This is a genomic window from Moorena sp. SIO4G3 (assembly GCF_010692305.1).
Lineage (GTDB): Bacteria > Cyanobacteriota > Cyanobacteriia > Cyanobacteriales > Coleofasciculaceae > Moorena > Moorena producens_A.
The window spans coordinates 1-57671 of sequence record NZ_JAAHIG010000004.1; the positions used below are offsets into that span (position 1 = coordinate 1).

The window sequence follows — 57671 nt, forward strand, 5'->3', positions numbered from 1 at the left end:
ACTAGAAAGTGCTATAATTCCCTAATATCCCTATCTACCTATCTCCCCACCTCCCCATCTCCCTATCTCCCCACCTCCCCATCTCCCCACCTCCCTATCTCCCCACCTCCCTATCTCCCCATCTCCCTATCACCGGATTACGGAGCATCCTGCCATTCTGGGGTCAGGGTGCGGTAATCATAGTTTGCGACACCGGGATGACAAGTCACACAGGTTTTAACCCCAAAGGGTCGAGGGATTTTGACTCGGGGATGCAGGGCTGTGAAATAACGGGATTGGGTCATACGATAAGGGACTTCTTCGTCTTTGTTATGGGGACGGGAGAAATCTCGCAAGTATTGCCAGGTCAGCAATAAACTTGGACCAAGTAGTCTTGGGAGTTGGGTACCATAATGTTCGTTTGGCTCTAACAATAACCGACGCCAGGTTTCGGTAGGCAATACTTCTGGTGGCAAAGCAATGTGACAAGCGGAACAGTTTTCTAGGTAAAGGTCTTTGCCTAATTTGTAGCGTTTGGACACTGGGTCCATGGATGCGATTACTTCGGTGGGGGTGGAGGTAACTGTTTCTGGCTCAATCGTATATCCTACGGCTCGCTCCAGTCCCCATCCGATGCTAATACTCCAAAAAATTAGCAATAACAATAGAACCCAAGGTGAACGTCTACGGTTTCGCCTTGGGTTTCTTGACTTAAAAAATTTGGACATACCTCACACACAACACTCTTTAAGGGATTGGTACAGAGCGCAACAATTGCTCAACAATGGGCTGAGCACGACGCCCCCCCGACGTAATGAGACGATGGGACAGTACATAAGGTGCCAGGAACTTGATATCATCTGGAATGGCATAATCTCGACCTTCCACAAAGGCTAGTGCCTGGGTTGCCCGTTGTAAAGCAATGGTACCGCGAGGACTGACTCCTAAGGTGACATCTTCGGCGGAACGGGATGCTCTGACTAAATTGAGCATATACTCTTGTAGTGACTGTTCTACTTTGACCTGGTGACAAAGATTCCGTAATTCTAATACTTCATCGGTGGTGATACAGGGGGTGAGCTCGGAAACCATCATTCCTTCTAGATGGCGTTGCAACATCTGGAGTTCTTCTTGTTCTGTGGGATAACCTAGGGATAAGGATAATAGGAATCGATCCATTTGGGCTTCTGGCAAGGGGAAGGTACCTTGATATTCCACGGGATTTTGGGTGGCAATCACGAAAAAGGGCTGAGGTACGGGACGCGATCGCCCATCTACGGTGACCTGCTGCTCTTCCATTACTTCCAATAAGGCTGACTGGGTCCGGGGTGTGGCTCGATTAATTTCATCGGTTAGCAAGACATGGGTAAATACTGGACCTGGCAGAAATTCAAACTCACCACTGCGCTGATTCCAGATATTGGTACCTGTGATATCCGTAGGTAATAGGTCAGGGGTACATTGAATACGTTGAAATTTCCCATCTATGGAACGGGCTAGGGATTTCGCTAGCAGTGTTTTGCCCACACCAGGAACATCTTCCAGCAAGGCATGACCCCCAGCCAATAGGGCCACAATCACTAGACGAATGGCATCTGCTTTACCAACAATCACACGACCGAGATTTTCCTGGAGCTGTTGAATTCGTTGTCTCATAGAGCAGTGTTCAATTGGGTGAGGGACAAATTATTGGAGGGAGCAGGGAACAGGGAGCAGGGAGTAGGGAGCAGGGAGCAGGGAGCAGGGAGCAGGGCAAACATCCCTGTATCTCCTATAAGCTAGCAAGGGTTTTCGGAAAATGGGAATTCACAAGAATGTAGGGAGATGGGGAGATGGGGAAATGGGAAGATGGGAAGATGGGAAAGATTTTGATAGTGTTTCTCATAGTTATGAGGTCGATTCCCGATTCCCGATTCAAATGTAAAAAACCTACCCTGATCAGGTGATCCCCCCTAACCCCCCTTGATAAGGGGGGAACAAGAGCAAGATCCCTATTCCTCTTCCTCCATGGGTAGACTTATATCAAGAAAAATCAAAAACTTCCCATCAGGCATGAGCTGTTTCATGGCTTGGGAATAGTTCCTAGCATCAGAAGGGCTGCAGAACCGAGCGAAAACTAATGGTGCCCTGCCTCGCAATAGGCGAATCATGACCCACGGGTGTAAGCTGGGACGATAAGACATAATTTAGGTATCTCCTTGAAAGGGGAGCCAGAGCCAGCCTTGGGCGTGTACATCTTCGGGCTGGCTCTTACTTTTGTATCTCCATTTTTAGGATATCACAAAAAATTAATAATTATAGCATATTTTAAAAAGTTTTGTAAATTTTTGTGGGAGTAGGGTGTAGGGTGTAGGGTGTAGGGTGTAGGGTGTAGGGTGTAGTCGAGTAGGGTGCGTTAGGGGCGGGCTTGCCAGCATGTTCAACCTCGTAACCAATGTTGGGATAGTCCGCACCGTAACGCACCACCAGTCAAACTGATTTTGTGTTGGGGTTTAGCTACGGGATTAGCGATCGCATCACTACGAAAGAAGCGATCGCATCACTACGAAAGAAGCGATCGCATCACTACGAAAGAAGCGATCGCATCACTAATACAGAAGCGATCCCATCACTACGAAAGAAGCGATCGCATCACTAATACAGAAGCGATCCCATCACTAATACAGAAGCGATCGCATCACTAATACAGAAGCGATCGCATCACTAATACAGAAGCGATCGCATAAACCAAAGAAGCGATCGCATAAACCAAAGAAGCGATCGCATAAACCAAAGCGCGATCGCATAAACCAAAGAAGCGATCGCATAAACCAAAGAAGCGATCGCATCACCACTACAGAATTTTCCAGGTAGGTTGAGCAACTAGAGAATTCTAATCAAGAATCGCTTAGCCTCCCCTAAACCCCTGATCAGTGATCCCCCCTAACCCCCCTTAATAAGGGGGGAACAAGAACAAGGCAGTTACTGATCTGACTCCCGATTCCCGACTCCCGACTCCCGACTCCCGTTCCCCTCCTGGGAGGGGTTAGGGGTGGGTTCCGACTCCCGACTCCCGATTCCCGACTCCCGACTCCCGATTCCCGATTCCCTTAACTAAAAAAATCCCGAGCAGCTTCACAGTCTCTCTGAATTTGGGCTTTGAGCTGGTCTAGGGAGGTGAATTTTTGTTCGGGGCGGATAAATTTCTGGAGGCTTACGCTTAGGGTTTGGCCATATAAGTCTCCGGACCAATCGAATAGATGAACTTCTACGGTTAAACTGGTGCCCTTGACCGTGGGGCGCATACCAATATTCATGACACCAGGATGGGAAGATAAATTGGTGTTTTGGTTAGAGGATTCAGAGGTATGGGAGACTTCGACGCAGTAAACCCCGAGCTTAGGTAAATATTTGTCTGGGGGTAAGTGGAGGTTAGCGGTGGGAAATCCTATGGTTCTACCGAGTTGTTGACCTTTCTCTACTATTCCGATTAGGGTATATGGCCGTCCTAGGAATCGGTTGGCTTGGTCGATATCCCCTTCGGCTAAGGATTGGCGAATGATGGAACTACTGATCCGTTGCTCTTGACGTTTGTACAAGGATACGATGTGGACGGTAATACCGTAGGCGGAGGCGATCGCATCCAAATCCGTTGCGGTGCCAGCTCGCTTATGGCCAAAGCAAAAATCCTCTCCCACACTGACTTGCTTTGCCCGGAGTTGCTTGACTAAAATCTTTTCGACGAATTCCTGGGGACTCAGGGAAGCTAGCTCCCGGTTGAAGGGTAATAGGGCTAACTGTTGCACACCCAAGGCACTCAACTGTTGGGCTTTCTCCGTTGGTGGTGTCAGCAGCTTCCAGGCTTGACCGGAAAAGAATTCTCGGGGGTGGGGATTGAAGGTGGCTACTGTGGGATAGATTAGTTCTAGATTTGAGCCACTGGTTTCTGGGTTACTAAATTGCTCAAGATTCGATGATGCCAGGGCTTGAGCTTGAGCCGTAACTGGCTTCGGCAAAATGGGAGCAATAACTTGCTGATGCCCCAAATGGACGCCGTCAAAGTTTCCGAGGGCAACAGCGGTTGGTGTTAACGCGGTAGTTAGAGATGATGTAATCCACACGCTTAATATTTTGACATATTTCGCCCTTGGTAGGCAATGGATGAGGGCTAGGCAATAGGCAAAAGGCAATAGGCAATAGGCAATAGGCAATGGATGAGGGCTAGGCAATAGGCAATAGGCAATAGGCAATAGTTTACTATAAGAGCTTTTACTGGTTGTTATGATTTCCTAACCTTAATAGGTAGTGCTATTACTGCTCGATGAACTTATTTCAATAATTTAAATTTACCGTTAACTACTTCCACCAGGACAGGTTCACTCTCACGCTCCCCTTGGTCAGTAAACTGCAACGGTAACCCGGAGGTATCACTCGGTACAAGATTAATATTGCGGAGGCTGTTGAGAACTAGCTTTCGGTCGGCGTCCTCTACCAAAGCCTGAATAAACGCTTCAGTAGCATCGAAGCTCGTGGCAGTGCGCCAGTTAACATCTCCTCGCCATAGTTTACTAGCTGCTGTAGAAAAGTTTTTGGCATCTCGTGATTCCCTAAACCAGGGGACTGCTATAGTCAACCCTTCAACCCCTTGTTCACGCTCTTGCCAGGTTTGATTACTATATAACGTATCTCCACCGAACAACTTAAGCCTTGGCTGATCTCGGTTATTGGGGTTAAGGCTCAGGTTAGTATTGGCTTTAGCAATGTCGAGAGCTGTATCAATGTATTCCACGCTCGGGAATAACATGGCGGCTTTAACTTGAGCTTGATAGAGATTTCTGAGTTCTTCAGTTATATTCAGGTTGGGATCGTTTAGTTTAATTTCCCGAACCACCTTACCCCCTAGTTGTTCAAAGTATGTTTGAAAATCTTGTTTGAGACTCTTGCTATAGACGCTGTCAGCATCATAGAAAATTACCACCTTGTCTAAGCTACGTTTAGTTTTGACATGTTGAACCAGTTTTATCCCAAGTGCTAGATTAGAAGCAACTGTCCTAAAAAACACGTTGTTCTTTTTATCAAGACTGGTTAAATCACTACCGGCACTAGTGGGGGAAATCATCGCTAAGCCAGCTTGGTCATATATGGGGAGTGCAGCGTTACTAGCATCACTAGAGTTATGTCCAATTACCCCCAGGATAGAGTTGTCTTTAACCAAAGCCTGAGCTATTTCTTTGGCTTGGTCTCGATCATTACCATCGTTAGCGATCGCAATTTCCAGGAATCGACCATTTAATCCCCCTGAATTATTGAACTGATTTTGAGCCTGGGCTACTCCCCGCAATATTTCTTGTGCCCTGGATTTTGACTGGTCTATGGGCACCACCACAGCGATCGTGAATGGTTCCAACCCCTGTTGACGGGCTCGGGCATTGTTGTAGTAAATCAGTAATTCTGGATCATTGGGATTAGCCTGCCAAGCTTGGTAAAAAACCTTAACTGCTGCGCCATAGTTTTGGTTTTGGAATGCTTTAGTAGCAGGGTCAATGTTTTTCTTGTTTTCAATTCTAGGAAATAAGCTGTGCTCACCCCGACTAATAGTAATAGTAATACATCTAATCCCGAAGACTTTCTGGGCACCGGTTGGACAGGGAGTTGATACCTTATACAATACTACACCAACCAAGGAAATCATTGCTACTCCTGCTGCTATTTTTAGTAAGCTGAGTAAACAATTCCTTGGAATAAGGTTATCAAGATTACTGCTGAGTCTATCCTCCTTCTCTAAAGAATTTAAATAATTTTCAATGTCCAGTAGTTTCTCTTGTGCCGATAGATTATCTGGATCAATTTCCAATACTTGCTGAAACTGCTCTCTTGCTGTTGTGTATTCTTGTTGCTCGATTAAATCATTTCCATAGTTGATAAGCGATCGCACCAACCCATCTTGGTTACGAATTTGGTCAACCTTATAGGCTCTTTGGTAATAGGTAACTGCTTTCTCAAACTCTCCTAACTCTAGATAGCCTTCAGCTAGGCCAAAGATAGCACTAAAATGATTAGGGTTTAGTTCCACAACCTCTTCATATAGCCCTATAGCTTTGGTAATTTCCCCTTTTTGATAGTGGGTAGTGGCTTGTTGAAAGATAGGATTAGTTTGGTCTTGGTCTAGTTTTTCTAGTTCTAGGATTTCTTGCCGCAGTGGGTAACGTTTAATCAACCAGCGCCGGATAAATTCAATGGTTACTTTACATTTAGTATTATCTAACAAACCCCGTTCTGCTAGTTGGTCTACTGCTTTAGTTAAGGCTGTTATTTGAATAACCCCGTAGTTTTTGAGCAGACTTACAGCAAGTTTCGCCCCCCTAGCCCCCCAGCGAGGGATTGCTCGCTGGGGGGTTTTTGAGTTAAAGTCCCCCGCCCCCCTAGCCCCCCAACTTTGGGGGGTTCTTGAGTTAAAGTCCCCCAGAATTGGGGGATTTAGGGGGCTTGAAGTTAACGGCTGTAAGGGCTGGTATGAACTATTTTTATCACTATTTTTAACGGCATTATCCGCCTCAGCAAATGCAGAGAATACTACTCGTTCTGGAATAGATAATCCGGCTCTAATCCCTAGCAATCCAGCACTAGCATTTTCTAGGGCTTGGTCTACACTATTTTCTACATCTTCTGGAGTAATCTGCCACTGCTGTAGTTCCCTAGCTCTACTAAAAATAGCAAAGCATAGGACTTGGGTAAAATAGGGATGTCCAGCAGATAGGTGGTAAATAGCTTCGATAGCAGTAGTTTCGTAGGTGAGTAGTCCTGCGGCTGGTTTGGTAATCAGTTCCTGGGTAGTTTGTTGATCAAGTAAGCCAATTTCTGTGCTTGGGGCATCCTTGACTATCCCGAGTAAATTCGGTAAATCTTTGGATTCCTGTCCCACACAGAGAATCAGGTATAGATTATCCTGTTGAGCAACTAGGGATTTTAAGTAAGGAAATAAATGCTGGGATATTAGGTTATTATCTTGATGATTATCTGGCGTATTTAAGGCTTCGAATTCATCCAGCAATAACGCTAGGTTTCGGTTACCCAAGGTTTGATAGACTTGAGGCAAAAACTGGTTATAAAACAGCGATGGATCGGTGGCTAGGGCGGTAGGATCAGGTAAGATAATTTCAGGGGAGTCTAGTTCCAAGCTATCCAGGATTTCTATGGCCAGTTCTTCTAAGATATCACCTAGAGATTTGTGACTGTAGGATTCCAGATCAAAGGGAACAAAGACAAAGTGTTCTAAATCTACGGATGTAGGAATATTACGGAGTAGGGAAGACTTACCAATCCGCCGTTGACCGTACAGTATAATAACCTTAGTTTTATTCCTGAGGTTATCCTCGATAAACCGGAATAAGCTTTGCCTTCCCCAAAATAATTCCGGGTCATTTTCATCAATTGGACGACCAATGATATAGGGATTCCTAGGAACTGCTGAATTCATTTTTTTTATCCCCGAAAGAGATAGATATGAGGTTTTGTATAACTTGTTTTGTTAGGTAACTCCCTAGATGGTTGGTTTTATTAAATTTCCTCCCCAGAGTCTACCTCTAATAGTTAAGTACGGTTATATCGCCCCAGGCTTGATGATTACGGTGACTTTTCAACCCCCTCTTGGTCTTGCTCTGACAGTAATTTAAATTCACCGTTAACCACTTCCACCAGGACAGGTTCACTCTTCTCATGCTCTCCTTGGTCAGTAAATTGCAACGGTAATCCTGAGGTATCAATTGGGAAAAGATGAATATTACGCAGTCTATCAAGAACTAGCTTTCGGTCGGCGTCCTGGAACAAAGCGTTAATAAAGGCTTGAGTAGCATCAAAACTCGTAGCAGTAGACCAGCTAACATAGCCTTGCCATAGTTCGTAAGCTTCTTTAGAAAATTTTTCTGCCTGTGGTGCTTCCCTAAACCAGGGAACTACTATAGTTAACCCTTCCACTGCTTCCTTACCCTGTGTCAAGGTTTTATTTTCATATAAAGTACCTGCACCGAATAACCTTAGCCTTTGCTGATCTAGGTTAGGGTTGGCTTTAGCAATATTAATAGCTGTATTAACCGATTCCACCCTCGGAAATAACATAGCCGCCTTGACTTGATCTTGAGAGAGACTGTTATTGACTTCTTCAGTTATATTCAGGTCGGGATTGTTTAATTCAATATCCCGAACTACCTCACCCCCTAGGTATTCAAGTTCAAACTGTGTTTCAAACTTTTCTTTTAGATCATTACTATAGATACTTTTAGCATCATAGAAAATTACCACCTTGTCTAACCCAAGTTGAGTTTTGAGATGTTGAGCCAGTTTTCTTGCTGATGCTAGATTAGAAGGAACTGTCCTAAAGAACACGTTGTTCTTTTTATCAAGACTGGTTAAATAATTACTGGAGCTGGTGGAGGAAATCATGGCTAAGCCAGCTTTGTCGTATATGGGCAGTGCCGCCTTACTGGCATCACTAGAGTTATGTCCAATTACCCCCAGGATAGAGTTGTCGTTTACCAAAGCCTTAGCTATTTTTTTAGCTAAGGCTTCTTTGTTGCCATCGTTAGCGATCGCAATTTCCAGGAATCGACCATTTAATCCCCCTGAATTATTATGGAACTTATGTTGAGCCTGGGCTACCCCTCGCAATATTTCTTTTGCCGTGGGTTCTGACTGGTCTATGGGAACCACCACAGCGATAGTGAATGGTTCAAACCCCTGTTGACGAGCTCGGGCATTGTTGTAGTAAATCAGCAATTCTGGATCATTGGGAGTCGCCTCCCAAGCTTCCTTAAACAACTTAGCTGCTTCCGAATAGTTTGTGTTTTTGAATGCTGCAGTAGCAAGATCAATTGTTTCCTTGTTGTCAATTCTAGGAAATAAGCTGTGCTCACCCCGACTAATAGGAGTAGCGATACATCTAATCCCGAAGACTTTCTGGGCACCGGTTGGACAGGGAGTTAATACCTTATAAAATCCCACACCAACTAGAGTAATTATGGCTAGAGCTGCTGCTAGTTTGCCAATGCCTAACCTAGTAGGATTGGGAGTGCTATGAATGGGAGTGATAGGTGGATTACTAAGAGCTTCAATCTGGTCTAGTCTCTGCTGTGCTAATTGATCCTCAGGGTCAATGTCCAGCATTTGCTTAAAACACGTCTGGGCTGTTGTGAATTCTTTTTGCTCGATCAACTGATCTCCATAACTTAGTAGCGATCGCAACAACCCTTCTTGGCTTGGTACTGGCTTAACTTTATAGGCTCTTGTATAGAGTTCTACAGCTTTGCTGTAATCGTTTACCTGGAGATATCCCTGAGCTAGAGCCAACAGAGCGGTGAAATGATTGGAATTAAGTTTCAAAACCTCTTCATAGAGCCCTAATGCTTGGTCAATTTTCCCCTGTTTATTAAGTTTAGTAGCTTCTTGATAGATCGGATTAGTTTGGTCTTGGTTTAGTTTCTCCAGTGCTAGTATCTCTTGCCGTAGTGGGTGATACTGAAGCAACCAGTGGCGGACTAATGGCACCTTTACTCTACGTTCTGTGTCATCGACGAAACCGTACTCTTTAAGTCGTTTGGCTGCTTGATCAACGCACTTGGTCTCGACACCATACCCCTCTAGGAAAGATAATGGGTGTTCTGGCACCGGCTCGTGGTTTGAGATAGCTATTTCTTGAGCTTTTGCCACTGCTGAAAATACTACTTGCTCTGGGATCGGTAAGCCATCCCACAACCATGCCAACCCCCCTTGAGCCCTCTCAATGGCCTGGTTGACTATGGCTTCTACATCTGGGGTAGAAATCCTCCAGTTCTGATTCTCCTTAGCCTTCGAGAACAAAGTAGAGCATAGGACTTGGGTAAAATAGGGATGCCCTGCTGATAGGTGGTAAATAGCTTTGATAGCTTTCGCTTCATAGCTCAGCACATCCTGAGCTGGTCTTTTAATTAACCGTTTAGCACTGACCTCATCCAGAAAACCAATTTCTTGGTAGGGTGAACGCCCAAACACCTTGAGTAGAGTGGGCAGATCATCGAGATTCCGTCCCACTACTGCAATCGTAAATAATTCATCGTGCTGTTTAATGAGGTTAGCTAAATAGGGAAAAAAGTGTTGCTTGGCTGACGGAGGATTATGGTCAGGTATAGCATCAAATTCATCCAGCAATAAAACCAGATTTTTACCCTTTAATACCTGATACACCTTGGGTAAAAAATGATTAGAGAAGATAGCTGGATTATTTGCCAAATTGTCTTCTGATGGCGAAGTAATATCAGCTATATCTAGAAAAAATTCATCAACTAAGTTATCACAAATCTCTTGAGCCAAGTCATAGAGAATAAGACTCAATGGTGAGTTAATGTGGCTGTGCAAATCAAAGTTAACAAAGAAAAATTGATTGTTAGCAACTTTGTTGGGAATTTGGGTCAATATCGATGACTTGCCAATCCGTCGTTGACCATGGAGTAAGATTACCTTTTCTCTGTTATTCAGGTTGTCTTCAATAAAGCGAAACAGACTCTCTCGTCCGAAAAATTTTTCGGGATTATCAATTAGACTTCCAATAATATAAGGATTAGGATGATTACGGCAGTTATTAACCATTCGCAGACTATTTATGATTTGTTTAAGGTTTCTCCAAAACACTCAAGGTTGCTGCCATTTGAAGTCAGGAAAATGCAGCTAACACCTTACTCACCCATTCCACAGCAGTCTTGACTTTGTCTTGATGTTGCGATATCCACTTAATTGCTTCAGTGACTTGATCAGCTTGACTATGGCTGAGTAGATTGAGAAAGACTTTTTGCCTATCTTTTAGTAATTGATGATTAGTCTGCCAAAGTTCCTGAATCACCCACCGCTCCATAATCGATGAGGTAAATAATAAGTCTTGATGGCTGATCATAATTCCTTGTTGGTTTTGCTTAGTAATCACCCCTCGTTCTACAAGGTTAGTTAACTCTCGCTGGTGTTGGCTAAAGATGACCTCAATGCCCTTCAAGTCAAAGTGCTTGTTACGATGGAGACGACCGTCTAATTTGAACAAGGCCATCAACATCAATAGAGCTTGCTCAACTTGGCTGCACCGTTTCCAAATTGTTTCAAAAATTGGTCTGGTAATACCTTCAAAGTCCCGAGCAAAGGCTTGGGCATCAGGGACGTTGCCAGTTTTTAGCTCTCGATAAAGCAAAGAACCAGCAATCTGGAGCAGAGCGGGATGTCCACCAGCAATCTCTCGGATCAGTTCCCGTAAGGTTGGGGTCATTGGCATACCAGCCATTAAGTGATCAATGTCAGGCTCAGTAAATGGCTTGAGGGATTGGAACAGATAATGGTTGTACCAGGGAGAACTATTAGGATTGAGGTCAGGACCAAGTTCATTGAGAGGTCGGAGCGAGGCCACAATCATTGATAAATATCGTCTTTCCCGAGAGTGATAGGCAATACTGCGACACTCGGTGACAAAAGTTTCCATGTCAGCATGGTTATAGTGCTGGTTTTCCCGCAATGCCCAATCATAGTCATCCACTAGCAACAGCAAGAATTTGTGGCGTTGTCCAAGCTTCCGCAATACTTGGCGCATTCCTCTGGTAGTTGCTTTTCCCTGGTTCAGCAATATTTCGATCTCTTCCTGAAGCTCTGGCTCACCGTCTAATTCTTCTTGGAGCAGATTAAACACTTCTTGCCAAAACCCGTAAGCTGTAAAGGGTTGGATACTCTCGCAACTCAGGAGCACGATCACAGCTTGGGATGCTTCCTGTTCATAGTGTTGCCAAACTTGGGGGGAAGCCAGGAATTCCAGGAAAGAGGTCTTCCCCATGGCTGGCCCTCCCCAAAGGGCTAAGTTACTGCGGTTATAGATTTGATCAAAGGCAGCCATAATTTCTGATCGTCGTCCCACAAAACGCTCTGGGGAAACTGGCTGACCGTAGGTAAAAGGATTTTGCATCATCTTGGCTTCCATATTCAATTTTCACTTTGCATTAATACGACTTACGAAATTTAGTTGGTTTTGCCCCCTAAATCCCTCGCTTGAGGGATTTAGGGGGCAATGGGTAAGTCCTGATTGATTAATCAAAGAATTATTTCGGGCTTCAATGCTCCCCTGTTTTGGTTCACACTATTCACAAAATGCACCCATTGATTACCTGAGATCGAGATCTTGTGAACGTTTAGTGAAAAACTTGTGAACCCTCTAGGTCTTGATGACATTTGTAGGTAAAATCTTGGAAAATTTATCAAATTACTATAACACTACAGTGATAGATTTCCTTATTTTGTGACACTAATCTTAATGGTTTTGTGACTAAAATCACGGTAACAGTTAGGTCTTATAAGGTAATAATTCAGCTATCAGCTGTTTAGGAATCAAGGGTTTTGGTAGGTTACTCCTATTATTAGTTTGGGAAATATTATACACAATAAATCGAATTTTGGTAGTACCCATAAGGGTACTTGTGTAATTGTGTTTTTCTGATATGAACACAGGGATGAGTTGGGTTAGTTTGGCAAGTGTGCGGTTGAGCCTCTGAACCTCGTGAGGTAGGGAACAGGGAATAGGGAACAGGGAACAGTAATTAGATTTGATTCTTGAATAAACTTAAATAATAGTTATTGATTACGTTGTGACAGCAAATTTTGTGCAATAGCGATAAAAATTTGGAACATTGAGTTAAAGTCCCCCGAGCGAGCAATCCCTCGCTCGGGGGATTTAGGGGGCTTGCAGCTAAAGGTAGTCAGGTCAATTGATCTGAAAACGGCTGTAAGTTTTTTTGTACTGGTGCCAGATCTCAGCAAAATGCGATCGCACTAGACCCGAAGAGGTGGAACATCAGGGCAAGCCCTTGGGTGGTGCGTTACGGGGCGGGCTGTCCTAACACTGACTATGAGGTGGAACATGAGGGGAAGCCCTTGGGTGGTGCGTTACGGGGCGGGCTGTGCAAACACTGAGTACGAGGTGGAACATGAGGGGAAGCCCGCCCCTAACGCACCCTACGCCACTTGGTATGCTAGTACAGAGTTGATTATAGTAGTTCCCGATTCCCGACTCCCGACTCCCGACTCCCGACTCCCTATTCCCTGTTCCCTGTTCCCTTTATTATATGACCTCTGCTAAATCTCTTGTGCTTCTCTGGTATCGTTGTCTAGGAATTTTCCTGGCTTTGAGTTTTGCGATCGCACTGCCTGGCTGTAGCATCAGCCAATTTGAAACCAAGGCAGCTGACGTTCCCCGCATAGTCCAGAGTATTCTCAGTGACATCAATACCTTTAACTATGCCCTCAACCAAAGTGCTACCAGTATTTTTGGTCTTACCTTTCAGGGTTTAATAGACACTGATGGGATCACCGGGGAAATAATCCCCGCTTTAGCGGAATCCTGGCAGATTTCCGACGATAAACTTAAAATCCTATTTACCTTGAGGAAGGGGCTAAAGTGGTCAGATGGTCAGCCCCTAACCACTGATGATGTGGTCTTTACCTACAATGACATCTACCTCAACCCAGAAATTCCCACTGATTCTAGAGATATCCTCCGGGTTGGCAAGAGTCGAGCCTTACCAAAGGTCAAGAAGATAGACCAACGTCGGGTGGAATTTTCTGTCCCCGAACCCTTTGCGCCCTTTCTCCGCAATACTGCCTTACCGATCTTACCGGCTCATGTGCTGCAAGAATCGGTGAAAACCAAAGATTCACAAGGGAATCCTAAGTTTTTGACCATGTGGGGGGTAGATACGGATCCAGAAGATATTATTGTCAACGGTCCTTACAAACTCAAACTCTACCGCACCAGTCAGCGGGTGGTTTACGAGCGTAATCCCTACTACTGGAAAAAGGATGAACAGGGAAACCAGCAACCTTATATTGAGCGGGCGATCTGGGAAATTGTAGAATCAACCGATTCATCCTTCATTCAGTTTCGCTCCGGCGGATTAGATGCTCTGGGTGTATCCCCTGAATACTATTCCCTGCTCAAGCAAGAGGAAAAAAAGGGTAACTTTACCATCCACATCGGTGGTCCTACCCTCAGTTCCAGTTTTATCTCCTTCAATCTCAACACCGGTAGCCGGGATGGACAGCCTTTAGTAGATCCGATTAAGTCCCGTTGGTTTAATACTCTCGAATTTAGACAAGCCGTTGCCTATGGCATAGACCGGCAAACCATGCTGAATAATTTGTATCGGGGGTTAGGTGCGCCGCAATATTCTAATTTACCTGTGCAAAGCCCCTATTATCTCTCACCAGAAGAAGGGTTACCCGTGTATGACTATAATCCCGAAAAAGCCAAAAAATTACTATTAAAGGCGGGCTTTAACTACAATGACGAAGGCGAGCTCCTCGATAGCCAAGGAAATCGAGTCCGTTTCACCTTAATGACTAATGCTGGGAATAAGCTGCGAGAAGCCATGGGAGCACAGATTAAGCAAGACCTCAGTAAAATTGGCATTCAAGTGGATTTTACTCCCATTGCCTTCAATACCCTGGTAGACAAACTCAGCAATAGCTTAGATTGGGAATGCCATCTCCTTGGTTTTAGTGGCGGTGGCTTTGAACCCAATAATAGTTCTAATATCTGGTCTGTGGATGGGGGATTGCACAGCTTTAATCAAAAACCCTTCCCTGGTCAATCCCCCATTCAAGGTCGTAAAGTAGCGGATTGGGAGCAAAAAATAAGTGACCTTTATATCCAAGGCGCTCAAGAATTAGATGAAAACAATCGCAAAAAGATTTATCAAGAAGCCCAACGGATTAATTTAGAAAACTTGCCTTATATTTATCTGATTAATCCTCTCTCCATGACCGCAGTTCGTAATTCCATAGAAGGCATTGAATATTCAGCTCTAGGAGGCGCATTCTGGAATATTGATGAACTGAAAATTTCAGAATGAATGGGGAGATAGGGAGCAGGGAGCAGGGAGCAGGGAATAGGGAATAGGGAACAGGGAATAGGGAATAGGGAACAACAGTAAATAAATACGAGGAGTTTTTGATGTTATGATCAATTTCATTGGGAATAGGGAGCAGGGAGCAGGGAGCAGGGAACAGGGAATAGGGAACAGGGAATAGGGAACAGGGAATAGTAGGAAATAAATACGAGGAGTTTTTGATGTTATGATCAATAAGGATTGGCCTTCATGATATATTTAGAAATACTATATAGCTTTTATGGCATGTATAAGGTAAAATTATAAACCTCACTCAAAGTCCCCCTTTTTAAGGGGGATTTAGGGGGATCCATTTGTACCTCATGGTAAAGAGAATTGCTATAAATCGTAGCTCAACATTAAACCTTAAATTTAAAATATTAAACCATTAAAACTTCTTACCGATTACCGATTACCGATTCCCGATTCCCTACTCCCTACTCCCTACTCCCTACTCCCTACTCCCTACTCCCTACTCCCTACTCCCTATTCCCTGTTCCCTGTTCCCTGTTCCCTTAAAAAAGAAAATGACTCAACCCGAAGCATTAAAATCTCTACTGGAAGCAGTTGCGGCTGGTGACCTTAGCCCAACTGTTGCTCTAGATAAACTGAAGGATTTTACCTACGAAGAAGTGGGTGATTTTGCCAAAATTGACCACCACCGCACCTTAAGAACAGGATTTCCTGAGGTAATTTGGGGAGAGGGCAAAACCCCTGACCAAATTGCTCAGATTATGGCAGTAATGCGCCAGCGGAATCCGGTAGTAATGGCCACACGGATTACACCAGAGGTGGCAACGGAGCTAGAGTCAAAAGTCCCAGAGTTACAGTATTATTCCACAGCTCGGATTTGTGCGATCGCACCATCCCACCTCGAACCTAAATATCCTGGCATCATTAGTCTAATTTCCGCTGGCACATCGGATTTACCAGTAGCTCAGGAAGCAGCCATTACTGCTGAGTTATGTGGGTTTCAGGTCAAGCGCCTTTGGGATGTGGGGGTAGCTGGTATCCACCGCTTGCTGAATAATCGACAGATGATTGCCGAGGCCGATGTATTAATTGTCGTAGCTGGGATGGAAGGAGCATTACCCAGTGTGGTAGCTGGCATGGCCGATTGTCCAGTGATTGCCGTTCCTACTAGTGTCGGCTATGGAGCCAGTTTTGGTGGTATGGCACCCCTGTTAACCATGTTGAATTCTTGCGCACCAGGGATAGGAGTAGTGAATATTGATAATGGCTTTGGTGCTGCTGTCTTAGCTGGACAAATTCTTAGGACTGGTAATAAAATCAAGTCTGCTTGAATACCCATAATTAAGGGGAGGGTGGGAAGTGTGGGGAGATGGGGAGATGGGGAGATGGGGAGATGGGGAGATTTTTATTAAGGTAGGACTTACGCAAATCCCTCAATTTAACGCTTCCTGTAGGGTGGGCAAAACCTTTACCTCAATTTAACGCTACCTGTAGGGTGGGCAAAACCTTGCACACCCCACCCATGGAGTCTGTGCGTAAGTCCTGTAAGGGTAATTATCTCTGCATCGCTACTCCCTACACCCTACACCCTACTCCCTACTCCCTGTTCCTTTTGTTAAAAAAAATTACAAAATCCCTACCCCATGAGTAAACGATAAAACTCACCCTGATAACTAATTGGAGGGAAAAGTTTGAGACCTTGATTCCTTCCACTAGTGTTTCAAAGAGGTGATTATGAAGTTCAAACTAGGTACAGCAACTCTTTGTATCAGTGGTGCAGTTTTTGCTATGAGTCTGGTCAATCCCAGCTTCGCAAAAATCCCAGACTTTCTTGGCAATGGGGCTAATAGCAACTCCGCCACAGTCCCTGAACTAGAACAGAAAAGTAGCTTTGACCAAACATCTTCACCGGACTTGGTAGCTCAAGCGGTTGCAATTAGTCTGACTGGTACCTGGCGAGCCAATGATGGTGGCACCTACTATATTCGGCAAGTAGGTAATGAACTCTGGTGGTATGGTCAAAGTTCTAATAATGGCCGAAGTTTCAGCAATGTCTTCCATGGCTACATTGGTCAGAATGAAGTTGCTGGTAATTGGGCAGATGTACCCAGGGGTCGGACTCGGGGCTCTGGCGAAATGGTAGTCAGAATAGATTCAAACCGCAGGCTAACAGCAGTTCGTAGAACCGGTGGCTTCAGTGGTAGTGTTTGGACTCGCTAGGTAAGCATTCAGCCGTCAGCTAATGCCCGTAGCGGATTAGCTGAATAATAGCTAGTTATAGGAAATAGAAAAAAGTATACTACAGATCAGATTAATTATCGGGACAGACAAATTCAGATCAGGGAACAGAAAATTTTGGAAACGTAGCACCAATTTAACTATTTCATAGTAGTCTGATTAAATACTAAAATTTTCGAGGCATGAAACCCCTAGATCCTCAGGGTTTCATGCCTTTTTGGGTTATCATAGTAATGAGCTACACAAAATTTTTTCCCGACTGCCGACTCCCGACTCCCGACTCCCGACTCCCGACTCCCGACTCCCGACTCCCGACTCCCGACTCCCGACTCCCGACTGCCGACTCCCGACTCCCGACTCCCGACTCCGATTAACCCAAGACCAAAGTACCTCACACAATTGAGAACTGCACTATACTGAAAATAGTTCGATCAGAGTTAAATCCAGTCATAAACGTTTCTCAAAATCGTTGTTGTTAACAGAGCAGGAAGTACGAGAAAAATGAACAAAAATGTACTTAAAGATACCAACCTAATCTTAATCGAAAACAACTTCTTCCCTCTCCACACTCCCCCTCATCCCTACACTGCCCACACTTCGTACATTCGACGCACTCCCCAAACCGCCCGCACTCCCCAAACTCCCCATACTCTGCCCATACTATTCCCCCTATTCCCGATTCCGTGTTCCACACTGCTTAAATAATTACTGATTGAATCACTAACTTACTTCCAATGCCAAACAATCCCTTCATTGTCGGTAAGCCAGTTCCCCCAGAGCGTTTTGTGGGACGAACCGCTTTGATTGAAACCGCTTTTGATCAAATCTCCCATCGCAGTAACCTATCAGTGTGGGGAGGTCCGGGCATTGGAAAGTCTTCCTTTCTGGAATTACTCACTTGGCCGGAAATCTGGCGAATACACCAGACCGACCCATCCCAAGCAGTGATTGTGTTATTAAATTGCCTCAGTATTCATCCCTTCACAGGGTCTGGCTTCTGGGGAAAGGTCTTAAGCTTGATTAAAACTAAACTCGACAGCAATCCTGGCCTGCAAGCAGATATCGATAGATTCCTGCAAGACGGAAAAAGCACTGCTGAAGATTTCCGAAAAGTCTTGGGTAAGCTGGGAGCACACAACAAATTCCTAGTATTGCTAGCGGATGATTATGATGCTGTTTTTCGCACTCATGAAACCTACACTGAAGCTGACATGGAAGCCTTTCTAAGTGAGTGTCGCAGCGTAGCCTATTTTGCTGAGGAAAGGCAATACCTCTCCATGATTGTCACCTCCTCTCGCCGTCTTAATGAACTTGGGCCGAGTCTCACTCCAGATAAATCCCCGTGGTACAATCACTATCTGTTTCGACAACTTAAGCCATTTACCAAGAATGAAGTAGATACTCTGCTATTTGGTATGCCGATGACACCAGCGTTGCGGGATGGTATTAAAGAGATTGCTGATGGACACCCGGTCTTGCTACAGAATGCCGGTTATCTGCTGTACCAAGAGTTACGATCTGGAGCAGACCTCGACCCTGTTACCTTTGCCCAAGAGTTTCAAAATACGACCCTACATATCTTTCAACAGATGTGGGAACTATCTAATCCCATCGAGCAAACCTTGTTAATGCTAATTGCCCTGTCTGAACTCAAGGGTCGATTGCGTAATCAGCGCTACGATATCAGTAATATTGATAACATTTTCAGTCAGCAGGAGCTAGAATTAGATGCTCTAGTGGGACAAGGAGTAATTAAACGTCAATACACGGAAGATAAGATCAATTATTCCTTTGCCTCTTCCATTATGGAGTGGTGGGTGGTCAAAAAAATCCAGAATAGCAATGAAACTGAACTAGAACAACGAAAGAAAGTATTTCTGAATGTGATGAGTTCAAAGCAAGCAGAAAAAGTAACCACAGCCATTCGTTGGTTATGGAATAATAAAGACCAAGTGCCATCTATCCTAGAATGGATTGGAAAAGTCTCAGCTGCCCTTCCAAAAGGAGCAATTGGCGGATAAACTAAGGTTGCTCTTCCGACCTTGTAGTAATAGGCGTAGGGTGCGTTAGGGAAGGGCTCGCCCTGGTTTTGCGCCTCATAGTCCCTGGTTGGGACAGCCCGTCCCGTAACGCACCACCGGCTCAAACAGCTACAGGTCTTGGCTGATAGCTGAACGCGCACGCGTGCGCGTAGCGCTTAAGCTGAATGCTTACAACGTAACTGGGAAGAAAGCCAACATGACTACTGCAAGTGTTCGGAAAAATCCTTATATGAGAAATCCTTACATTGTTGGTCGTCCCATCTCTGAACCGGAATTGTTTTTCGGTAGACGCAAAAAGTTTGACTTGATTGAGGATAACCTCCGGCAGGGCGTACAGGTAATTTTGTTCCATGGTCAAAGACGTATTGGTAAATCCACTGTACTTAAACAAATTCCCAATTTTGTTGGGCAAGATGACTTTGCGTTTGTCCAGTTTGATCTACAGGACAAAAGTCAGTTACCCCTTAGTCGTGTTCTCTACAGTTTAGCACAAGCTATTATTAAGCAACTCCAGCTAAGGTCTGATCATACTAAGTTACCAACTCTTACGGAATTAGAAACCAATCAGAATCGTTTTGCTGATAGCTTTTTACCAAAAGTATATCAAGAATTAGGGGATAAAAAGCTGGTGTTGTTGCTAGATGAGTTTGATGTGTTGAGTAGCGACAATCCTGCTTCAACAAAAGAGTCATCAGTTAACACGTTTTTCCCTTACTTACAATCTCTGCTTAAACAGGAAAAACGATTATTTATTATTCCATTTATAGGACGGCAACTGGATGATATGCCCAAGTTGCTGGGATTATTTAAAGGTGCTCCTAGCCAAAAAGTTGGCTTGCTCAGTGAACGAAGTGCCACAGAGTTAATTACTGAACCAACTAAGGGGTCTTTGACCTACGAGTCGGAGGCAATCGATGCTATCTTAGCATTAGCTTCAGGTCATCCCTATTTCACTCAAGTCCTATGTCATGCACTGTTTGCTCAAGCTAGAACTGAACAAAAGTGGCAGGTAAATCGTGATGATGTGACCAGAATTGTGGATGATGCCATTGAAATTGGTGAAGGAGGATTAACCTGGTTTCGGGATGGATTACCGATTCCTGAACGAGTGATATTTTCCGCAGTAGCAGAGGCTCAAAAAAAAGCTGAAATAAATTCTAATCAGGTTGTGCAAGACCCGTTGAGTTTACTGAAAGAGTATGGCGTTACTATCACCGAGTCTTTGAATCAAGCTAGGGAAAAACTAGTTGAATCAGGTTTCTTAGGGGTTATAGACATAACTGATCAAGTTTCATCCTACAACGGAAAATCCTACAAGGTAGAAATAGAATTAGTCCGCCGTTGGTTAGTCAAACGTTACCCATTGCGGCGAGAGATATTTGAATTGGAAGACCTCGATCCAGAGGCTAAGGCTATTTATACAGAAGCAATTAAACAAACTGCTCACGGGGATGTATTCCATCAGATAAAACCCTATGAACAGATTTTGAAAGCCAATCCCAATCACTTTAGTGCTTTATTCGAGATAGCAAGGATATATTTGGAAGGTGACGTATTTGATAAAGCAGTGGAATGCTATCAGCGAGCATACCAAGTTAATCCAGTCCCGAATCAGGATGGATTAGTGCGATCGCATTTAGGTTATGGACAACACCTCATGGAAGTAGGGGAAGTGATCCTAGCCAGGCGGCAATTTGACCAAGTGCTAAGGATAGAGCCAGAAAATCAACAAGCTTATCAATTCTATAACAAATTAAACAATCCTTTCGTTGTAGGCGCACCAGTTCCCCCAGACCGTTTTGTGGGACGACAATCAGAAATTCTGGCTGGTTTTAATCAAATCTCGAACCGCAGTAACTTAGCCATTTGGGGTGGTCCAGGCATGGGTAAGACCTCTTTCCTGGAACTCCTGGCTTCTCCGGACGTTTGGAAAGAGTATGGACAAGACCCATCCCAGGCTTTGATGGTGCTACTCAGTTGCGAAAGTATCCAACCGTTTACAGCTTCCGGGTTTTGGCAGGAAGTCTTTAGTCTGCTCAAAGAGGAATTGGACGGTGAGCCAGACCTTCAGGCAGAGATCGAAACATTGCTCGACCACGGAAAAGCAACTGCCAGGGTTATGCGCCAAGTATTGGGGAAGCTTGGAAAACGAAACAAGTTCTTGGTGTTGCTAGTAGATGACTATGATGCCGCTTTGCGGGAAAACCAGCACTATACTCAAGCTGACATGGAAATATTTGTAACTGAGTGTAGCAGTATTGCCTATCACTCTCGGGAGAGGAGATATTTATCAATGATTGTCACCTCACTTCGCCCTCTCAATGAACTTGATCCTCCTTTTAATCCCAATAGTTCTCCCTGGTATAACCATTATCTGTTTCAATCCCTGAAGCCATTAACGGAAACTGAAGTGGAGCAATTAATGGCAAGTATTCCCATCACACCAGCATTACGGGATGTCATTAAAGACAGGGCTGGTGGACATCCGGCGCTCTTACAAATTGCTGGTTCTTTGCTATTTAGAGAATTAAGAACTGGGAAGTTACCTGATACTGAAACCTTTACCAAGGAGTTTGAAAGTCAAACTAGACATATTTTCCAAAATATTTAGCAACGGTGCAGGGATGTCGATCAAGGGCTGTTGATACTGATGGCTTGGTCTATTTGGATGGGATGCATTAGCTGATAGCTGAACGCGCACGCGTGCGCGTAGCGCTTATGCTGAATGCTTAGGGAGGATTCACCCACAAGAAACATTTACCAATCGAGCCAGAGTTCCCTCCATCATAGCGGTGGTTTGACCAGATACAGTGAATACCAAAGCTTCCCGATAGACTCGCTGGGCAGCATGGTGTTTGTAGTTAGCAGCACCACTAGACACAGTAACCGCTGCTTGAGCACATCTTCCTGCTAAATTAATTGCCCAAGTCCTCAATTGTAGCCGTTGTTCAAACGTCTGAGAATCCCCTTGTGCTGCTTCGAGCATAGCTGTCTGGCAGCGAATCAATTCCCCGTTGAGGGATTCAAAACCATTGTATAGAAAATCCAGTTGCTTGGTTTTGGCCGCCGCTTCTACAATGTCCAGTCCAGCTTGGGCACATCCTAGGGCCAAAAAACCAGCAGACAAAACTTTTTTCTGGTCATTTCCGTGAATTGCACCTGCTTTAGCAATCGAGACCACACGTTCTTCGGGTAATAACCAATCCATAAGGGTAGCACTAACGGTATTGGTGGATTGCATCGCCCCCAGTGCCATGGGTTTGCTAAAGGTAATAGTACCACCTGCATCTTGGCAAGTTGGAGTCAATGGCACCATACCGTAAACTTCTCGACCATCAGGCAATACTGCACCAATGACAAACTCTTGAAACAAGCTAAACCCAGTAACCCAAGGCACTTTTCCGCTGATCTGATATCCACCATCTACCGGAATAGCTTTCACCGGTGGGTTACCTGTTCGTCGCACTTGGGAAAAGCCGATACCAACTAGCACTTGACCCTTGGCTAATTTGGGAAGATACTGCTGCTTCAACGATTCATTCTCAGAGAAGGCGATCATTGCTCCAGCACTCTGGTGTTGCATTTGCAAGAATGCCAAAGCACCGGAATACCGTGCTACCAGTTGCTGGAAGTAGCCAAAGATTGTGCTACTAACTTCGAGACCTCCCCAGGATTTCGGAATCCGTAGCCCTAGCAAAGTGCGAACGCTCATCCCCTTGAGAGCCTCTCGTAACACCTCAGGAGCACTATCAATTTCTGAAGCCAAGGGAGCAACGGATTCCCTTAGATAAGACTCTGCTGTGTCTAATAGGGTTTGTTGGTCATTATCGGGATACCGTTTGCTCACCTGCATTAACCTTTCTAGTTACTATGATCTTAAGCATTCAGCTATCAGCTATCAGCTATCAGTTATCAGTTCTCAGCTTATGCGCTACGCGCACGTTGCGCGAACAGCTTTTGAAGAAAACAGGTAAGCATTCGTTTAATCTGAGTTAAGTCTGCTGAGGGCTGAGGGCTGAGGGCTGAGGGCTGAGGGCACCTCAAGTAGCATCTCAAGTAGCACATATGCTTACCTGTGATTTATAGCATTTTTCAATTCGGTGAGGTACTTTCGTCATAAAAAGCGTTCGCGTAGCTTGACCTGCATGTCAATCGCCCCCAGTGAGTGAAAGCGTTCGCATAAGCGCGGAAGCTGAGGCCGTAGGCCACGCGGGGCGCGTTCGCGTGACTCGCGTCGGCGCCGAATCGCAGGTGTGAATACCAACTAATATCAGCCGCTAAAAAACTGTTTCTTCCATGTTTTCATTGTCAGGGGTGGGAAAGCTTTGTAGCCTCTTGAGGAAATCTAACAATTCTTCAGGTGTCAGAAACTGACGGGAAATCTTCCCGTAAACCTGTTGTAGGTATTTAACTCCATCTTGTTTTGACCACCGCAACCGTTGAAGTTCTTTGGAGGTCTGCTTTAGAATTTCAAAAGATTCGTGGGACTTGATCCAATCTTCCGATTGTTGTGCCCGGGTCTGTGGCTTTGTTTGTGGCTCTGACTCTGGTCCTGGTGGTGAAATTGGCTGACCACTTAAAAGTGACTGGCAGGCATTGGCAATCGAGTAGATATTAACAGAAGCATCCCAATCATAGGATATATAGCGGTCTCTACTATCATAGAGGGAACAGAATACGGTAGCTGGATTACCTTTTGAGGTATCATTACCCCTCAGAGCGATCGTCAGCGGTTCCTTTACTTGCTCAGGGGATAGCTTAACAAGACTAAGCAAAAAGCAACGAGAAAATATACTATCAATCCCTGACTGGATAGAATACGGTTTATCCGCTAGCACTTGGATGCGGAGTTTAAGCACTTCTTTCTCAAGAAATTCTTTTGCCACGATCTCAAGCCCACTCACAAAACATCGGATGGCTTGGTGGTAAATGGCTTCTGGTTTGTTTTCTGAGTGATTCCAAAAGTGCCACAGGTACTTACCATTTTCAGAGTTTTTGACATAGATTATTTTCGGGATTGGGGCATCACAAAACCCCAATTTTTTGGTATTGTCTAGGTTGCTTGACTCTACTGTTTCGGCCATGACACTCCCTTGGATACTATCGCAAATCTGTGCTATAAGTATCCAAACCTGATGTATGCGTTCGCATTTGTTTTATGAATATCGGGTATGCTTTACCGTAATAGATCGATGCTCGCGCATCCGGTTTGTTGATCCCGTTTGTTGATGATCACGTTATGGTTATAGCCATGAAATTACTAGAGAAATCCTAAATCTGTGATAACTTTTGATTTAGGATTTCCCTATTCCCTATTCCCTATTCCCTATTCCCTATTCCCTATTCCCTATTCCCTATTCCCTATTCCCTATTTCCTATTCCCTTTGCTATATAAATTTTAATACCGATACCGTTACCATTTGCGACTGCATCAAGACAATGATCAAAAATGTATTTAAAGATATCCTCTTATCCAAAACTAATTCTTCCCTTCCTCCTCTCCCCACACTCCTCCCTTTTCAACACGTCTTACGACCCCTGGGTCTAGCTGTTGCGCTGGCGCTATTTTGTCTATTGACCCTTACAGGTTGCCATCCGAACCAGTTTAAGACTCAGGCAGCTCAGGTCTCTCAACTAGTTTTAGCTACTCCTAGTGACCCAACTAGCTTTAACTATATTGTTAATAGCTCTATCTACGGTGTGTTTGGTTATATATACGAAGGATTACTGACTCAGAATGGCATGACAGGGAAGTTGGAGCCAGGACTAGCTGAATCTTGGGACATTTCCTCAGACCGACAGCGGATCACCTTCACCCTGCGGGATGGGCTAAAGTGGTCTGATGGGGAGCCCCTAACGGTGGATGATGTGATCTTTACCTATCAGGAGCTTTACCTAAATCCCAAGATTCCCACAGTGCATCGAGATTTCCTCAAGATTGGTAGTAATGGTAAGTACCCATCGGTGCGCAAACTAGATCAGCGGCGAGTTGAGCTTACCTTACCACAACCCTTTGCGCCATTTGTGAGATCCGCAGGAACCCTAGCCATTCTACCGGCTCATGCGTTACGAGAGTCTGTGCAAGCCACTGATGGTAATGGCAATCCCCAGTTTCTTTCAACTTGGGGCACTAACACCAATCCCCAAGACATTGTTAGCAATGGTCCCTATCGACTACAAAAGTATACCCCTGCTGAGCGAGTCATCCTACAACGCAACCCTTATTACTGGCGTGCTGATGCTCAAGGAAATCCCCAACCCTACATTCAACGGATTGTCTTACAAGTTATCCCATCCTCTGATAACCAGTTACTCAGATTTCGCTCTGGGGAGTTGGATAGCCTCAGAGTCAATCCCGAGGCCTTTGGGTTACTTAAACGAGAGGAAAAGCGGGGGAAATACACCATTTACAATGGAGGACCGATGCCTAGCATTAGGTTTGTCGGTTTTAATCTCAACAAAGCTCGCAATGGTCAGGGAAAGCCTTTCGTAGACCCAATCAAGTCCCGTTGGTTCAATACCTTGGCCTTTCGACAAGCGGTAGCCTATGCTATTGACCGGGAAAGAATGAAAACTAATATTTATCGGGGACTGGGTGAAGTACAACATTCTCCCATTGCTGTCCAAAGTCCCTATTACCTGTCCCCAGAAGATGGGTTAAAAGTCTACAACTATCAACCCCAGAAGGCCAAACAATTACTATTAGAGGCGGGTTTCAGGTATAACTCCCAAAATCAGCTGCTGGATTGGGATGGCAACCGGGTAAAATTCACTATGCTGGTGAAATCAGACGATAAATCCCGAGTAGACGCAGCAGTTCAGATTAAACAAGACTTGAGCCAAATTGGGATAGAAGCAGATTTGCAGGTACTCAGCTTCAACCTTGTGCTCAGAAAGCTCCTATCGACTCGGGATTGGGAGTGTTATGTGGGTGCCTTTGGAGCAGGAGTGAGTGAGCCTCACACTGTATTTCTGTTCTGGTACAGTGGAGGCTCGTTTCATCAATTTAATCAAGGTCCTCAACCCGGACAACCACCACTAGAAGGGTGGGAAGTGTCTGACTGGGAGCAAGAGATTGACCGTCTGTTCAATGCTGGGATACAAGAACTTGATCAGAGCAAACGCAAAGTCATTTATGGTCAATTCCAGGAAATCGTTGCCGAGGAGTTGCCCGTGTTTTTCCTGGTCAATTCACTAGACTTTCAGGCAGTACGCGATCGCATCGAGAATATCAAATTTTCTAGCTTAGGCGGACCTTTATGGAACATTGATGAGCTGAGAATTGCCGAAAACTAATCAAGTCTTGGGCCTTGGGGGATGGGGATTGTGGGGAGATGGGGAGATGGGGAGCTCACAGGGGTAGGTTTTTTACATTAAGGTCAAACATGGGGCGACCCAGAGGGAGAGGAAAAGGAAAACAACGAAAAAGCGGTGCAGCGCGGTCTTGGGGGAAACCCCCGTGAGGCCACTGCATCGCTTTCTTATGCCCCACACCCGGTCACCCCACCCCCTACACCCCACACCTGAGGTCAAAGTAAAAAACCTACCCTTATGGGGAGATGGGGAGATGGGGGAAATTTTTATTAAGCGATGCAGCGCGGTCTTGGGGGTTTCCCCCACTCGCGCTTTGCATCAAGACAGGGTAATTATCCCGACATGATATGACAGATTCTGCCTGTAGGGTGGTAGGACTAGAATGTGCCCGGAAAATTTGCTAAATCATGGTGTTTTTGGCAACATTATTTTGGTAATAAAACCGAAAAAATTGATGAATTTTTCCTCTTCTCGAATAAAATACTCCCTTAGCCTCTGTAGTGCTATTGTTATGAGTTTCGGAACGGCAGAAATAGCCACTGCTGCCACTTTCAGTGATGCACCCATTTTTTCTGAAGTTGATAGCTTCAGTACTACCATTACAACCAATGGCAATCCGGCAGACATTTACTTTCCAGTTGTATCTAGGACTAGCAACGAATTATTTCCCACTACCATCCTCTTGCCAGGTGGATTGGTAGATAAATCCTTCTACTCTAGTTTTGCGACTCAGGTGGCTAGCTACGGCTTTGTGGTTGTCGTCCCGAACAATAGGGTATCTCTACCCCAGTTTAATTTTGAAGGATTGTTGCCCGAAGCTTCGCAAATTAACTCGATTTTCGACTTTATCATTACAGAAAGCGAGAATTATAATTCCCAGCTTGCGGGCATTGTAGATACCGAAAAGCTAGCTTTACTCGGTCATTCCCAAGGGGGTGCAGTCGGTTTAACCGCCATTGAAGGTTCCTGTATTTTTCCCCTGTGTTTGAATGATTTTAGTCGTCCAGAAGCACTTATGGCCGCTGCTTTCTATGGTACGAATCGATTCGATCCCTTCTTAATGGAATTTGTTCCTACTGCTAATGATGGCATTCCTGTGGCCTTAGTTCAGGGAAGTCTCGATGGTGTGGCAACCCCTGAGGAAGCTTTGGCTACTTTTGAGTTAATCCAAGATTCTCCTAAGGCATTGATTACCGTTGCAGGTGCCAATCACTTTGGTATTACTAATGTTAATAATCCCCCTGGTGCCCGACCGGATTTTAGCAATCCCACTCTCGCTCAGGATGAAGCGATTGAAACTATTGCCCGTTGGAGTGCTTTGTTCTTGCGCGCTAATCTTCTAGATGATGCCAACGCTTTTGATTTTGTATTCGATACAGGAGCAACATTAGATCCTAATGTTACTGTGATTGCTGAGCTGAAAACTGTTCCGGAACCAAGTTCCCTGTTTGGGGTATTGGCAATAGCTATGGGCGGTATTAGTTGGCTGTGGCAGCGTAAATAGGGGTTAGTGTGCTGCCAGGGTAAGCCCAATAATAAACAAGGAGGAATTATTTTTAACAATATTGAAAAAAACTATTAAAAAAAAGTACAATAGTGCCGGTAATCAAGGTTTATTATGGTCATAATCATTGAATTTTATGACATTTTGGATCAATTTTTTTTTCGCTTACCCTGCTCCCTACTCCCTACTCCCGCGCAACCCCAAGGGCTGGGTAACTCACCCCATTGATAACTGCTATCTATAATTAATAGAAAGAAAGGGGTTGATGAAAAATGCGATGGGCGAGCATTGATCGGCTACACGATCGCATTTGTTTTATGAATCTGGGGTATGCGATGCTCAGCATTGAGCCCCTAAGCGATTGGCCTAGAGCCAAGCTACGCGAACGCGTCTGAGAGTTGACTTGTTGATGGCAAGAGTGTACCCATACTGTACGAGCCAGGATAGCGATCGCTTTCTTTGTTAACTTAGACTAGGTTAACTCATACTAGAGGGAGTACAGAACCATAAATGATCGTTATGCAGATTCAGGACAAGCAGTAAACTGACCAGTCAAGGGAAAAATTATTCCGACCATGGTCTCGTTTTGAGGAAGTTATCTATGAGAGTTGATACCAAAACACCAGAAGCAGTACAAAAAACTGCCACTGCTCCTATAGCTGAAACACAGCAAGAGTTCAACTGGCAGCAGAGCTGGTATCCTGTCACCTTTGTCCAAGACCTGCCCACAGAGCGTCCTTACAGCTTCTCCCTGTACGACGAGCCTTTGGTATTGTTCAGAAACCAAGATGGTAAGCTAGCTTGTTTAACAAACCGCTGCCCATGGGTAAACCTTGATTTCGTTGCTCCCAATTTAGTGACCTACAGAAGCTCAAGAGAGGAAAAATCAGTTCGTATCGGTGGAGCAGCACTTTATTCCCTTCCTCTAGGTCAGGGCAAATGCCGTATTATTATTAGGAATTATAATAATTATTCTACCTGGAAACTGAAGCTACAGCCTCATTGGATGGAACACTGGTACCGAGACAAATTCTTAGAAGAAGATTTACCACTTGTGGTGGGACAGCAGGCAGAAGTGGAGCGGTTGGGAACAAGCCTAAACTCTCTGTATTTGCCACTCAAAACATCAGATATGTTGTTGATTGAGTATCGCAAGTGGCTCGATAAGTTCGGAACGTCTTTACCTTTTTATCAAGGCTATTCTACCAGGAAGCTACCCCAGAAAAAACTGGAAGATAATCAGCAACCACCTCCCCTAGACCGATTAAGGCGACATACTCAAATCTGTGGTTCCTGCAATCGAGCCTATCAGGTAACCAACCGGTTAAAAACGACTTTTGTGGCAGTAGCGATCGCATTGGCAGCTTTGGCAATAGTTACGGATGGTTCTGGGACTGAACTAGTTGCTATTTTAGGGTCTGGCTCAGCCGTTGTTATCGCAACAGTTGCCCATCAAGTAAAAACCCATTTCGAGGGTTCTTACACTCGTCATTAACCCTAATTTGACCTCAAGGTCATAAACTAACTCTGTATAATTCATGGTTTTATAGTAAGATTAATAATTTTACTATAAAACCATGAGCGAAAACCCCAAAGTGATATTTTATATTAATTGTATTCTAGTAACTGCATTCTAGTAACTGTATTCTAGTAAACGTAATTGTCCCTCATCTCAATCCAAAAAAATTACCGAAATATGACCGTCCCCACCAATAATCCCAAGGAATTTAGACAATTTGAATATTGTGGATGGCAACAGTCAGTAGACCAATACCATTCCTCTTTTTCCTCTCTGACTAGCCAAACTATCGACTCTCTGCTTGATAGTGTAAATGCAGGAAGGGATATGGAATTGCTTGATATTGCCACTGGTCCTGGCTATGTGGCTGCTCAGGCCCACAAGCGAGGATGTAAGGTGACGGGGGTAGATTTATCAGACGCTATGGTTGCCAAAGCCAGGCAACTCAATCCCCAGATTGACCTACGGTCACGCTACGCGATGAAGCGTTCGCAAAGCGTGGCCGAAAGGCCTCAGCTTCCGCTAAGAGCGATCGAATTTTGTCAGGGGGAAGCCGAATCATTACCCTTTGCTGAATCTCAATATCAAGCAGCCGTAATGAACTTTGGAATTTTGCATTTGGCTGAACCAGAAAAGGCACTGGGTGAAGCATTTCGGGTAATTCGTAGCCAGGCTAAGTTTGGGTTTACTGTGTGGAGTAAGCCAGACAAATCGATAGCGTTGAAGATTATGAATAAGGCGATTGAAACCTATAAAAATACAGATATTACTCTTCCAGAAGGGCCACCATTTTTTCTGTTTAGTGAACCGGATTACTGCTTCAAGTGTTTGCAAAATTTAGGATTTAAGAATCCTTCTGTCCAAGAAATACCCCTACTCTGGGAACTTAGCAGTGCCGATGAACTTTTTGATGCTTTTTATAAAGGCACCGCCAGAACAGGTGGTATACTGCGCGCTCAAACTAGTCAATCCCTGGACAATATACGGGCAGCAATTCACCAGGAAACGGCAAGCTATAGGCAAAATAATCGACTGCTGCTGCCTATGTCAGCCATAGTTGTATCTGCTCAGAAACCTTGAACTATTCCCGAATTGAAGTAATAAGCTGATCTTGATTGTCTTGCGCGTACCCTGAGGATTTTGCTTAAGTGTGCCTCACCAAAGAATATCGACATCATAAAGGGATATTTTCGCATCTTTGGTTATAATCGGAAGGTTTTCCAGCTGACTCTGAGCAATCAATACCCGATCAAATGGGTCTTTATGGTGAGAATCTAGTTTCCATATTTGCAGAACATGTTTTATTTCGATTGGGAGGATTTGAAAGCAGTAGTAATCAAGACGAGTGGGAATATAAGATTCAGGGGATTCTGGCAGAGTTAATTTGCCAATACGAGTTTTGATAATGATTTCCCAAGCACTGGCGACACTGAAAAATATTTCGTTGTCAGGGTCTTGAATAGTTTCACGAGCCCTAGCAGAAAGTCGCGGATCGTCGGCAGCCCACCACAAAAAGGCATTTGTATCAAGTAAAGCTTCCATGTGATCGGTTATCCTTGACCGTAAAAAGATTCTAAAATCTCTTCAGGGAGAGGATCGTCAAAATCATCTGGAACAACTAAACGCCCTTTGTCGATACCTGGCACTCTTGGTTTTGGTGGTTTTATTGACGGAATAATCCTTGCCATTTCTTGGCCCTGTGCTGAAATGATAATTTCTTCTCCTTTGAGTACCTGACTGAATAATTCAGAGAATCGTTGTTCAGCTTCTTGTTGGTTTACATGAATCGTCATATCTTCATAGAGGCAAAATAACCATAGGTCTATTATAAATTTAACAGCTGGGATCAGGTAAAGTTAAACAAATTTAAAAGGAAAGGAAACTTTATGAACAAGCCTGAAGATGAATTGACATTACAACTGCATCCCCGTCCTCAAGAAAAAGTCTCCCTGGATATTCCCACTGATACCTTAGCATCCCTCAAAAAAGTAGCTGCTAGTCGAGATATGTCCTGTGAGGCATTACTAAAACTGTATATTGGACAAGGACTAAGACAGGACTTAGCTAAATCATTTTCTAAGCGCGTACTAGAAGCAACAGCAGAGGTTTTAGCCAAGCATATTTCCTCAGAGGCAGAAATAGCGGATATCCTACAAGAAATTCGCACAGAAACCAATCATTAAAAGGGCAGATACACCATAAGTACAACCATGATAACCTTAGCTAAATGGTCAATTCAAGACTATCATAACATGATTGCAGCAGGTATCCTAAGTGAGCGTCATGTCGAATTACTAGAAGGGCAAATTATTGAGATGTCACCAGAGGGACCTTTACATCGAAAAATAAACGATTCTATCGCGGAATATTTGCGGGAACAGCTCCGAGGTAGCGCCAAGATTTACGAATCACATCCTGTTTCCCTTCCTGATTCAGAACCAGAACCAGATATTGCGGTTGTCAAATTGCCCGTTTCCTTGTACGACTCTCGTCACCCTTCTGCCGAAGAAATTTACCTATTAATAGAAATCTCTGATAGTACCTTAGAAAAAGACTTGGAACAGAAGCGAATTGCTTATGCTCATGCTGGCATATTAGAATATTGGGTTGTAGATTTGAAAGCTCAACAACTGATCGTGTTTCAGCAACCATCGGGCAATAGTTATCAAATTCAACAAACCTACAGCCAAGGAAATCTCTACCTTGTTGCTTTTGAGCATATTAAACTATCAGTAGAAAAGCTAGTATCGTTAAACTAAAATAGGGAATAAGCAAGCTAGCAATAGGCAATCACAATAATTAACATAAAGCGATCGCTCTTGTGGTTTCCCTGCCTCAACTATAGCACTATGACGATCGCCTTACGCCATACTATAGCAGAAGTCAGAAGTCAGAAGTCAGAAGTCAGAGCTAAAACTATTGCTATACTTAGCTTTGAGACTTTTGTCATGTCCTAACTGCCCTGGCGACTGCTATACAAACCAACAGAAACCAAATGGCAGACTTCATTGTGATCACTGGCGATAAAGCAATGTTTAACCCCACCTTTGGAAAAGCAATAGTCGCCCCGTGCCTCCATCGGCTTGATTAAAATATTTCTTTACATTATGGCGTGATTGTTTCTGTGCTTACCTTGATACTATATACTCAATATCCTTTAGTAGATCAAAAAACGGAGTCCGAAAACCTAGGGTTTTCAGTCGCCACTTTCAAAGTAGCGATCGCTACTTTTTGATCTACTGATTTGATCTAATTAAAAAAGGCATTTACTTCTCTTGTGCTTCCATCCTGCCATCGCTGTTAGATCAAAAGCATACATACCAGGGTACTGAGCAATGTCTATTCCAGAAATCAGCCAGGAAATTATTCGTTCTTATGCCAGTAGCCAATCTTGGCAAAGAGGACAAGCTTATTATCACGATGGCCATGTGAGAAGAGTAGTTCAACGGGGGAAATTAATTACAGCAGAAGTTGAAAGTAGTGATATTCGCCCTTATCAAGAGGTGCGACCCGTGGCGAATTTAATTCTTAATGCGGAAAGCGCACCTATTAATATTGGTTTTGAAGAAAATGAATTAGACGCAGGTTATTGTAGTTGTCCTTACGGACATGGAGGATACTGCAAACATATTGTAGCAACATTATTAGTATGCTTGCACCAACCAGAACTAATTGAACAGCGTCCTAGTTTAGAGGAAATTTTAGACCGCCTTAATGAGGTTCAGATATATAGCCTTTGTATTTGAGACGTAAACCTAGGAAGTCTATTTTTACTGTGCAATCACACTCCGGATCTCTTTCCCCTTTTGCCTGTTGCCTATTGCCTGTTGCCTATTGCCTGTTGCCTATTGCCTGTTGCCTATTGCCTGTTGCCTATTGCCTGTTGCCTGTTGCCTCTTGCCTTTTTGGGCAAATCCTGTGTTTACAACCCAGATACAAATGGGCTACTGGGCTAAGCTGACTTGCAACTCCAAACAATTCCGACCATTGACCTGTAAGCGATACTCCACCCGATCCATTAGTCGATGGATAATTAGCCAGCCATAGCCGTTTTCCTGTAAATCACCTGGATTCGGTGCTTTATAAAAGGATGGGTCAAATCCTTGACCATAATCCCAAATCTCCAGAGCAATATCCCGTTCTTTGAGTTCTAGGCAAATCAAGATGGGTAAATTGGGTTGATCGCGATGAGCATGACGCACTACGTTAGAGTAAGCTTCCACTAATACCAATCGCAAACGATTGGATAGACTAGGCCAATCAACACGATTTCCGAGTTCAACCTGCAAAATCCCTATAAACCAGTTTTCGACAATGCTCAAAAACTTCAGGTCACTCGGTATCTGTAGTTCTGTTTTCATTCACTACAATACCTCCAGAGATACTAGGGTTTGGTCGTCTTCCTGAATCGGGTTAGTACGCTCTCGAATCCGAGCTAAGAAATTACTAAGGTCAAAGGGAGCAGGTTCCTGAAGCAGAAGCTGCCAAAGACCGGATGACTCAAGCCTAGAACTGGTGCTGGTTGACCCATTGGATGAACGGCCCACTGGATTCAGGGTTGCTTCCGTAATTCCATCACTTGTTAGTAGCAGGATGCTACCTGAATTTAATCTTAAATGTCCTGATTCCGCCTGCCAAATTGGCAAAATTCCCAAGGGAATACCCCGAACCTCGAGGTAAGTCGGCTCTGGAGTTTTTGATTCTGAGTGTTGTTGGACTACTTGGTGATCAGACCAAACCATAGGATAGGTATGACCAGCATTAGCGTAAACCAACTGTTGTTTGTCAGGGGTATAACGAGCCAAGACCAGGGTAATAAAACGGTTGGTATTATAAAGGTCATCTGACATGGTGTGGTTAAGATTTTGGATCACTGTTTTTGGGTCTGGGGATATTTCTTGAGCAAGTTCCCGTCGTAACATCGACATGGCACTGGTCATAAATAAGGCAGCAGGTACGCCTTTACCGGAGACATCTCCAACTGCTAGCCATATATCTCCTTGGGGATGAACATAGACTTCAAAAAAATCCCCACCAACCTGTCGCGCTGGGGTGCAGTGAGCTTGCACTCGCACCTGTTCCATCTTTGGCCAACTCTGACGCAGCAAATTATTCTGAATCTGGCGAGCTACATCTAGTTCATCCCGCATCTGCTGAGCCTGTAACTGGGTGCGTTGGAGTAGTTTTGCCTGAGAAATCGCTAACGCTGCTTGTTTAGCAACGGCTTCTATTAGCTGGATATCGTCTGTATTCCAAGATCCCTCACTCTTTTGCTGGTAGAGACACAACACCCCTAAGATCTGTTGTTGGTCCGGTAGGGGAACGATCAAATGCACCGAATTCTGACCATCCCTTGTTTCTTGCCACAACTTAGTCTCGGGTTTCTCTAATACCTGTTGTATCATCAAATCAGCATTAGGGATATGAGGTGTATTGCCATCCCCAGAAACCTTGTAGGTGAAACATTCTGGTGTGAGTTGGTTGAACTCTACCGGTTGCAGGAAACAAGCAGTAGCATCAAAGGCTTGACCCATGGTGGTCACTACCTTTTGCAGTAGATTACTATAATCTAGAGATTCTCGAATTGCCGTTGTCACCATATTGAACAATTCTTCCCGTCGTAAGGCCCGAGAAAGTTCCCTGGTTCTTTTTTTTAGGACTTGGTAAGTTTCCGCAGCTTGTCGCACCACTGCTTTTAGTTCCTCACCCTGCCAAGGCTTTGTGATGTATTTATAGACCTGACCTGAGTTAATCGCTTCCACCAAATCTTCTATATCTGTGTAGGCAGTCAACAGGATGCGAATTGTATCTGGAAAACGCTCTACTGTCCTGCTTAAGAATTCTGTGCCATTCATTCCCCCTAGGCGCTGATCTGAGATAATAATCGCCATCTCTCCTTCAGTGTCCAAAATCTCTAAGGCCGTTATGGCATCATTAGCTCTGAACACTTGAAATTTTCGGCGGAAGGTTCTGTAAAGTAGATCTAAGTTGTCAGACTCATCGTCTACTACCATCAATTTGAGTTTGTCTTGATTTCCCTGACTCATCAGTAATTGTGGTTTGGTAAGGGGAAAACCGAAAACCCCTGTGATTTTAGGCATGGGCAGGAGGCTTTCCCTTTTGAGTGTATCTTGGAGTTTCTGTATGTCCCTAGAGTCCACTGTCGGCGAAGTCGCCATTAAGCAAAACCTCGAACAGTTTCTCCTAGTGCTGTCGGTGTCTTTAAGTGTGGCAACCCTATCTCGGATCTTTTCCTGGTTCCGTAAAATTCCTTACACCCTATTACTGGTAATTGTTGGGTTAGGCTTGGCTTTTGTGGATGTCCGACTGGTTAACTTATCACCAGAACTGATTCTGGAAATTTTCCTACCCCCCCTACTCTTTGAAGCCGCTTGGAATATCCGCTGGCGGGACTTACGACGGGATTTGGTACCGGTGAGTCTATTTGCGATCGCTGGGGTGATTATTTCTGTAGTTGGCATTGCCTTTGCTATCAATCAGCTGACAGGACTACCCCTGACCATAGCTTTATTGGTTGGAGCCAGTCTTTCTGCCACTGACCCAGTTTCGGTTATTGCCCTATTTCGGGAATTGGGTGCGGATAAACGGTTGAAAACGCTGATGGAGGGGGAAAGCCTATTTAATGATGGGGTAGCGGTGGTTGCTTTTAGTTTATTAGTCGGACTACCCCTAGGACTAGAAGAATTTTCCATTGCCACTAGTGTTGCCCGTTTCTTAGGGTTTGTGGGGATTGGGATTGGTATCGGTTGCATCATTGGTTTTGGAATTTCCTACGCCACCCAACGCTTTGATTTACCCCTGGTGGAGCAATCCCTGACCTTGGTTTCTGCTTATGGCACTTATTTAATTGTGGAGGAACTAGGGGGATCAGGTGTGATTGGGGTAGTCACCGTTGGGGTGATCTTGGGCAATTTTGGCTCCCGCATTGGTATGAACCCCCGTACCCGGTTGATTGTCTCTGAGTTTTGGGACTTTTTAGCCTTTTTTGTGAACTCGATTGTCTTTCTACTGATTGGTGACCAAATCAAGATAGCTAGTTTAGGGCAAAATATCAAATTAATTGCGGTTACTATCTTGGCTGTACTACTCACCAGAGCGATCGCAGTTTATGGTTTGGGCGCACTCAGCAATATCTTGGTCAACTCTCAAATTGGTTGGCGGGAACAAACCGTCCTATGGTGGGGTGGCTTGCGAGGTTCGGTTTCCATTGCTCTGGCCTTAAGTGTGCCAGTTGTGTTAGAAGGACGACAAGATATTATCGAAACTGTGTTTGGGGTGGTATTGTTTACCCTGCTAGTCCAGGGGTTAACCACCCGATGGTTTCTCGAAAAGTTAAATTTAATTGGTGACCAACCCTTACGTCAGCAATATTCTGAAGTTCTTGCCCGTCGCATCGCCCTGAATCGGGTCAGAAATTATCTTGAGGAGGGCTTAAACACCACAGAAATCGATTCAGACCTGTGGCGCTATCAAACCAAACTTATCGATTCCCAACTGACAACGATTAACAATGAAATTAAGGAGTTACGGAGTAACCACCCTGAACTCGAAACTCTTGAGCTTGAGCAACTTCAAGAAACAATGTTAGATATTGAAGCTGATACCTACGCCGAATTTATTCGTTCTGGACGGCTCAATGAAAACCTTTCACCGATTATGCAGCAGGTACTGATTGAGGCAGATCAGAAAACCATTGATATTGAGGGTGTGACGTAATTATGGAATGATTAGGTTCTGAAATCGGTGTTTAATCTGAACATTTAACACCTGGCCTGTGGTAATGGGAATTTAGGAACTTTTAAGTAAACATGATCGAGCATATTATTTTGTTCAAGTGGAAAGAAGACGCTTCACCGGATGCGATCGCATTAGCTATGAATGGACTCCTGGCTCTGAAAGACCAAATTCCTGAGATTGTAGAACTTTCCTGTGGAGAGAACTTTTCACCCCTCAGGTCTCAGGGATTTCAGCATGCTTTGAGAGTGCAACTGGTCAATCGCGATGCTCTGAGTACCTATACTGATCACCCAGCCCACCAGGAAGTAGTCCAGAACTATATCAAACCTATCCAAGGGGACATCATCGCAGTAGATTACGAAGTTGACTAGCCTCAAGGATAGAGGATAGGAACTGAGGGGGTGACAGTGTGGGGTGTGGGGTGTGGGGTGTGGGGTTTGGGGTTTGGGGTAGCTGTACACATAAATCCAAAAGCGATGCAGAGGTGCGACCCGTGGCGAATTTAATTCGATGACTGTAAACGCACCATTACGGTCTTGGGGGAAACCTCCATGAGCAACTGCATTAAGACAATGATTGCCTTAGTTCCAAAAAAAGTTTTCCCCACACCCCACACCCTAAACCCTAAACCCTACACCCTAAACCCTAAACCCTAAACCCTACACCCTACACCCTACACCCAGTAAGGCTAACAAGGCTGCTTGTCACCCCCTTACTCATTACTCTTTGGGTGGGATGTCTCCTGCCTGCTCAGCTTTTTTTATTGCTCGTTTAAGAATTAGTACTGCCATTTGGGACAAGGACCGCTCCTCGGCATCTGCCAATCGTTGAAGCGCTTCTTTGTCTTTTTCTTCCATATAGAGGGTTACGGTTACTTTAGCCATATCATTAATAATAATTTTTACTCTGGGTTTTTACCCAAATGAACATAAATTAACACAAATAAAAAGAAACTATATGTTATTCCATAAATTGTAATAGAAAGCTTTCTGCCCACCCAATCGATAGGTAGCTTTCTCCGTAAGCAAGAGCGCAAGTTAACTAGGGTCGGGTCTGGGGAGCTATCAGTCCCGTGCTGTAACGGTTGGGGTCAGCGTTGGTAGGATGTGACTAGGACCTTCAAAAAATATTGCTACAGATCACCCTATCAGTGTGAGTTTGGGTTGTGGAGTGTGGGGTGATGGGAAGCTTTGACCAAAAATTTTGGGTTTCAAGCCCCGTCCTTCTAGGACGGCTTTTAAGTAAAGTGTGATAGAATAAACATGTAGCCTAGTACAGGCAGGATTCGTCGGTACTGCCAATTTCAAACAACGACGTAAAGCGATACTAGTACACGAGGAGCGTGCATACCTCGCCAAAACGCATGGATCTGCCACAGATACCGAAACCCCAGTAAAATAACCTTTTAAAACTAAACGTACCGTGGGGTTAGAAGTTACCGTAAGAAGAGTGGAGCCTTAATCAAAAAGTTTTAACCCTTTTACCCATAGCCGACTAACCATAAAGGCTCCACTCTTCTAAGGTTTCGTCTCCGGCACACNTGGAGGGAGCCGATAGATTCGTGCTCGGGGGAAAGTCTCAATTTGTCGGTGAAACTACTGTGATTCAGTATGATGAAGCAGGGAATGATGACTATGCTCTGATTACGGATTTTGATACTACCGAGGATGTTATTCAACTTGGTGGTTCTAAAAGTGATTATCGCTTGGATTCATCCCCGATTGGTTTACCGTCAGGTACAGGAATATTCCTAGGAAATGAGCTAACTGCTATTGTGCAAGGGAGTTTAGAGCTGGATCTTAGCGCTAGCTATTTTGAGGGTTCGGAAGGGTAGGTTGAAGGTATAAAGTTGTTTGGTTGAAGGTTGTTTGGTTGAAGGTTGTTTGGTTGAATTCTAAATTCTAAATTCTAAATTCTAAATTCTAAAAGTCCTTGACAATTACAATTATAATCATTACAATAATCATTATAAACGTAATTTAGTTTTTTACTTATGTCTACAGACTTTATTACGAATCACGACAATAATCCTAAGAAACAACGTATTAAGTGCATTAAGGGCTCTCCTGAAGCAGTTACCAAGACTATTTACGGTCTTTATGCACTGGGTTATGGGTCGGTTTCCGACTGGAGCCCTTTGCAACCGACGGGAATTCCGGGGCAAGTAATTAGTTTTGCAACCAACTATCAAACTTGGCGTTAATAGGTTAAATTTATGGGGGGGTTTCCCCCCCGCTCTGGTCCGGTAGGATCACATCGGGATTGATTCGGAAACTGATAGACATGACATAACGTTTACACCTAGTTTAAGCCTTGGTAATTCCCGGTAAATCTGGGAATTGCCGACTAGGTTGCAGACTAAGGATTTACTTCCTACGTTGTTTTGGTCACGATACCTAGGGGTGAACTCCAGCTTCTAGCTCTATCGCTAGCCATTAAGACAAAGGCAAACGTGTGGTTAGCCCAACAAGCCATTACAACATTGTCAAGGAACACATTACCAACTGAGATGCACTAATCATGCAAAATTATGTATTTGTTATTGACACAAACAAACAACCATTAAACCCAATTCCACCAAAGAAGGCACGAAGGTTATTAGACAAAGGCAAAGCTGCGGTTTTTAGGATGTACCCTTTTACTATTATTTTGAAAACGGCGATCAACAATCCTGTTGTTACCAACTGTCAACTAAAAATTGACCCTGGTAGCAAGGTCACTGGGTTTGCTCTAGTCCAAAACAATCAGGTGATTTGGGGAATGGAATTAGAGCACAGAGGAGGATTAATCAAGAAAAAACTACAGTCTAGAAGCGCTGTAAGACGCGGCAGGCGTAACCGTCATACCCGTTACAGAAAACCAAGATTCCTTAACCGCAAACGTCCAGAGGGATGGCTTCCACCTAGCTTAGAGCACAGGATTTTGACTATAGAGACCTGGATCAAACGATTAATTAAGTTTTGCCCGGTTAACGAGATTTGGGTAGAAAGAGTTAAGTTTGACACCCAAAAAATGCAAGTTCCCGAAATCAATGGTGTTGAGTACCAACAAGGGGAATTAGCTGGGTATGAAGTCAGAGAATACTTGCTAGAAAAATGGGGAAGGGAATGCACTTACTGCGGTAAACAATCCGTCCCATTGCAAATTGAACACATTCATCCAAAATCTAAAGGTGGAAGTGATCGGGTTAGCAATCTTTGTCTAGCTTGCGAAAAATGCAATCAACGGAAAGGGAATAAACCAATAGAAGAATTTTTAAAGAAGAAACCAAGTTTGCTGCAAAAAATCAAAACTAAAGCCAAGCAACCGCTGAAAGATGCGGCAGCAGTAAATGCGACTCGCAACAAGTTGGTAAAAGTGCTCTGGAACATCAAACCTTTAATTACTGCAACGGGAGCGCAAACCAAGTACAACCGAATTAAACTGGGTTTCCCAAAGGAACATTGGGTTGACGCTGCCTGTGTTGGTGATATAGAGATCTTGGAACTAAGGACAAATCAACCACTGTTAGTAACCTGTAAAGGTCAAGGAGGCAGACAAAAAGCAGCACTCAATAAGTATGGCTACCCCATTAGGCACAACCCATTAAAACCGATCAAGGGTTGGTGCAGTGGAGATATAGCCAAAAACATTCTGACTGGGGAGTTTGGGAGAGTTAACCCTAGGAGCAAAAGTAATTCCTTCAATTACACAGTCCGAGGGAATAAGGCAATAAGCTTACACGTTAAGAACTTGACCAGGGTTCACAAAAAAGATGGGTACACTTACGGTTTTTGCCGATAAATACCAAGAATTACCTGGGAATATTTGTCCTATTGTTTTACAGTATTGATATAGCCGTGGATAGTATTTCTACGGCTATTTTTTTTTGTTTTAATTTAATGGAATTGGGAAGTGCGATCGCATTTAGCGGCTCCAAAAGAGCATCGGAACGGTAGAAGTCGGTTTCAGCTACAACAACCAATCCCTGGGTTTCTCTCGAAAACCGTCTGTCGGTTAATCAACACAATTAGGTATAGTTTATTAAGAACTATTTCCAGTTTATTGACAAGAACTGCTTGTTATACTAAACTGATTTAACTAAAGTTACCTATTCCTTCTTACCTGTTCCCTTTACTACATATATGACTATGGCTGATGAAAGCTAAAGACGTTCTGGAAAAGTATGCAGCAGGAGAAAGGGATTTCCGCAGGGCAAATCTTAGAGGTCAATCGTTTCAGGGGCAAGACCTTTCAGGGGCAGATTTTAGTGAAGCGGATATTATAGGGACAAATTTTAAGAATGCTATTTTAAGGGATACTAGGTTTTGTAAAGCGAAGGCGGGATTACAAAAACGGTGGGTAATTGTTCTTCTATTGCTTTCATGGATAACGTCAGGAGTATCTGGATTTACCAGCTTGTCTGGTAGGTTTTTAGTAGCGCGAAAATTTACCTCTCAAGGCGTGGTAGAGCAACTCTTCGGCTGGATAGCTTTGGTTGTAATAATTGTCTTATTTACTGTTACCCTTCGTCAAAGTATGGAAAAAGCCGGAACTTTGGCCATAGGCATTGCCGGAGTCGGAGCTTTGGTTCTAGCCGTTGCTATAACCCTATCTGAAGCAGGAATCGCTCCCCGTGCGCGAGCCTTAGCTGGCGTCGCCGAGTTTGTAGGTTTAGTCGGAGCCGGTGCCGGAGCTGGTGCTGCTGCGGTAGTCGTGGGATTTACCCAAGCTATAGGCGTAGCTTGTGCCGGTGCCGTAGGCGGAGTTTTTGCCTTTGCCTTTGCCGGAGCTGTAGCCTTTACCTTTTCCGGAGTTGTAGCCTTTACCTTTTCCAAAGCTTTTGCTGGAGACTTAGCTGGAGTTATAACTATAGTCCTAGCCTTACTTGGCACTTACCTAGGCTGGCGTATTCTAACCAGAGACCTCAAAGATGCCTGGATTCGCACTATTGCTATTGCTTTTGCTGCCACAGGAGGTACCAGTTTTTACAAAGCTGATTTAACCAATGCTAATTTTACGGGAGCTACCCTCAAAAGTACAGATTTAAGAGAAGCTAATCTTACTTATACTTGTTGGCAAAATACCATTAGACTTGACCGAGCTAGACCAGGTAATACTATCTTAGCTGATAGGGCTGTTAGAGAATTATTGGTTAGTGGTAATGGTTACAATAAGTCTTATGTTAAGGGTAATCTTAGGGGGGCAAATTTAAAAGGGGCTAATCTAAATAAGGCTAATCTAAAACTGGCTGATATTAGCGAAGCCACTTTAGAGGATGCTAATTTAGAATGGGCTAATTTAACTGAAGCTCAAGCAGTTGGTACTGATTTTACTAATGCTTATTTTACGGGGGCTTGTTTAGAAGCGTGGAATATTGATTCAACAACTAGCTTTACTGATGTTGATTGTCAGTATGTGTTTTTACTAGAGAATCCCAATGCTATGGGAAGTCTAGAGCGCCGCCCCCATGACCCTAATCGGGTTTTTCAACCAGGGGATTTTGAGAAGCTTTATCAGCAGGTAATGAATACGGTGCAGATTCTTCTGCGTAATGGGGTTAATCCAGAAGCATTTCGTCAAGCCTTTCAAGAGTTAATAGCGGAAAATCCGGAAATTACTGGTGATTCAATTCAAGCAATTGAGAGAAAGGGAAATGATATTTTACTTACTTTAGAAGTTCCAGAATCAACCGATAAGGGTAAAGTTGAAATAGAATTTTTGGCCGTTTATGAAGCTAGGCTGGAAGCAGCGAAACAAACGGCTATGCTAGAAGCGGAAAGAAGTCATCTCAAAGATGTTAAGGAAATTGTTAGGGCTGCTTTCACTAGTAATCAGTTATCGAGTCCTACAATAAATCTTACAAATACAGTTCAAGCGGATAATGATATGTCAGATAATTCACAGAGTTTTAATATAGACCAAGGCCAAGCTAATAATCCTAACAATAACTCTAATCTTGTCAATAACTCTACTATAGGTGGTGGTATTGCTGGGAGAGATAATAAAGGGGATGTTATACACCACCATGCTCCTGACAAAAACCTAGCCGAAGCAGCAGCTGAAATTCAGCAACTTCTAAACCAACTATCCCAGACTAATTCCGCTAGTACTGAGATTGAGAAGTTAACAGTTGTAGCGAGGGCTGCTGAGGAAATAAAGAATAAACCAATCCTAAAAGCTAAGGTAGTCAATGCTCTAAAAGCTGGAGGAGTGGAAGCTTTTAAGGAAGCCATAGACCATCCTTTAGTTAACATTTTAATGGCTACTATTGAAGGATGGACGGAAGTTTAGGGATAAGTAATCAGCTATCAGTGGCGTAGGGTGTGTTAGGGACGGGCTCCCCTTGATTTTCTCCCTGTTGATATCGGTTGAGATAGCCCGGCCCGTAACGCACCACCGGGTCAAACTAGAGATCCTTCCCCCTTGCCTGGGCGCAGCCCTATAAATAATTGATCTGTCGATAACTTAAGGTTAGGAAAAAGCGAAGATTTGAGACAATCCCCTCTACGAAACATTACTTTTTGATATTGATCATTCACCATACAGCAGACCGTTACCGTCGGTTGTTTGGGGCTACCAATAAAGTATTTTCCGCCAATACCGAGATAATCCACAATCCAGTATTCTGGAATCCCCAAAGCCTCGTAATCTTCATACTTACGAGCATAATCATTCTGCCAATTTGTACTAACGACTTCAACCACAAGTTTTACAGTAGTACCCAGAGTTATCACTGGTTCCCTTGCCCACAGTGGTTCGTTGATTAGTTCTTCTTCATCAAGCACAACCAGATCTGGTCTGAAAGCATTGAAGGTTCCTAAAGGCTGAATTAAGCAACGGTGTGGAATAAAATAAGGTACATTTAAACGATCTATTTCTACATTAAGCTTTCGGCTAATCAACGCCACGACTTGCTCGTGGGGGCCAGTTGGTTCTATCTCAATTAGCTCTCCATCAATCAGTTCGTAGCGTTGATCGTCTCCATACTGAGCAATAAATTCTTCTGGACTGATACCGGTTTTGGTTGCTGATAGAATCATAGGGAACAGGGAACAGGGAACAGGGAACAGGGAACAGATAAGAGGCAATAGTGCTTAGCCTATTGTAGGGTGCGCTCAAAGTAATCAACATCTGCTGCTTCACCCGATTGATTATAAGAGGATATCTGAAAAGTTTTTTGATACTGCATTTTGCCCCCCTAGCCCCCCAACTTTGGGGGGAACAAGAGTCAATTTGCTTCTAAAAGTCCCCCAAAATTGGGGGATTTAGGGGGCTTGGATGTAGCAAATTAGACTTCTCAGATATCCTCTAAGCAAGGCAGCACCCAAAACCCTTAATTTTTACACTTGTTACCCTAATATTTTATCTTTTATTGTGAGTTAAAATAACTTGATCGGACTCATAATCTGATCGCCTGTAGCTTAAGATAGTCAAAAATGATGCAAACAAGTCACTTCAATCAAATTTTAGAAATGATTGACGCTCTTTCTTTAGAAGAACAGAACGATTTAATTAATATTATTAGACATAGACAAATTGAACAAAGAAGAGAAGAAATCGCTGTTAATATTACTAAAGCTCACCAAGACTATCAACAAGGTAACGTTTTTCGGGGTACAGTTGATGATGTGATCGCTGAATTAAACGATTGATTCAGGAATAGCGGCAACTAAAATAGAGATAAACAAAGCAACTTGTAGACACCCTCATGAATTCAAAAACTAGCTTGATCGCTCGCATTACTCAAACCCCTGGTCAGTGTGGTGGTCGTCCCTGCATTCGAGGGATGCGAATTCGAGTTACCGATATTTTAGAAATGTTGGCTGAAAATGTTAGTGTTACTGAAATTTTAAAAGATTTCCCCGATTTGGAACTGGCAGATATTCAAGCTTGTCTGCTTTTTGCTGCACGACGCACTGATTTCCCCAGACTGACAGCATGAAGATTTGGATTGATGCTCAACTGCCTCCAACATTAGCAGCGAGCCTTTGGGTGGTGCGTTACGGAGCGGGCTGTTGCAACAGTCGCTACGAAGTTTAACATGAGGGCAAACCCGCCCCTAACACACCCTACGCACGACGCACTGATCCCCTGTTCCCTGTTCCCTGTTCCCTGTTCCCTATTACCTACTATTTAGTTCAACCGAAGATGATATGACCAATTAACTTAACTGAGCTACTACCTGATTTGCCAATAATGTTTCATTGGTAAGTAAATCATCAACAGTAACTCTCAAGTAACGTTCAGCATCAACTTGAAACTGGAGTTTAATGCGATCGCTTCCGGGATTGCCCAGGGGTGTTAAGTTAGCTATACTTCTTGCCCCATCCCTGTCATTGAGGGGTTGCACAGCAGTTTGACCCTGGCCTAACTGACGAGTAATCAAGCGATCGCCTTCAAAATAAATCTCTGTGCCACCAGTTTGGGAGCCTAACTCTCCTAAAATTAGCTCTATACTCGGTTGATTCTCTACCGAAGCTCCTAAGAATAGTTCTACAGGCTCACTCATCGGGTAAGGTTGTCCTTCTCTAATAATTGAGTGCCAGTTGTGACGCTTTAACCGTCTATCCCAATAGCGAATTCCGTAGCTATGGTAGAGGAAATCTTGGACTTCGATACCTTGGCTGAGCTGAAGTGCGCCAGTTGCGATCGCTTCAAAGGGTTTTTGGCAACGAACCTTGCTTGAGTCGAAATACTGGTTTACCCATGCCTGAACTGCTGGGATCTTCACGGTGCCACCCACTAACAAGACACCATCTATATCTGGCACTTCTATACCATTGCGTCTTGCTTGTTGTAGCACTTCCGTCATCTTATCATCAAGGGTATCAAAAAACTGGTGTTCTTTGAGGATAGTTTCAAAGGTCTCGCGGTCTAGTTTTAGTTCATAACTCTCGAAGGTTTCATCATTAAAATAGACTTCAGTAGCTTCAGACTGCTCAGAAAGTTGAATTTTCAGGCGTTCTGCTAGTCGAGTAGTCAAAGGCGATCGCATTAACCCTTGAGTTTCCACAAAATAATCCACCAGCCAGTTATCAATATCTGTCCCACCCAAATTTTGTCCCACTTTCGCCAGCACACGGGCAATTTTCACTTTCTGGCTAGACCCTTCACCAAAGGACTTTTCCCCCCACTTAAGAATAAACCCGAGGGGTTTTTTACTCCCTTGAGCCTCCTGATTCAGCTGCACCAGAGATAAATCCAGAGTTCCACCACCAAAGTCTATAACTAGCAGAGTATCCCCTTCCGCAATACCATAGCCCAAGGCAGCCGCTGTCGGTTCATCCAGCATCCTCACCTGTTCCACTGGCAAGGATTGACAGATGCCACTAAGCCAATGGCGGTAAGCTTCAAAGCTATCCACAGGCACAGTCAGAATCACCGATTCAATGGCAGAATCCCCCGCCTCGGACTGGAGGGCTGATAAGTTTTCAATAATTTGGTTGAGGAACCATTCCCCAACTTGTTCAAAGGTGATCCCGATCCCATCCAGTTCTGGCAGAAATCCCTGAACCTCAGCACCAATCCCCCGTTTGAAGCTGCGGAAGAATCGAGGGTCACTGGTGAGATCCAATCCGCGATCGCGTACTGCCTGTCCAACAATCACCTTACCCTGAGCCGCATCTTCCACATACACCAAACTGGGAATTAAAGGAGGATTTTGACTAAGTTGCAGAGCAAGTCCTGGTAACGTGATGGTTTCTGGCGTTTCCGTGACAGGGTTCCAGCGAGTGATTACCGTATTGCTCGTGCCAAAGTCAATAGCGTAGGACGTAGTACTGGTGCTAGGCATTTAATGTTTATTGAACTTATCTTATTGATATTCTTTATTATTAAATATCAGTTTATGGCTGAACTACTCAATAGCCAGGACACCTGTACCCAGGGAGACAGTTTAGCAATCCGTGTCGGAATTGTCAGAATTTTTGATGCCATCTTGCCGATTCCCGATTCCCGATTCCCGACTCCCGACTCCCGATTCCCGATTCCCGATTCCCGATTCCCGATTCCCGATTCCCTTTAGACATTCAACTCTTGCCTAAAGCTTACCCATGCTCTCATAGCCTCTGGATTAGATGCTACTCCTTTTTGCATCAAAATCACACCATCTTTAAAACCAATGATGCCATACTCGTTAGTCTTAGTGACGCGGTCAATCATGTTAACTAAAGAGCGCAACCGCTGACCATCATGCTTAAAGGCAATTTGATAGCGTTGTAACCGCCATAAATCTGCGATCGCATAATCCACCTTCACCACCTCGCCATTATCATTGCGCAACTGTAAATCGGCTAAGCGGATGATTTCCCGACGTCCTGACAGATGAGGCACTAGATAGGTAGTGGCTGAGACACTAGCATTTGCAGGAATCTGAGCCAGTAATGACCGGATCGAGCCCACACGAGACCACTGTTGGGTTAAGGGCACATAGACGAAGGGTTGGTAGGAATCCGGAAGGAGGAAATAAAAGGTTCGATTTGGGCTAGAGGTAATGGTCAACACTACCGCAAGGGTTAGACAAAAAATCCAAAAGCGCCGAAACTTAGACCTAGCAGAGATCACAGCTTCACTAAATTGGGGATGAGCTGACCACCAAAGTATCGCGCCATAAAATAGCCCAGGTACTACGGTCATCGCATAGCGGATATTAATCGCAAGCACTGATTGACCTTTACCCAACAGGAGTTTTAGCAAGGGAAATGCTGCGATAGACCAAGAAGCGGGAGCAATAGCTGGTATAAATGCTAAGGGTAACCATTGACCTAATAAATACTGAATAGTGCCAAAAAAGGGAGTAAACAGTTCTACTAGTAAACGCCAAGGATTGGTGAGCATACCCTTAATAATTTCCAGGGTAGACGCCTCATCCCCATCAGCGTACTGACCAAAACGCTCGATCATGAACCGTTGAGAAATATCTTCCGAAAATAGGGGCATAATTAGATTGGTCAAGACAAGTATGTAACCAAAACTGAGGGTACAAACTGCTAGACCAATGCGAGGGTAGCGCCGACTGACAATTAAATAGAATCCCACACCAAACAAACCTATCCCGGAATCTTCCCGTACAGCTAAAATCAAAATTGCCAGCAACCAAAACAGCCACCACCAGCGTTTTTCCATAGCTAGCAGTAGCCCAAACACAAACAGCGGAATTTGGCAGATGTCATGGAAGTTGGCTAAGGTCGGACCAAGAATAGCATTAGCACAGTAAAAGCTAACCGTAATCATTGCTGCTAACATCGGTTGCAGATACTGTCTGGCCAGGATATACAAAACTACACCAGCAGCTGTTACCAACGTTACCTGCAAAACGGTTAGAGTCGCGGGAAATGGAAACAAAGCATATAACGGTAACCAAAGTAACAGCGCGGGAGTAAAATGTTGCCCTAATCGGTGGTAATAGACATTTGGAACTTCCCCATTATGAACTACATTAGTAGACAGCTGGGATGAAAGAGTACTCTGAAAGAAGCGACCGTGACTGCCATTCCAGAAGACTTGATTAAAAATTCCTTGGTCGTAAGAAGAATAAAACGTATAGTGTCGATGTAGAGTAAAAACTAAGGTGAATAAAAAAAATGCGATCGCCGCAGTAATAACAAGTTTTAATCCAGGTTTTTTTGTCATTTGTCCTTTGTCATTTTTTATTGGTATTAATATCCATAAAGTTTCGCTTTTTTTAAACTACTCTTGTTGTCAACACACCCTTACGCTTATCGGGACAAAGATATAGCGTTTATCATAGCTAAGAGGTACAAATATTTTTTTACCTCTTACCGTCTTGATGCAGTCGCTCTTGCCTCTTGCCTCTTGCCTCTTGCCTCTTATCTGCTCCCTGCTCCCTGCTCCCTGCTCCCTGCTCCCTGCTCCCTGCTCCCTGCTCCCTGCTCCCTAAAACCTAAAACCTAAAACCTAAAACCTAAAACCTAAAAATTTGTACCTCATGGGTATAAGACTTGCTATAGCTAATTGTGACGACTCCCGAGCCATTGCCAATCAGCACTTGTGACGTCTGAATTCAAAAGTCTTACTTCCCCATTATTTACTATGGGAATTTTAATCGTAAATGTTGTACCAACGCCCAATTGGCTAGTCAGTTCAATCTCTCCCTGATGCTTTTCTACACAGCGTTTCACAATCGATAGTCCCAGACCAGTCCCTTGAATTGTCCCCACATTTTTGGCTCGATAAAAAGACTCGAAAATTTTCTTTTGGTCTGCTTCAGCAATCCCAATTCCTTTATCCTGGATGCGGAACACAACCAACTGCTCTTTCAAATCACAAGTTAGGTTAAAGGTCACGATTTCATGAGAAGGAGAATACTTCAGAGCATTGGTAAGCAGATTAGTTATAATGTAATGTATAAGTCTATCATCCATACAGACTTCTGTATAGATCCTGTCAGAATTAAAAACAATCCGATTGCGACTGGCTTCATCTAGGCATAGTTCTGCAATTAAATCCTGGCAGAATTGCTCTAAGTTCATCGGAGTTGGAATAAAATCTAGCCGACCTACTTCAGCTTGACCGATTAGCAACACCTCTTCCATCAACTCAGTCATGCGCTCTACTGAAATAGTAATTCGTTTTAAATAACGCTGCTTTTGCTCCTGAGTGGCCAGATTACCATAGCGCTTAAGTAACTCAGCAGCAGTTAGGATCACACTGAGGGGATTACGGAATTCGTGGCAAACGGTGGAAACGAACTGGGAGCGGAAATCTTGGATTTCTTCTTCTTTTGCCAACACCTCCTCTAACATTTCTGTCTGAGGTTCCTCGCTGATATCCCAAAACGCGAGCACTACTCCATTGACGTTTCCCAGTTGGTCTTTTAGGGGTGAGGCACTATTCCCAACAGGAATTCGACCACCGTCCTTTGCGATCAAAGCGTTATGCTCGCCCAGATAGACAACTTGTCCGGTCTTGATCACTTTATCTAGGGGATACTTGACTAGATTCCCGGTCAGATCATTAACAATTGGGAACATTGAGGTCACATCTCGCCCCCATACCTCAGATTGGTGCCAGCCAGTCAGAGCTTCAGCGGAAGCATTCATAAAAGTAATCGTACCTTGTGGGGTGGTAGCAATAACTGCATCATCGATAGAGTTTAAAATGGATGACAACTGAGCTTGGCTGTTCTGCAACGACTGCTCCATCTGGTATTGCTGGAGAGCCATTTCAATGGCAACCCGCAAGTCTCTCTCGTTAAACGGTTTAGTAACATAACCAAAGGGTTGGGTAACTTTAGCCCGTTGCAAGGTATCTTCATCTGCATAGGCAGTCAAATAGACGATAGGAATACGTAAATGTTCACGGATTTGCCTAGCAGCAGTAATACCATCCATCTTGCCTTTTAGGAAAATGTCCATCAGCACTAAGTCAGGCTTAGTTTGAGCGGCTTTGGTAATGGCTTGAGAGCCAGATGAAGCGGTAGCTGATACCATATACCCCAATTGCTTAAGCTGGCTAGCAATTGTCTTAGCAACAATAACTTCGTCTTCTACAACTAACACCCTGGTAATCACGATTGTTGTCCTATTGCTTCTAGAATTGTTGCTGTTGAGAATACTATTCGGAAAGCTGTGCCCTCGCTATGGCCGTGAAACATACTCCCGTCTAATTGTTCCGTTGCCAGGTCATAAACTAACGATAATCCTAGAGACTGGGTATTACGCCAATCTAACTTTTCTGGTAAACCAACCCCATTATCTCGGACAATCAATGCAACGTCATCATCCCCGCTACGGTGCAATTCAATGTGAATCTCACCAGAGCGTCCATTGGGAAACCCGTACTTCAGGGAATTGGATACCAGTTCATTGATGATTAGACCGCAAGGGATGGCCTGATCAATACTGAGGGGAATGGGTTCAATAGTGGTGTGTAACTGAATCCTATCGCTAGTGACTTGATAAGCTACCAGTAAGTTCACGGCTAGGTTCTGGATATAATCGACTACATCCAGGTTGCCTATCACTGAGGCACCATAAAGTTTCTTGTGAATTAGAGCCATGGCTTCAAGGCGATGGCGAGCTTCCGACAGCTGTAATCGGGTTTCGGGTTGATCTACTGTCACAGATTGCAAGTGTAGCAAGCCAGAAACAATTTGTAAGTTGTTTTTGACCCGATGGTGAATTTCTTGGAGCAGCACCTCTTTCTCAACTAGGGTAGCTTTGAGGTTTTCCTCGACCTGTTTGAGCTGTGTGATGTCGATGGCTATGTTATAGATCCGAATGGGAGTGTTATTAGCATCTGTGAGGAGGTGAGCGCGATGGCGAATCCAACTCACAGCTCCATCCGGTCGCAAAATTCTGTAGTCAATATCTTTGGCACCAGTTGACAGCATGGTTTGGTCGGCCAGTTGATAGGTTTCGACATCCTCTGGGTGAACCACTGATTCCCACAGGCGTAAGTTTCCGAAGAACTCAGTGATACTGCGACCATAGACTTGCTCGGTAGCACTGTTAAGATAAAGCAGTTTGTCAATGGAAGGATCAAAAGACCATACCACTGCTTCTAGGGAAGCCAGAATACTTTCAAGACGTTCTTGACTCAACTGCCAGGCATGTTCATTTTCCTCCAATTCCTCCTCAAACTGCTGATTGACAGCAACTTCCTGGTGCCATCGGTGATTAGCTGCCACTAATTCCCCTTCTTTTTGAGTCAAATGTTGCTGTAAGTCTTCCACCTTAGTCACGATAGCAGAGAGGATTGCTGCCATGGTGTGGGGGGTCACCACACGTACTACTTGACCTTGCTCATCCACTAGGGGTAGGTGACGAATCTGGTATTGACGTAATCGGGACTCGACCAAAACAATGTCTGGTGTCGGTATGATGGGCAAGGTAATTAACTCTTTAGTCATCACATCAGCAATGGCAACCCCTGAGTGTACCATTCCAGCTGATGCTACTTTGACCACATCCCGTTCTGTAAAAATACCTAGCAATTTCTGCTGCTGTACTACCAGCACATAGCTCCTTCCGGTTTGATTCATCGTAGCGATCGCTTCCGTTACTGGAGTATCGGGAGCAATGGTTAAAGGCTGCTGGTCGCAAGGAAAATTTACAATAGAAAATTGACCAGAAATGCCCTTTTTCAGGTAATCTTTAGCTTCCATATAACCCTCGAAGCGCCAAATTATTGGATACTTTTAGGGAGTCGAAAGACAAACATTAACACGATCCAGTAGCAATTCAAAGAGACGGTATGCATCTCAGTGAAATTACTCATCCAAATCAGTTGCACGGTCTATCGATTCGTCAACTAGAGGAAATTGCCCGTCAAATTCGCGAGAAACACCTCCAAACCATAGCTACTAGTGGTGGTCACTTAGGTCCAGGCTTGGGAGTGGTAGAATTAACCCTAGCTCTATATCAAACACTTGACCTTGACTATGATAAGGTAGTCTGGGACGTTGGACACCAAGCTTATCCCCACAAAATGCTCACGGGGCGCTATAACCGATTCCATACCCTACGGCAGAAAGATGGTATTGCTGGTTATCTAAAGCGTTGCGAGAATAAGTTTGATCACTTTGGAGCCGGTCATGCCTCCACCAGTATTTCTTCTGCTTTGGGTATGGCGATCGCCCGAGACCGCAAAGGGCAAAACTTCAAAGTAGCAGCAGTTATTGGTGATGGTGCTCTGACCGGTGGCATGGCATTGGAAGCCATCAATCATGCCGGACACTTACCCCATACTAAACTCCTGGTGGTGCTCAATGATAATGAGATGTCCATCTCCCCCAATGTCGGGGCTATTCCCCGTTACCTCAACAAAGTGCGGCTTTCTGAGCCGATGCAGTTTATTACTGACAATTTGGAGGAACAGTTCAAAAATCTCCCCTTTGTCGGTGAGTCTTTATCCCCAGACTTGCAACGGCTCAAGGAAGGGATGAAGCGTTTAGCTGTACCTAAGGTCGGAGCTGTCTTTGAAGAACTGGGCTTTACCTACATCGGACCGGTAGATGGTCACAATCTAGAGGAGTTAATTTTTACCTTTACAAACGCCCACAAGCTAGATGGACCAGTGCTGGTGCATGTGGCAACTACGAAGGGCAAGGGGTATGCGATCGCAGAAGCAGACAAAGTGGGTTACCATGCCCAAAGTCCCTTCAACCTAGCTACCGGTAAAGCGCTTCCCGCTAAAAAACCCAAACCCCCGGGCTATTCCAAAGTGTTTGCCCACACCCTGGTCACACTAGCTCAGAATAATCCCAAAATCATTGGCATCACGGCAGCTATGGCTACCGGCACAGGGTTGAATAAATTGCAAGAAAAACTCCCTAACCAATACATTGATGTAGGGATTGCGGAACAACATGCCGTTACCCTAGCGGCTGGCCTAGCCTGTGAAGGAATGCGACCGGTTGCAGCTATTTACTCCACCTTCTTACAACGGGCTTACGACCAAATTATTCACGACGTTTGTATCCAAAACCTACCGGTCTTTTTCTGCCTCGACCGTGCAGGAATTGTGGGTGCTGATGGCCCTACTCACCAAGGGATGTATGATATCGCCTATTTGCGATGCATTCCGAATATGGTAATTATGGCTCCCAAAGACGAAGCTGAACTGCAACGTATGGTAGTTACAGGAGTCAACCACACCGATGGTCCGATTGCCATGCGCTATCCTCGGGGTAGTGGCTATGGCGTTCCCCTGATGGAAGATGGTTGGGAAGCACTACCCATTGGTAAAGGAGAACTATTGCGTAATGGTGACGACCTGTTAATGGTAGGGTACGGCAGTATGGTTTACACCGCCATGCAAACCGCTGAAATTCTTAGCGAGCATGGTATTGAAGCAACAGTGATTAATGCTCGTTTTGTCAAGCCCCTAGATACAGAATTAATCTTCCCCTTGGCTCAGAAAATTGGTCGTGTAGTTACCCTAGAAGAAGGGTGCTTAATGGGTGGGTTTGGTTCAGCGGTGGCAGAAGCACTGATGGATAATGATATATTAGTTCCCCTCAAGCGCTTTGGTGTACCGGATAAATTAGTGGATCATGCCAAGCCCGATGAATCAAAAGCTGATTTGGGGCTGACTGGCTCTCAAATTGCTGAACAGATCAGGGAAGCTTTCTTTACTAGACAGCCATCTGCTATTAGTTAGTTTATCAATGTTAACAGTTGACGGTTGACGGTTAACGGTTAACCGTCAACTGTTAACAAAATAGGAAATAACAATTAATAAATAACAATTAACAATATACCGAAGTTAGATGAATTCATCCATATACCAAGTGTATCCCGTTATTTGGGAAAACGACCGAGTTTTCCTTATTGACCAAAACCGCTTACCCGGCCAATATTCCATGGTAGAAATCAGCCGCTGTGAAGATATGGTTGAGGCGATTAAAACTATGATTGTTCGGGGAGCGCCAGCAATTGGAATCGCAGCGGCTTATGGCATTTACCTTGGTGCAAGAGAGATTAAAACTAAAGAACGCAAGGCTTTCCTCGAACAGCTTGAAGTTGTAGCCCAGCAGTTGCGGCAAACTCGTCCTACAGCGGTTAATTTGTTTTGGGCAATCATGCGGATGCTTAAAAATGCCTATGAAACGATCGGGACAGTAGAAGAGATTAAAGCTTCCTTACTTGAAACAGCTAAACAAATTCAGCTGGAGGATTTACAAACCTGTCAAGCCATAGGCGATCGCGGATTAGAGGTATTACCGACAACCCCCGACAAACTGTGTCTTCTGACCCATTGTAATGCAGGAGCCTTGGCAACCGCTGGGTATGGTACTTCCTTGGGAGTGGTGCGTTCGGCGTGGCGGGATGGGCGATTAGCCAGATTATATGCTGGCGAAACCCGCCCCCGCTTGCAAGGTGCTAGGTTAACGACCTGGGAATGCGTCGAAGAAGGTATTCCCGTTACTTTAATTACCGATAGCATGGCCGCCCATTGTATGAAACAAGGGCTAATTGATGCGGTTGTAGTGGGAGCTGATCGAATTGCTGCCAATGGAGATACGGCTAACAAAATTGGTACCTATAGTTTAGCCCTGATTGCTCAAGCTCATCAGATACCCTTCTTTGTGGCTGCTCCGATCTCAACCATTGATTTTCAGCTATCTACTGGCCAAGAAATTCCCATTGAAGAACGTCACCCCTCAGAAATTTACCAGATTGGGGAAACAGTGATTTGTCCTCCTAAAGTGGAATTTTATAACCCAGCTTTTGATGTAACTCCGGCGGAGTTAATTACTGCCATTATTACTGAAAAAGGTGCACTTTCCCCCAAAGAGCTGTCACAACTTAACATTAAGCAATCAGTGTGACATCTATCTTGGTTTTAGGGAGTAGGGAGTAGGGAGTAGGGAGTAGGGAGTGGCACCTTTGAAAATTGAATGTACCTCATAAGGAGCGAGAAACGCTATAACTGACCCAACTATACTTGAGTCAGTTTTTTAGTTCAGCAACCTCTAAAGGATAAAGTCTGATAGCTATGTGTGTTTAGATCATGGGTGTTTAGATCATGGGTGTTTAGATCATGGGTGTTTAGATCATGGGTGTTTAGATCATGGGTGTTTAGATCAAAGCCGTGGGATCGGTAGAACCGTCAACAGTCAACGGTCAAAAGTGAACAAAACATGATCAATTAAAATATGCACATAAAATATCGACTAGCTAAGAGGAAATCGTGAACGGAAAACTTTCCACTCAACGCTTAATTGTGTGCGGCTTAAGTGTAGCTATCCCGTTATTATACGCAGAGGTAGCCACCGCCGCCGCTGATCTAACCAATACTAGTTTCACTAACTGGAAAGAAATTCCCTATGAAAGCTTTCTGCCAAGGGTTGAAACACCAGAATTGTCTCCTCTCGACGAAGTCAATCACTATCTGCGGCAAGAGGAAGATTTCTTTAATAATACCCCTCGTTTAGTTATTAAACTAAGTGAGCGTCGTCTTTATGTTTATCGAGGAGATAAACTCGAAGCCAGTTATCCAGTTGCCATCGGTCAGCCTGGTTGGGAAACCCCTACAGGAAATTTCCAAGTGACACAGATGGTTCAAAATCCAGTTTGGCAGCATCCTATCACTGGTGAAGTTGTTGCTCCAGGACCAGAAAACCCTCTTGGTCCAAGGTGGATGGCATTTTGGAGTGATGGAACAAACTACATCGGGTTTCATGGTACCAATGATGAGGAACTTGTGGGACAAGCAGTGTCTCACGGTTGCATCCGGATGCGTAATGATGATGTCAAAGCTTTGTATAACAGAGTGGCTTTGGGAACATCTGTAACAGTACAGGAATAGTTATTGTTGACAACTCCCCGGGCGTGAGCAACCCTCGCGCCGGGGATTTAACTATCAAGTTCCTGGCAAGTCAAATAGTACCGAGGTCATATAGTTTTCTGCCCATTCAACACCAAACGCTTTTTCAAGCACCCGCCGGGTTTTGTCATTCTGCCGCTGCTTGCTGCAATAATAGTGTTGACTAGCAATAATTTCTGCTTGCTTTTCTCTAGAGACCGGTAGGGCATTAGCAGCATGGGCACAGTGAATCTGTAATAAATCATCCACCCATGTCAAGAACTGTGCTTCTTCTTCTGGACCATTGGGACGCACAAAAATGCAAAATTCTGAAAAAATGTCTGCCCAAGGTGGTAAGTCACGGGGCTGTTTAAACTCAGGTTTTGGTAGGGTCTCTAAAGAACAGTGATAGGCTTCTGGTAAGGTACGTTTAGGATTGAGTGGAGACAGGTCTGCGATCGCAGCACTAATTTGTCCTCTAGCTGCCACCACATCACAGCCAAACATGGGCAGAGCATAGTCTGGACGAGGAAACATTACACAGTGTAAAATGTCCAACATCTCACCTATTTTTGCCAATTCCAGGTGCATTTTCCGAAACTGACGTGTCTGATAGCAATGGTTTTCGATAGTCAGTTTCTCTCCCTCAAGCCGTCCTTCCACGTAGCCTAACTCGGCTGGTAAATGATAAGGAGAAAGGTCGAAGTAGCGCCGCCAGTTCGACTCAATACAGTCCGCCAGCTTAGCGCACAGAGGGTTTTGTTGGGTTCTTAGGGATGGCGTGGAAGTGGTTGACATTCCTTAACACTTAAAGGCTATGGGTAACATTGAGGCAACAGGCTTGCAGACCAAAGGGTTGGATGGTGTTTCCCCCCATTATTTCCCTTCACAAGAGGGGTAGGCAAAAGACAAAAGCTATGGAAGACTTGAAGTATCAACCATTGCATTGATTGTAACCCTTGCAAATGGTATATTTTTATACTTTATCTTTCCTCCTTCATCCTTCCACCTCTATCTTCTCACCTTATCGGTGACCATCAATTGGAGCAAGACATCCTAAGTATGGACTTCGGATAAGCTTAGGATATCAGCTTGCCATGGTCAATCCTGTAACGCTACACAAAACTTTGTTACTGCTGGGATTGGATCTAGGATTTTGTTTGCGATTAGCCCGA

General features: G+C 44.3%; 59 protein-coding genes. 35 read left to right on the plus strand and 24 right to left on the minus strand.

Going from position 1 to position 57671, the window contains the following annotated elements; all coding sequences use genetic code 11:
• Nucleotides 1-137: 137 nt before the first annotated feature.
• Both F6J99_RS01100 and F6J99_RS01105 read right to left on the minus strand, forming a co-directional pair.
• Nucleotides 138-638 carry a cytochrome C gene (locus F6J99_RS01100; RefSeq protein WP_293111343.1) on the minus strand — a complete coding sequence of 167 codons (501 nt, stop codon included), beginning with the start codon at nt 636-638 and terminating at the stop codon, nt 138-140.
• Between the two features lie 88 nt (nt 639-726).
• Nucleotides 727-1635 carry a MoxR family ATPase gene (locus tag F6J99_RS01105; RefSeq protein WP_293068475.1) on the minus strand — a complete coding sequence of 303 codons (909 nt, stop codon included), beginning with the start codon at nt 1633-1635 and terminating at the stop codon, nt 727-729.
• A 142-nt stretch (nt 1636-1777) separates the two neighbouring features.
• Between F6J99_RS01105 and F6J99_RS01110 the strand changes: the two genes are divergently transcribed.
• Nucleotides 1778-1903, plus strand: a complete 126-nt coding sequence (locus tag F6J99_RS01110; protein WP_293111344.1) for a hypothetical protein — start codon at nt 1778-1780, stop codon at nt 1901-1903.
• Nucleotides 1904-1970: 67 nt separating this feature from the next.
• On the opposite strand, the gene F6J99_RS01115 is transcribed toward F6J99_RS01110, so the two are convergent.
• On the minus strand, nt 1971-2162 hold the full coding sequence (locus F6J99_RS01115; RefSeq protein WP_293111345.1) for a hypothetical protein: 192 nt from the start codon (nt 2160-2162) through the stop codon (nt 1971-1973).
• Nucleotides 2163-2286: 124 nt separating this feature from the next.
• Nucleotides 2287-2445 (minus strand): hypothetical protein, encoded by a 159-nt coding sequence (locus F6J99_RS01120; protein WP_293111346.1) that lies wholly within the window; start codon nt 2443-2445, stop codon nt 2287-2289.
• A gap of 19 nt (nt 2446-2464) precedes the next feature.
• Between F6J99_RS01120 and F6J99_RS01125 the strand changes: the two genes are divergently transcribed.
• Nucleotides 2465-2617 (plus strand): hypothetical protein, encoded by a 153-nt coding sequence (locus tag F6J99_RS01125; RefSeq protein WP_293111347.1) that lies wholly within the window; start codon nt 2465-2467, stop codon nt 2615-2617.
• 19 nt (nt 2618-2636) lie between these two features.
• Here F6J99_RS01125 and F6J99_RS01130 read toward each other — a convergent pair whose 3' ends face one another.
• The 5 genes from F6J99_RS01130 to F6J99_RS01150 form a co-directional block, all read right to left on the minus strand.
• A complete protein-coding gene (locus tag F6J99_RS01130) occupies nt 2637-2807 on the minus strand; it encodes a hypothetical protein (protein WP_293111348.1) in 171 nt (56 codons plus the stop codon).
• 261 nt (nt 2808-3068) lie between these two features.
• Nucleotides 3069-4079, minus strand: coding sequence for a bifunctional riboflavin kinase/FAD synthetase (locus F6J99_RS01135; RefSeq protein ID WP_293111415.1), 1011 nt, complete (start codon nt 4077-4079; stop codon nt 3069-3071).
• Between the two features lie 206 nt (nt 4080-4285).
• A complete protein-coding gene (locus F6J99_RS01140) occupies nt 4286-7435 on the minus strand; it encodes an ABC transporter substrate-binding protein (protein WP_293111349.1) in 3150 nt (1049 codons plus the stop codon).
• Between the two features lie 146 nt (nt 7436-7581).
• Nucleotides 7582-10575, minus strand: a complete 2994-nt coding sequence (locus F6J99_RS01145; RefSeq protein ID WP_293111350.1) for an ABC transporter substrate-binding protein — start codon at nt 10573-10575, stop codon at nt 7582-7584.
• 64 nt (nt 10576-10639) lie between these two features.
• Nucleotides 10640-11923 carry an ATP-binding protein gene (locus F6J99_RS01150; RefSeq protein WP_293111351.1) on the minus strand — a complete coding sequence of 428 codons (1284 nt, stop codon included), beginning with the start codon at nt 11921-11923 and terminating at the stop codon, nt 10640-10642.
• A gap of 945 nt (nt 11924-12868) precedes the next feature.
• On the opposite strand from F6J99_RS01150, the gene F6J99_RS01155 reads away from it, so the two are divergent.
• The gene (locus F6J99_RS01155; RefSeq protein WP_293111352.1) at nt 12869-13087 is read left to right on the plus strand and encodes a hypothetical protein; all 219 of its coding nucleotides are present in this window, start codon (nt 12869-12871) and stop codon (nt 13085-13087) included.
• Nucleotides 13074-14858: an ABC transporter substrate-binding protein gene (locus F6J99_RS01160; RefSeq protein ID WP_293111353.1), complete on the plus strand. Its 1785-nt coding sequence runs from the start codon at nt 13074-13076 to the stop codon at nt 14856-14858. Before F6J99_RS01155 ends, F6J99_RS01160 begins: the two co-directional genes overlap by 14 nt.
• Here F6J99_RS01160 and F6J99_RS01165 read toward each other — a convergent pair.
• Nucleotides 14850-15089, minus strand: coding sequence for a hypothetical protein (locus F6J99_RS01165; RefSeq protein ID WP_158517233.1), 240 nt, complete (start codon nt 15087-15089; stop codon nt 14850-14852). The two genes, F6J99_RS01160 and F6J99_RS01165, sit on opposite strands and share 9 nt — an antisense overlap.
• Nucleotides 15090-15421: 332 nt before the next feature.
• On the opposite strand from F6J99_RS01165, the gene larB reads away from it, so the two are divergent.
• From larB to F6J99_RS01200, 7 genes are all read left to right on the plus strand, one after another.
• The gene (gene larB, locus F6J99_RS01170) at nt 15422-16198 is read left to right on the plus strand and encodes a nickel pincer cofactor biosynthesis protein LarB (protein ID WP_293111354.1); all 777 of its coding nucleotides are present in this window, start codon (nt 15422-15424) and stop codon (nt 16196-16198) included.
• 176 nt (nt 16199-16374) lie between these two features.
• The gene (locus F6J99_RS01175) at nt 16375-16518 is read left to right on the plus strand and encodes a hypothetical protein (protein ID WP_293111355.1); all 144 of its coding nucleotides are present in this window, start codon (nt 16375-16377) and stop codon (nt 16516-16518) included.
• Between the two features lie 83 nt (nt 16519-16601).
• Complete coding sequence (locus F6J99_RS01180; protein ID WP_293068808.1) at nt 16602-17087, plus strand: hypothetical protein; 486 nt, start codon at nt 16602-16604, stop codon at nt 17085-17087.
• A 251-nt stretch (nt 17088-17338) separates the two neighbouring features.
• Nucleotides 17339-17479 (plus strand): hypothetical protein, encoded by a 141-nt coding sequence (locus F6J99_RS01185; RefSeq protein WP_293111356.1) that lies wholly within the window; start codon nt 17339-17341, stop codon nt 17477-17479.
• Nucleotides 17480-17606: 127 nt separating this feature from the next.
• A complete protein-coding gene (locus F6J99_RS01190; protein ID WP_149030994.1) occupies nt 17607-17810 on the plus strand; it encodes a hypothetical protein in 204 nt (67 codons plus the stop codon).
• Nucleotides 17811-17839: 29 nt separating this feature from the next.
• The gene (locus F6J99_RS01195) at nt 17840-19126 is read left to right on the plus strand and encodes an ATP-binding protein (RefSeq protein ID WP_293111357.1); all 1287 of its coding nucleotides are present in this window, start codon (nt 17840-17842) and stop codon (nt 19124-19126) included.
• 217 nt (nt 19127-19343) lie between these two features.
• A complete protein-coding gene (locus tag F6J99_RS01200; protein ID WP_293111358.1) occupies nt 19344-21758 on the plus strand; it encodes an AAA family ATPase in 2415 nt (804 codons plus the stop codon).
• 129 nt (nt 21759-21887) lie between these two features.
• Here the strand turns inward: F6J99_RS01200 and F6J99_RS01205 are convergent, their stop codons facing one another.
• Together F6J99_RS01205 and F6J99_RS01210 are read right to left on the minus strand one after the other, a co-directional pair.
• On the minus strand, nt 21888-23000 hold the full coding sequence (locus F6J99_RS01205; protein WP_293111359.1) for an acyl-CoA dehydrogenase family protein: 1113 nt from the start codon (nt 22998-23000) through the stop codon (nt 21888-21890).
• A 424-nt stretch (nt 23001-23424) separates the two neighbouring features.
• Complete coding sequence (locus tag F6J99_RS01210; protein ID WP_293111360.1) at nt 23425-24231, minus strand: hypothetical protein; 807 nt, start codon at nt 24229-24231, stop codon at nt 23425-23427.
• Between the two features lie 195 nt (nt 24232-24426).
• Here F6J99_RS01210 and F6J99_RS01215 point away from each other — a divergent pair, with 195 nt between their 5' ends.
• The 7 genes from F6J99_RS01215 to F6J99_RS01245 all read left to right on the plus strand — a co-directional run bounded on the left by F6J99_RS01215 (nt 24427) and on the right by F6J99_RS01245 (nt 30564).
• Entirely contained in the window at nt 24427-24549 is a 123-nt protein-coding gene (locus tag F6J99_RS01215) for a hypothetical protein (protein ID WP_293111361.1), read from the plus strand.
• 37 nt (nt 24550-24586) lie between these two features.
• Complete coding sequence (locus F6J99_RS01220) at nt 24587-26443, plus strand: ABC transporter substrate-binding protein (protein WP_293111362.1); 1857 nt, start codon at nt 24587-24589, stop codon at nt 26441-26443.
• A 38-nt stretch (nt 26444-26481) separates the two neighbouring features.
• A complete protein-coding gene (locus F6J99_RS01225; protein ID WP_293111363.1) occupies nt 26482-26610 on the plus strand; it encodes a hypothetical protein in 129 nt (42 codons plus the stop codon).
• Nucleotides 26592-26807: a hypothetical protein gene (locus F6J99_RS01230; protein ID WP_293111364.1), complete on the plus strand. Its 216-nt coding sequence runs from the start codon at nt 26592-26594 to the stop codon at nt 26805-26807. Before F6J99_RS01225 ends, F6J99_RS01230 begins: the two co-directional genes overlap by 19 nt.
• 108 nt (nt 26808-26915) lie before the next feature.
• Complete coding sequence (locus tag F6J99_RS01235) at nt 26916-27965, plus strand: PEP-CTERM sorting domain-containing protein (protein ID WP_293111365.1); 1050 nt, start codon at nt 26916-26918, stop codon at nt 27963-27965.
• 601 nt (nt 27966-28566) lie between these two features.
• Nucleotides 28567-29460 (plus strand): Rieske 2Fe-2S domain-containing protein, encoded by an 894-nt coding sequence (locus F6J99_RS01240; protein ID WP_293111366.1) that lies wholly within the window; start codon nt 28567-28569, stop codon nt 29458-29460.
• A 201-nt stretch (nt 29461-29661) separates the two neighbouring features.
• Nucleotides 29662-30564, plus strand: a complete 903-nt coding sequence (locus tag F6J99_RS01245; protein WP_293111367.1) for a class I SAM-dependent methyltransferase — start codon at nt 29662-29664, stop codon at nt 30562-30564.
• A 75-nt stretch (nt 30565-30639) separates the two neighbouring features.
• Here F6J99_RS01245 and F6J99_RS01250 read toward each other — a convergent pair whose 3' ends face one another.
• Nucleotides 30640-31026, minus strand: a complete 387-nt coding sequence (locus F6J99_RS01250) for a type II toxin-antitoxin system VapC family toxin (RefSeq protein ID WP_293111368.1) — start codon at nt 31024-31026, stop codon at nt 30640-30642.
• 8 nt (nt 31027-31034) lie between these two features.
• Complete coding sequence (locus F6J99_RS01255; RefSeq protein WP_293086728.1) at nt 31035-31277, minus strand: type II toxin-antitoxin system prevent-host-death family antitoxin; 243 nt, start codon at nt 31275-31277, stop codon at nt 31035-31037.
• Between the two features lie 93 nt (nt 31278-31370).
• Between F6J99_RS01255 and F6J99_RS01260 the strand changes: the two genes are divergently transcribed.
• The 4 genes from F6J99_RS01260 to F6J99_RS01275 all read left to right on the plus strand — a co-directional run bounded on the left by F6J99_RS01260 (nt 31371) and on the right by F6J99_RS01275 (nt 33440).
• Nucleotides 31371-31667, plus strand: a complete 297-nt coding sequence (locus F6J99_RS01260) for a hypothetical protein (RefSeq protein WP_293111369.1) — start codon at nt 31371-31373, stop codon at nt 31665-31667.
• Nucleotides 31668-31694: 27 nt separating this feature from the next.
• Nucleotides 31695-32243: a Uma2 family endonuclease gene (locus F6J99_RS01265; RefSeq protein ID WP_293111370.1), complete on the plus strand. Its 549-nt coding sequence runs from the start codon at nt 31695-31697 to the stop codon at nt 32241-32243.
• 576 nt (nt 32244-32819) lie between these two features.
• Complete coding sequence (locus F6J99_RS01270) at nt 32820-33230, plus strand: SWIM zinc finger family protein (RefSeq protein WP_293111371.1); 411 nt, start codon at nt 32820-32822, stop codon at nt 33228-33230.
• A gap of 60 nt (nt 33231-33290) precedes the next feature.
• Nucleotides 33291-33440, plus strand: coding sequence for a hypothetical protein (locus tag F6J99_RS01275; RefSeq protein WP_158517231.1), 150 nt, complete (start codon nt 33291-33293; stop codon nt 33438-33440).
• On the opposite strand, the gene F6J99_RS01280 is transcribed toward F6J99_RS01275, so the two are convergent.
• A complete protein-coding gene (locus F6J99_RS01280; RefSeq protein WP_070393045.1) occupies nt 33429-33845 on the minus strand; it encodes an anti-sigma regulatory factor in 417 nt (138 codons plus the stop codon). The two genes, F6J99_RS01275 and F6J99_RS01280, sit on opposite strands and share 12 nt — an antisense overlap.
• A gap of 3 nt (nt 33846-33848) precedes the next feature.
• Nucleotides 33849-35531 (minus strand): SpoIIE family protein phosphatase, encoded by a 1683-nt coding sequence (locus F6J99_RS01285; RefSeq protein WP_293111416.1) that lies wholly within the window; start codon nt 35529-35531, stop codon nt 33849-33851.
• Between the two features lie 97 nt (nt 35532-35628).
• On the opposite strand from F6J99_RS01285, the gene F6J99_RS01290 reads away from it, so the two are divergent.
• Together F6J99_RS01290 and F6J99_RS01295 are read left to right on the plus strand one after the other, a co-directional pair.
• A complete protein-coding gene (locus F6J99_RS01290; protein ID WP_293111372.1) occupies nt 35629-37221 on the plus strand; it encodes a Na+/H+ antiporter in 1593 nt (530 codons plus the stop codon).
• Nucleotides 37222-37313: 92 nt separating this feature from the next.
• Nucleotides 37314-37613, plus strand: a complete 300-nt coding sequence (locus F6J99_RS01295) for a Dabb family protein (protein ID WP_293111373.1) — start codon at nt 37314-37316, stop codon at nt 37611-37613.
• A 348-nt stretch (nt 37614-37961) separates the two neighbouring features.
• Here the strand turns inward: F6J99_RS01295 and F6J99_RS01300 are convergent, their stop codons facing one another.
• Nucleotides 37962-38126: a ribbon-helix-helix protein, CopG family gene (locus tag F6J99_RS01300; RefSeq protein WP_083305188.1), complete on the minus strand. Its 165-nt coding sequence runs from the start codon at nt 38124-38126 to the stop codon at nt 37962-37964.
• 677 nt (nt 38127-38803) lie between these two features.
• Between F6J99_RS01300 and F6J99_RS01305 the strand changes: the two genes are divergently transcribed.
• The 3 genes from F6J99_RS01305 to iscB all read left to right on the plus strand — a co-directional run bounded on the left by F6J99_RS01305 (nt 38804) and on the right by iscB (nt 41025).
• Nucleotides 38804-39076, plus strand: coding sequence for a hypothetical protein (locus tag F6J99_RS01305; protein ID WP_293111374.1), 273 nt, complete (start codon nt 38804-38806; stop codon nt 39074-39076).
• Nucleotides 39077-39235: 159 nt separating this feature from the next.
• Complete coding sequence (locus tag F6J99_RS01310) at nt 39236-39445, plus strand: hypothetical protein (RefSeq protein WP_293111375.1); 210 nt, start codon at nt 39236-39238, stop codon at nt 39443-39445.
• A 317-nt stretch (nt 39446-39762) separates the two neighbouring features.
• Nucleotides 39763-41025 (plus strand): RNA-guided endonuclease IscB, encoded by a 1263-nt coding sequence (iscB, locus tag F6J99_RS01315; RefSeq protein WP_070396043.1) that lies wholly within the window; start codon nt 39763-39765, stop codon nt 41023-41025.
• A 37-nt stretch (nt 41026-41062) separates the two neighbouring features.
• Here iscB and F6J99_RS01320 read toward each other — a convergent pair whose 3' ends face one another.
• The gene (locus F6J99_RS01320) at nt 41063-41206 is read right to left on the minus strand and encodes a hypothetical protein (RefSeq protein WP_293111376.1); all 144 of its coding nucleotides are present in this window, start codon (nt 41204-41206) and stop codon (nt 41063-41065) included.
• 173 nt (nt 41207-41379) lie between these two features.
• Here F6J99_RS01320 and F6J99_RS01325 point away from each other — a divergent pair, with 173 nt between their 5' ends.
• Nucleotides 41380-43515, plus strand: coding sequence for a pentapeptide repeat-containing protein (locus F6J99_RS01325; RefSeq protein ID WP_293111377.1), 2136 nt, complete (start codon nt 41380-41382; stop codon nt 43513-43515).
• A gap of 110 nt (nt 43516-43625) precedes the next feature.
• Here F6J99_RS01325 and F6J99_RS01330 read toward each other — a convergent pair whose 3' ends face one another.
• On the minus strand, nt 43626-44264 hold the full coding sequence (locus F6J99_RS01330; RefSeq protein ID WP_293111417.1) for a Uma2 family endonuclease: 639 nt from the start codon (nt 44262-44264) through the stop codon (nt 43626-43628).
• Nucleotides 44265-44660: 396 nt separating this feature from the next.
• Between F6J99_RS01330 and F6J99_RS01335 the strand changes: the two genes are divergently transcribed.
• Together F6J99_RS01335 and F6J99_RS01340 are read left to right on the plus strand one after the other, a co-directional pair.
• Nucleotides 44661-44876, plus strand: a complete 216-nt coding sequence (locus F6J99_RS01335; protein ID WP_293111378.1) for a hypothetical protein — start codon at nt 44661-44663, stop codon at nt 44874-44876.
• Nucleotides 44877-44932: 56 nt separating this feature from the next.
• Nucleotides 44933-45166 carry a DUF433 domain-containing protein gene (locus tag F6J99_RS01340; protein ID WP_293058233.1) on the plus strand — a complete coding sequence of 78 codons (234 nt, stop codon included), beginning with the start codon at nt 44933-44935 and terminating at the stop codon, nt 45164-45166.
• A gap of 219 nt (nt 45167-45385) precedes the next feature.
• Here F6J99_RS01340 and F6J99_RS01345 read toward each other — a convergent pair whose 3' ends face one another.
• Nucleotides 45386-47017: an Hsp70 family protein gene (locus F6J99_RS01345; RefSeq protein ID WP_293111379.1), complete on the minus strand. Its 1632-nt coding sequence runs from the start codon at nt 47015-47017 to the stop codon at nt 45386-45388.
• A gap of 54 nt (nt 47018-47071) precedes the next feature.
• Between F6J99_RS01345 and F6J99_RS01350 the strand changes: the two genes are divergently transcribed.
• Entirely contained in the window at nt 47072-47248 is a 177-nt protein-coding gene (locus F6J99_RS01350; RefSeq protein WP_293111380.1) for a hypothetical protein, read from the plus strand.
• Here F6J99_RS01350 and F6J99_RS01355 read toward each other — a convergent pair.
• Nucleotides 47245-48855, minus strand: coding sequence for a DUF2079 domain-containing protein (locus F6J99_RS01355; protein WP_293111381.1), 1611 nt, complete (start codon nt 48853-48855; stop codon nt 47245-47247). The two genes, F6J99_RS01350 and F6J99_RS01355, sit on opposite strands and share 4 nt — an antisense overlap.
• Nucleotides 48856-48921: 66 nt before the next feature.
• On the opposite strand from F6J99_RS01355, the gene F6J99_RS01360 reads away from it, so the two are divergent.
• Entirely contained in the window at nt 48922-49137 is a 216-nt protein-coding gene (locus tag F6J99_RS01360) for a hypothetical protein (protein WP_293111382.1), read from the plus strand.
• A gap of 56 nt (nt 49138-49193) precedes the next feature.
• On the opposite strand, the gene F6J99_RS01365 is transcribed toward F6J99_RS01360, so the two are convergent.
• Both F6J99_RS01365 and F6J99_RS01370 read right to left on the minus strand, forming a co-directional pair.
• The gene (locus F6J99_RS01365; protein WP_293111383.1) at nt 49194-50756 is read right to left on the minus strand and encodes an ATP-binding protein; all 1563 of its coding nucleotides are present in this window, start codon (nt 50754-50756) and stop codon (nt 49194-49196) included.
• On the minus strand, nt 50753-52351 hold the full coding sequence (locus tag F6J99_RS01370; protein WP_293111384.1) for a histidine kinase dimerization/phosphoacceptor domain -containing protein: 1599 nt from the start codon (nt 52349-52351) through the stop codon (nt 50753-50755). Before F6J99_RS01370 ends, F6J99_RS01365 begins: the two co-directional genes overlap by 4 nt.
• 89 nt (nt 52352-52440) lie before the next feature.
• Here F6J99_RS01370 and dxs point away from each other — a divergent pair, with 89 nt between their 5' ends.
• The 3 genes from dxs (at nt 52441) to F6J99_RS01385 (ending at nt 56499) form a co-directional block, all read left to right on the plus strand.
• Nucleotides 52441-54348 (plus strand): 1-deoxy-D-xylulose-5-phosphate synthase, encoded by a 1908-nt coding sequence (gene dxs / locus F6J99_RS01375; RefSeq protein WP_293111385.1) that lies wholly within the window; start codon nt 52441-52443, stop codon nt 54346-54348.
• Between the two features lie 109 nt (nt 54349-54457).
• Nucleotides 54458-55519, plus strand: coding sequence for an S-methyl-5-thioribose-1-phosphate isomerase (gene mtnA / locus F6J99_RS01380; RefSeq protein WP_293111386.1), 1062 nt, complete (start codon nt 54458-54460; stop codon nt 55517-55519).
• A 362-nt stretch (nt 55520-55881) separates the two neighbouring features.
• Nucleotides 55882-56499 carry a L,D-transpeptidase gene (locus F6J99_RS01385; RefSeq protein WP_083305483.1) on the plus strand — a complete coding sequence of 206 codons (618 nt, stop codon included), beginning with the start codon at nt 55882-55884 and terminating at the stop codon, nt 56497-56499.
• A 54-nt stretch (nt 56500-56553) separates the two neighbouring features.
• Here the strand turns inward: F6J99_RS01385 and F6J99_RS01390 are convergent, their stop codons facing one another.
• A complete protein-coding gene (locus F6J99_RS01390) occupies nt 56554-57294 on the minus strand; it encodes a phycocyanobilin:ferredoxin oxidoreductase (protein WP_293111387.1) in 741 nt (246 codons plus the stop codon).
• Nucleotides 57295-57671: the final 377 nt, after the last annotated feature.

Excerpts from the sequence above, each read along its gene's own strand:
- F6J99_RS01105 (WP_293068475.1), bottom strand. The coding sequence starts at position 1,635 with ATGAGACAACGAATTCAACAGCTCCAGGAAAATCTCGGTCGTGTGATT.
- F6J99_RS01110 (WP_293111344.1), top strand. The coding sequence starts at position 1,778 with ATGGGAATTCACAAGAATGTAGGGAGATGGGGAGATGGGGAAATGGGA.
- F6J99_RS01115 (WP_293111345.1), bottom strand. The coding sequence starts at position 2,162 with ATGTCTTATCGTCCCAGCTTACACCCGTGGGTCATGATTCGCCTATTG.
- F6J99_RS01130 (WP_293111348.1), bottom strand. The coding sequence starts at position 2,807 with ATGCGATCGCTTCTTTGGTTTATGCGATCGCTTCTTTGGTTTATGCGA.
- F6J99_RS01140 (WP_293111349.1), bottom strand. The coding sequence starts at position 7,435 with ATGAATTCAGCAGTTCCTAGGAATCCCTATATCATTGGTCGTCCAATT.
- F6J99_RS01145 (WP_293111350.1), bottom strand. The coding sequence starts at position 10,575 with ATGGTTAATAACTGCCGTAATCATCCTAATCCTTATATTATTGGAAGT.
- F6J99_RS01150 (WP_293111351.1), bottom strand. The coding sequence starts at position 11,923 with ATGATGCAAAATCCTTTTACCTACGGTCAGCCAGTTTCCCCAGAGCGT.
- F6J99_RS01155 (WP_293111352.1), top strand. The coding sequence starts at position 12,869 with ATGAGGGGAAGCCCTTGGGTGGTGCGTTACGGGGCGGGCTGTGCAAAC.
- F6J99_RS01160 (WP_293111353.1), top strand. The coding sequence starts at position 13,074 with ATGACCTCTGCTAAATCTCTTGTGCTTCTCTGGTATCGTTGTCTAGGA.
- larB (WP_293111354.1), top strand. The coding sequence starts at position 15,422 with ATGACTCAACCCGAAGCATTAAAATCTCTACTGGAAGCAGTTGCGGCT.
- F6J99_RS01180 (WP_293068808.1), top strand. The coding sequence starts at position 16,602 with ATGAAGTTCAAACTAGGTACAGCAACTCTTTGTATCAGTGGTGCAGTT.
- F6J99_RS01185 (WP_293111356.1), top strand. The coding sequence starts at position 17,339 with ATGAGCTACACAAAATTTTTTCCCGACTGCCGACTCCCGACTCCCGAC.
- F6J99_RS01190 (WP_149030994.1), top strand. The coding sequence starts at position 17,607 with ATGAACAAAAATGTACTTAAAGATACCAACCTAATCTTAATCGAAAAC.
- F6J99_RS01195 (WP_293111357.1), top strand. The coding sequence starts at position 17,840 with ATGCCAAACAATCCCTTCATTGTCGGTAAGCCAGTTCCCCCAGAGCGT.
- F6J99_RS01200 (WP_293111358.1), top strand. The coding sequence starts at position 19,344 with ATGACTACTGCAAGTGTTCGGAAAAATCCTTATATGAGAAATCCTTAC.
- F6J99_RS01205 (WP_293111359.1), bottom strand. The coding sequence starts at position 23,000 with ATGCAGGTGAGCAAACGGTATCCCGATAATGACCAACAAACCCTATTA.
- F6J99_RS01210 (WP_293111360.1), bottom strand. The coding sequence starts at position 24,231 with ATGGCCGAAACAGTAGAGTCAAGCAACCTAGACAATACCAAAAAATTG.
- F6J99_RS01220 (WP_293111362.1), top strand. The coding sequence starts at position 24,587 with ATGATCAAAAATGTATTTAAAGATATCCTCTTATCCAAAACTAATTCT.
- F6J99_RS01225 (WP_293111363.1), top strand. The coding sequence starts at position 26,482 with ATGGGGAGATGGGGAGCTCACAGGGGTAGGTTTTTTACATTAAGGTCA.
- F6J99_RS01235 (WP_293111365.1), top strand. The coding sequence starts at position 26,916 with ATGAATTTTTCCTCTTCTCGAATAAAATACTCCCTTAGCCTCTGTAGT.
- F6J99_RS01240 (WP_293111366.1), top strand. The coding sequence starts at position 28,567 with ATGAGAGTTGATACCAAAACACCAGAAGCAGTACAAAAAACTGCCACT.
- F6J99_RS01245 (WP_293111367.1), top strand. The coding sequence starts at position 29,662 with ATGACCGTCCCCACCAATAATCCCAAGGAATTTAGACAATTTGAATAT.
- F6J99_RS01250 (WP_293111368.1), bottom strand. The coding sequence starts at position 31,026 with ATGGAAGCTTTACTTGATACAAATGCCTTTTTGTGGTGGGCTGCCGAC.
- F6J99_RS01255 (WP_293086728.1), bottom strand. The coding sequence starts at position 31,277 with ATGACGATTCATGTAAACCAACAAGAAGCTGAACAACGATTCTCTGAA.
- F6J99_RS01260 (WP_293111369.1), top strand. The coding sequence starts at position 31,371 with ATGAACAAGCCTGAAGATGAATTGACATTACAACTGCATCCCCGTCCT.
- F6J99_RS01265 (WP_293111370.1), top strand. The coding sequence starts at position 31,695 with ATGATAACCTTAGCTAAATGGTCAATTCAAGACTATCATAACATGATT.
- F6J99_RS01270 (WP_293111371.1), top strand. The coding sequence starts at position 32,820 with ATGTCTATTCCAGAAATCAGCCAGGAAATTATTCGTTCTTATGCCAGT.
- F6J99_RS01280 (WP_070393045.1), bottom strand. The coding sequence starts at position 33,845 with ATGAAAACAGAACTACAGATACCGAGTGACCTGAAGTTTTTGAGCATT.
- F6J99_RS01285 (WP_293111416.1), bottom strand. The coding sequence starts at position 35,531 with ATGAGTCAGGGAAATCAAGACAAACTCAAATTGATGGTAGTAGACGAT.
- F6J99_RS01290 (WP_293111372.1), top strand. The coding sequence starts at position 35,629 with ATGTCCCTAGAGTCCACTGTCGGCGAAGTCGCCATTAAGCAAAACCTC.
- F6J99_RS01295 (WP_293111373.1), top strand. The coding sequence starts at position 37,314 with ATGATCGAGCATATTATTTTGTTCAAGTGGAAAGAAGACGCTTCACCG.
- F6J99_RS01300 (WP_083305188.1), bottom strand. The coding sequence starts at position 38,126 with ATGGCTAAAGTAACCGTAACCCTCTATATGGAAGAAAAAGACAAAGAA.
- F6J99_RS01310 (WP_293111375.1), top strand. The coding sequence starts at position 39,236 with ATGTCTACAGACTTTATTACGAATCACGACAATAATCCTAAGAAACAA.
- iscB (WP_070396043.1), top strand. The coding sequence starts at position 39,763 with ATGCAAAATTATGTATTTGTTATTGACACAAACAAACAACCATTAAAC.
- F6J99_RS01325 (WP_293111377.1), top strand. The coding sequence starts at position 41,380 with ATGAAAGCTAAAGACGTTCTGGAAAAGTATGCAGCAGGAGAAAGGGAT.
- F6J99_RS01330 (WP_293111417.1), bottom strand. The coding sequence starts at position 44,264 with ATGATTCTATCAGCAACCAAAACCGGTATCAGTCCAGAAGAATTTATT.
- F6J99_RS01335 (WP_293111378.1), top strand. The coding sequence starts at position 44,661 with ATGATGCAAACAAGTCACTTCAATCAAATTTTAGAAATGATTGACGCT.
- F6J99_RS01340 (WP_293058233.1), top strand. The coding sequence starts at position 44,933 with ATGAATTCAAAAACTAGCTTGATCGCTCGCATTACTCAAACCCCTGGT.
- F6J99_RS01345 (WP_293111379.1), bottom strand. The coding sequence starts at position 47,017 with ATGCCTAGCACCAGTACTACGTCCTACGCTATTGACTTTGGCACGAGC.
- F6J99_RS01350 (WP_293111380.1), top strand. The coding sequence starts at position 47,072 with ATGGCTGAACTACTCAATAGCCAGGACACCTGTACCCAGGGAGACAGT.
- F6J99_RS01355 (WP_293111381.1), bottom strand. The coding sequence starts at position 48,855 with ATGACAAAAAAACCTGGATTAAAACTTGTTATTACTGCGGCGATCGCA.
- F6J99_RS01370 (WP_293111384.1), bottom strand. The coding sequence starts at position 52,351 with ATGGAAGCTAAAGATTACCTGAAAAAGGGCATTTCTGGTCAATTTTCT.
- dxs (WP_293111385.1), top strand. The coding sequence starts at position 52,441 with ATGCATCTCAGTGAAATTACTCATCCAAATCAGTTGCACGGTCTATCG.
- mtnA (WP_293111386.1), top strand. The coding sequence starts at position 54,458 with ATGAATTCATCCATATACCAAGTGTATCCCGTTATTTGGGAAAACGAC.
- F6J99_RS01390 (WP_293111387.1), bottom strand. The coding sequence starts at position 57,294 with ATGTCAACCACTTCCACGCCATCCCTAAGAACCCAACAAAACCCTCTG.